General features: G+C 54.1%; 53 protein-coding genes, 1 tRNA gene and 3 pseudogenes. 31 read left to right on the top strand and 26 right to left on the bottom strand.

Features of this window, described 5'->3' with window-relative positions; translation table 11 throughout:
- Window positions 1-15: 15 nt before the first annotated feature.
- The 3 genes from ACLHDD_RS07205 to ACLHDD_RS07195 form a co-directional block, all read right to left on the bottom strand.
- A tRNA-Tyr gene (locus ACLHDD_RS07205) sits at window positions 16-100 on the bottom strand.
- Between the two features lie 144 nt (window positions 101-244).
- Window positions 245-1,093 carry a formyltetrahydrofolate deformylase gene (gene purU / locus ACLHDD_RS07200; RefSeq protein WP_427103551.1) on the bottom strand — a complete coding sequence of 283 codons (849 nt, stop codon included), beginning with the start codon at window positions 1,091-1,093 and terminating at the stop codon, window positions 245-247.
- A gap of 55 nt (window positions 1,094-1,148) precedes the next feature.
- Window positions 1,149-1,604 carry a YchJ family protein gene (locus tag ACLHDD_RS07195; protein WP_427103550.1) on the bottom strand — a complete coding sequence of 152 codons (456 nt, stop codon included), beginning with the start codon at window positions 1,602-1,604 and terminating at the stop codon, window positions 1,149-1,151.
- A 96-nt stretch (window positions 1,605-1,700) separates the two neighbouring features.
- Here ACLHDD_RS07195 and rssA point away from each other — a divergent pair, with 96 nt between their 5' ends.
- The 5 genes from rssA to ACLHDD_RS07170 all read left to right on the top strand — a co-directional run bounded on the left by rssA (window position 1,701) and on the right by ACLHDD_RS07170 (window position 7,209).
- On the top strand, window positions 1,701-2,606 hold the full coding sequence (rssA, locus tag ACLHDD_RS07190) for a patatin-like phospholipase RssA (RefSeq protein WP_427103549.1): 906 nt from the start codon (window positions 1,701-1,703) through the stop codon (window positions 2,604-2,606).
- Window positions 2,607-2,705: 99 nt separating this feature from the next.
- Complete coding sequence (rssB, locus tag ACLHDD_RS07185) at window positions 2,706-3,722, top strand: two-component system response regulator RssB (RefSeq protein WP_427103548.1); 1,017 nt, start codon at window positions 2,706-2,708, stop codon at window positions 3,720-3,722.
- 193 nt (window positions 3,723-3,915) lie between these two features.
- The gene (gene galU, locus ACLHDD_RS07180) at window positions 3,916-4,824 is read left to right on the top strand and encodes a UTP--glucose-1-phosphate uridylyltransferase GalU (RefSeq protein ID WP_427103547.1); all 909 of its coding nucleotides are present in this window, start codon (window positions 3,916-3,918) and stop codon (window positions 4,822-4,824) included.
- A gap of 22 nt (window positions 4,825-4,846) precedes the next feature.
- Complete coding sequence (locus ACLHDD_RS07175) at window positions 4,847-6,187, top strand: UDP-glucose dehydrogenase family protein (protein ID WP_427103546.1); 1,341 nt, start codon at window positions 4,847-4,849, stop codon at window positions 6,185-6,187.
- Window positions 6,188-6,201: 14 nt separating this feature from the next.
- Window positions 6,202-7,209, top strand: a complete 1,008-nt coding sequence (locus tag ACLHDD_RS07170) for an NAD-dependent epimerase (RefSeq protein ID WP_427103545.1) — start codon at window positions 6,202-6,204, stop codon at window positions 7,207-7,209.
- 76 nt (window positions 7,210-7,285) lie between these two features.
- On the opposite strand, the gene hns is transcribed toward ACLHDD_RS07170, so the two are convergent.
- Window positions 7,286-7,696 (bottom strand): histone-like nucleoid-structuring protein H-NS, encoded by a 411-nt coding sequence (hns, locus tag ACLHDD_RS07165; RefSeq protein WP_427103544.1) that lies wholly within the window; start codon window positions 7,694-7,696, stop codon window positions 7,286-7,288.
- Window positions 7,697-8,092: 396 nt separating this feature from the next.
- On the opposite strand from hns, the gene tdk reads away from it, so the two are divergent.
- On the top strand, window positions 8,093-8,725 hold the full coding sequence (gene tdk, locus ACLHDD_RS07160; protein ID WP_427103543.1) for a thymidine kinase: 633 nt from the start codon (window positions 8,093-8,095) through the stop codon (window positions 8,723-8,725).
- A gap of 52 nt (window positions 8,726-8,777) precedes the next feature.
- On the opposite strand, the gene adhE is transcribed toward tdk, so the two are convergent.
- Window positions 8,778-11,465, bottom strand: coding sequence for a bifunctional acetaldehyde-CoA/alcohol dehydrogenase (gene adhE, locus ACLHDD_RS07155; RefSeq protein WP_427103542.1), 2,688 nt, complete (start codon window positions 11,463-11,465; stop codon window positions 8,778-8,780).
- Window positions 11,466-11,926: 461 nt separating this feature from the next.
- On the opposite strand from adhE, the gene ACLHDD_RS07150 reads away from it, so the two are divergent.
- The 7 genes and pseudogenes from ACLHDD_RS07150 (at window position 11,927) to oppF (ending at window position 20,532) form a co-directional block, all read left to right on the top strand.
- Entirely contained in the window at window positions 11,927-12,574 is a 648-nt protein-coding gene (locus ACLHDD_RS07150; protein ID WP_313651334.1) for a YchE family NAAT transporter, read from the top strand.
- 581 nt (window positions 12,575-13,155) lie between these two features.
- Window positions 13,156-14,781: an ABC transporter substrate-binding protein gene (locus tag ACLHDD_RS07145; protein ID WP_427103541.1), complete on the top strand. Its 1,626-nt coding sequence runs from the start codon at window positions 13,156-13,158 to the stop codon at window positions 14,779-14,781.
- A 153-nt stretch (window positions 14,782-14,934) separates the two neighbouring features.
- Window positions 14,935-16,576, top strand: a pseudogene (gene oppA, locus ACLHDD_RS07140) (oligopeptide ABC transporter substrate-binding protein OppA).
- 89 nt (window positions 16,577-16,665) lie between these two features.
- Window positions 16,666-17,586 carry an oligopeptide ABC transporter permease OppB gene (oppB, locus tag ACLHDD_RS07135; protein WP_111140042.1) on the top strand — a complete coding sequence of 307 codons (921 nt, stop codon included), beginning with the start codon at window positions 16,666-16,668 and terminating at the stop codon, window positions 17,584-17,586.
- Between the two features lie 14 nt (window positions 17,587-17,600).
- Entirely contained in the window at window positions 17,601-18,509 is a 909-nt protein-coding gene (oppC, locus tag ACLHDD_RS07130) for an oligopeptide ABC transporter permease OppC (protein WP_427103540.1), read from the top strand.
- Between the two features lie 11 nt (window positions 18,510-18,520).
- A complete protein-coding gene (locus ACLHDD_RS07125) occupies window positions 18,521-19,534 on the top strand; it encodes an ABC transporter ATP-binding protein (protein WP_427103539.1) in 1,014 nt (337 codons plus the stop codon).
- Window positions 19,531-20,532, top strand: coding sequence for a murein tripeptide/oligopeptide ABC transporter ATP binding protein OppF (oppF, locus tag ACLHDD_RS07120; RefSeq protein WP_427103538.1), 1,002 nt, complete (start codon window positions 19,531-19,533; stop codon window positions 20,530-20,532). Before ACLHDD_RS07125 ends, oppF begins: the two co-directional genes overlap by 4 nt.
- 43 nt (window positions 20,533-20,575) lie before the next feature.
- On the opposite strand, the gene ACLHDD_RS07115 is transcribed toward oppF, so the two are convergent.
- Window positions 20,576-20,899: an HI1450 family dsDNA-mimic protein gene (locus ACLHDD_RS07115; RefSeq protein WP_009089915.1), complete on the bottom strand. Its 324-nt coding sequence runs from the start codon at window positions 20,897-20,899 to the stop codon at window positions 20,576-20,578.
- Window positions 20,900-20,944: 45 nt separating this feature from the next.
- Window positions 20,945-22,405 (bottom strand): cardiolipin synthase, encoded by a 1,461-nt coding sequence (cls, locus tag ACLHDD_RS07110; RefSeq protein ID WP_427103537.1) that lies wholly within the window; start codon window positions 22,403-22,405, stop codon window positions 20,945-20,947.
- Window positions 22,406-22,564: 159 nt separating this feature from the next.
- On the opposite strand from cls, the gene ACLHDD_RS07105 reads away from it, so the two are divergent.
- Window positions 22,565-22,738: a YciY family protein gene (locus ACLHDD_RS07105; RefSeq protein WP_427103536.1), complete on the top strand. Its 174-nt coding sequence runs from the start codon at window positions 22,565-22,567 to the stop codon at window positions 22,736-22,738.
- A gap of 39 nt (window positions 22,739-22,777) precedes the next feature.
- Here the strand turns inward: ACLHDD_RS07105 and ACLHDD_RS07100 are convergent, their stop codons facing one another.
- On the bottom strand, window positions 22,778-23,095 hold the full coding sequence (locus tag ACLHDD_RS07100; RefSeq protein ID WP_427103535.1) for a hypothetical protein: 318 nt from the start codon (window positions 23,093-23,095) through the stop codon (window positions 22,778-22,780).
- Window positions 23,096-23,430: 335 nt separating this feature from the next.
- On the opposite strand from ACLHDD_RS07100, the gene ycgZ reads away from it, so the two are divergent.
- On the top strand, window positions 23,431-23,673 hold the full coding sequence (gene ycgZ, locus ACLHDD_RS07095) for a regulatory protein YcgZ (RefSeq protein ID WP_427103534.1): 243 nt from the start codon (window positions 23,431-23,433) through the stop codon (window positions 23,671-23,673).
- A 182-nt stretch (window positions 23,674-23,855) separates the two neighbouring features.
- Here ycgZ and ACLHDD_RS07090 read toward each other — a convergent pair whose 3' ends face one another.
- Together ACLHDD_RS07090 and ACLHDD_RS07085 are read right to left on the bottom strand one after the other, a co-directional pair.
- Window positions 23,856-24,041: a hypothetical protein gene (locus tag ACLHDD_RS07090; RefSeq protein ID WP_427103533.1), complete on the bottom strand. Its 186-nt coding sequence runs from the start codon at window positions 24,039-24,041 to the stop codon at window positions 23,856-23,858.
- A 71-nt stretch (window positions 24,042-24,112) separates the two neighbouring features.
- Complete coding sequence (locus ACLHDD_RS07085) at window positions 24,113-24,409, bottom strand: YciI family protein (protein ID WP_313651358.1); 297 nt, start codon at window positions 24,407-24,409, stop codon at window positions 24,113-24,115.
- 196 nt (window positions 24,410-24,605) lie between these two features.
- On the opposite strand from ACLHDD_RS07085, the gene tonB reads away from it, so the two are divergent.
- Window positions 24,606-25,364, top strand: a complete 759-nt coding sequence (gene tonB, locus ACLHDD_RS07080) for a TonB system transport protein TonB (RefSeq protein ID WP_427103532.1) — start codon at window positions 24,606-24,608, stop codon at window positions 25,362-25,364.
- A 34-nt stretch (window positions 25,365-25,398) separates the two neighbouring features.
- Here the strand turns inward: tonB and yciA are convergent, their stop codons facing one another.
- Genes yciA through ACLHDD_RS07060 form a run of 4 tightly spaced genes read right to left on the bottom strand, consistent with a single transcriptional unit; the run spans window position 25,399 to window position 27,650 of the window.
- Window positions 25,399-25,821, bottom strand: coding sequence for an acyl-CoA thioester hydrolase YciA (gene yciA, locus ACLHDD_RS07075; protein ID WP_427103531.1), 423 nt, complete (start codon window positions 25,819-25,821; stop codon window positions 25,399-25,401).
- Window positions 25,822-25,880: 59 nt separating this feature from the next.
- Window positions 25,881-26,420, bottom strand: coding sequence for a septation protein A (locus tag ACLHDD_RS07070; protein WP_427103530.1), 540 nt, complete (start codon window positions 26,418-26,420; stop codon window positions 25,881-25,883).
- Window positions 26,421-26,471: 51 nt separating this feature from the next.
- Window positions 26,472-27,206, bottom strand: coding sequence for a YciC family protein (locus ACLHDD_RS07065; protein ID WP_427103529.1), 735 nt, complete (start codon window positions 27,204-27,206; stop codon window positions 26,472-26,474).
- Window positions 27,207-27,233: 27 nt separating this feature from the next.
- The gene (locus ACLHDD_RS07060; RefSeq protein ID WP_427103528.1) at window positions 27,234-27,650 is read right to left on the bottom strand and encodes a YkgJ family cysteine cluster protein; all 417 of its coding nucleotides are present in this window, start codon (window positions 27,648-27,650) and stop codon (window positions 27,234-27,236) included.
- A 251-nt stretch (window positions 27,651-27,901) separates the two neighbouring features.
- Here ACLHDD_RS07060 and ompW point away from each other — a divergent pair, with 251 nt between their 5' ends.
- Window positions 27,902-28,534, top strand: coding sequence for an outer membrane protein OmpW (gene ompW, locus ACLHDD_RS07055; protein WP_427103527.1), 633 nt, complete (start codon window positions 27,902-27,904; stop codon window positions 28,532-28,534).
- 46 nt (window positions 28,535-28,580) lie between these two features.
- On the opposite strand, the gene ACLHDD_RS07050 is transcribed toward ompW, so the two are convergent.
- The 6 genes and pseudogenes from ACLHDD_RS07050 to ACLHDD_RS07025 form a co-directional block, all read right to left on the bottom strand.
- Entirely contained in the window at window positions 28,581-28,895 is a 315-nt protein-coding gene (locus ACLHDD_RS07050; RefSeq protein ID WP_427103526.1) for a BON domain-containing protein, read from the bottom strand.
- A gap of 148 nt (window positions 28,896-29,043) precedes the next feature.
- Window positions 29,044-29,847 carry a tryptophan synthase subunit alpha gene (trpA, locus tag ACLHDD_RS07045; RefSeq protein WP_427103525.1) on the bottom strand — a complete coding sequence of 268 codons (804 nt, stop codon included), beginning with the start codon at window positions 29,845-29,847 and terminating at the stop codon, window positions 29,044-29,046.
- Entirely contained in the window at window positions 29,847-31,037 is a 1,191-nt protein-coding gene (gene trpB / locus ACLHDD_RS07040) for a tryptophan synthase subunit beta (protein WP_128084041.1), read from the bottom strand. Before trpB ends, trpA begins: the two co-directional genes overlap by 1 nt.
- A 44-nt stretch (window positions 31,038-31,081) precedes the next feature.
- Window positions 31,082-32,443, bottom strand: coding sequence for a bifunctional indole-3-glycerol-phosphate synthase TrpC/phosphoribosylanthranilate isomerase TrpF (gene trpCF / locus ACLHDD_RS07035; protein WP_427103524.1), 1,362 nt, complete (start codon window positions 32,441-32,443; stop codon window positions 31,082-31,084).
- A gap of 2 nt (window positions 32,444-32,445) precedes the next feature.
- Window positions 32,446-34,040 (bottom strand): annotated as a pseudogene (gene trpD, locus ACLHDD_RS07030) (bifunctional anthranilate synthase glutamate amidotransferase component TrpG/anthranilate phosphoribosyltransferase TrpD).
- Window positions 34,040-35,605 (bottom strand): anthranilate synthase component 1, encoded by a 1,566-nt coding sequence (locus ACLHDD_RS07025; protein ID WP_427103523.1) that lies wholly within the window; start codon window positions 35,603-35,605, stop codon window positions 34,040-34,042. Before ACLHDD_RS07025 ends, trpD begins: the two are co-directional and overlap by 1 nt.
- 276 nt (window positions 35,606-35,881) lie before the next feature.
- On the opposite strand from ACLHDD_RS07025, the gene rnm reads away from it, so the two are divergent.
- Both rnm and ACLHDD_RS07015 read left to right on the top strand, forming a co-directional pair.
- Complete coding sequence (gene rnm, locus ACLHDD_RS07020; RefSeq protein WP_427103522.1) at window positions 35,882-36,766, top strand: RNase RNM; 885 nt, start codon at window positions 35,882-35,884, stop codon at window positions 36,764-36,766.
- A gap of 12 nt (window positions 36,767-36,778) precedes the next feature.
- Complete coding sequence (locus ACLHDD_RS07015; protein WP_313651381.1) at window positions 36,779-37,399, top strand: L-threonylcarbamoyladenylate synthase; 621 nt, start codon at window positions 36,779-36,781, stop codon at window positions 37,397-37,399.
- A gap of 12 nt (window positions 37,400-37,411) precedes the next feature.
- On the opposite strand, the gene ACLHDD_RS07010 is transcribed toward ACLHDD_RS07015, so the two are convergent.
- Window positions 37,412-38,059: a serine protease gene (locus ACLHDD_RS07010; protein ID WP_427103521.1), complete on the bottom strand. Its 648-nt coding sequence runs from the start codon at window positions 38,057-38,059 to the stop codon at window positions 37,412-37,414.
- A 779-nt stretch (window positions 38,060-38,838) separates the two neighbouring features.
- On the opposite strand from ACLHDD_RS07010, the gene rluB reads away from it, so the two are divergent.
- Complete coding sequence (rluB, locus tag ACLHDD_RS07005) at window positions 38,839-39,729, top strand: 23S rRNA pseudouridine(2605) synthase RluB (RefSeq protein ID WP_427103520.1); 891 nt, start codon at window positions 38,839-38,841, stop codon at window positions 39,727-39,729.
- A gap of 54 nt (window positions 39,730-39,783) precedes the next feature.
- Here rluB and cobO read toward each other — a convergent pair whose 3' ends face one another.
- Both cobO and ACLHDD_RS06995 read right to left on the bottom strand, forming a co-directional pair.
- On the bottom strand, window positions 39,784-40,374 hold the full coding sequence (cobO, locus tag ACLHDD_RS07000) for a cob(I)yrinic acid a,c-diamide adenosyltransferase (RefSeq protein WP_427103519.1): 591 nt from the start codon (window positions 40,372-40,374) through the stop codon (window positions 39,784-39,786).
- Entirely contained in the window at window positions 40,374-41,135 is a 762-nt protein-coding gene (locus tag ACLHDD_RS06995) for a YciK family oxidoreductase (RefSeq protein WP_427103518.1), read from the bottom strand. Before ACLHDD_RS06995 ends, cobO begins: the two co-directional genes overlap by 1 nt.
- Before the next feature lie 175 nt (window positions 41,136-41,310).
- Here ACLHDD_RS06995 and sohB point away from each other — a divergent pair, with 175 nt between their 5' ends.
- Window positions 41,311-42,357, top strand: coding sequence for a protease SohB (sohB, locus tag ACLHDD_RS06990; RefSeq protein ID WP_427103517.1), 1,047 nt, complete (start codon window positions 41,311-41,313; stop codon window positions 42,355-42,357).
- Between the two features lie 27 nt (window positions 42,358-42,384).
- Here the strand turns inward: sohB and ACLHDD_RS06985 are convergent, their stop codons facing one another.
- On the bottom strand, window positions 42,385-42,633 hold the full coding sequence (locus tag ACLHDD_RS06985) for a YciN family protein (protein WP_427103516.1): 249 nt from the start codon (window positions 42,631-42,633) through the stop codon (window positions 42,385-42,387).
- 383 nt (window positions 42,634-43,016) lie between these two features.
- Here ACLHDD_RS06985 and topA point away from each other — a divergent pair, with 383 nt between their 5' ends.
- From topA to acnA, 4 genes are all read left to right on the top strand, one after another.
- Complete coding sequence (gene topA, locus ACLHDD_RS06980; RefSeq protein WP_427103515.1) at window positions 43,017-45,641, top strand: type I DNA topoisomerase; 2,625 nt, start codon at window positions 43,017-43,019, stop codon at window positions 45,639-45,641.
- A 183-nt stretch (window positions 45,642-45,824) separates the two neighbouring features.
- The gene (cysB, locus tag ACLHDD_RS06975; protein WP_313651397.1) at window positions 45,825-46,799 is read left to right on the top strand and encodes an HTH-type transcriptional regulator CysB; all 975 of its coding nucleotides are present in this window, start codon (window positions 45,825-45,827) and stop codon (window positions 46,797-46,799) included.
- Window positions 46,800-47,295: 496 nt separating this feature from the next.
- On the top strand, window positions 47,296-47,454 hold the full coding sequence (locus ACLHDD_RS06970; protein WP_111140074.1) for a YmiA family putative membrane protein: 159 nt from the start codon (window positions 47,296-47,298) through the stop codon (window positions 47,452-47,454).
- 594 nt (window positions 47,455-48,048) lie between these two features.
- Entirely contained in the window at window positions 48,049-50,730 is a 2,682-nt protein-coding gene (gene acnA / locus ACLHDD_RS06965) for an aconitate hydratase AcnA (protein ID WP_427103514.1), read from the top strand.
- A 32-nt stretch (window positions 50,731-50,762) separates the two neighbouring features.
- Here the strand turns inward: acnA and ribA are convergent, their stop codons facing one another.
- Entirely contained in the window at window positions 50,763-51,356 is a 594-nt protein-coding gene (gene ribA, locus ACLHDD_RS06960) for a GTP cyclohydrolase II (RefSeq protein ID WP_111140077.1), read from the bottom strand.
- A gap of 227 nt (window positions 51,357-51,583) precedes the next feature.
- Between ribA and pgpB the strand changes: the two genes are divergently transcribed.
- The 5 genes and pseudogenes from pgpB to yciH all read left to right on the top strand — a co-directional run bounded on the left by pgpB (window position 51,584) and on the right by yciH (window position 55,202).
- On the top strand, window positions 51,584-52,342 hold the full coding sequence (pgpB, locus tag ACLHDD_RS06955) for a phosphatidylglycerophosphatase B (protein ID WP_427103513.1): 759 nt from the start codon (window positions 51,584-51,586) through the stop codon (window positions 52,340-52,342).
- A gap of 133 nt (window positions 52,343-52,475) precedes the next feature.
- Entirely contained in the window at window positions 52,476-52,787 is a 312-nt protein-coding gene (locus ACLHDD_RS06950; protein ID WP_427103512.1) for a LapA family protein, read from the top strand.
- Between the two features lie 6 nt (window positions 52,788-52,793).
- On the top strand, window positions 52,794-53,963 hold the full coding sequence (lapB, locus tag ACLHDD_RS06945; RefSeq protein WP_427103511.1) for a lipopolysaccharide assembly protein LapB: 1,170 nt from the start codon (window positions 52,794-52,796) through the stop codon (window positions 53,961-53,963).
- Window positions 53,964-54,158: 195 nt separating this feature from the next.
- Window positions 54,159-54,879: pseudogene (pyrF, locus tag ACLHDD_RS06940) on the top strand (orotidine-5'-phosphate decarboxylase).
- On the top strand, window positions 54,879-55,202 hold the full coding sequence (yciH, locus tag ACLHDD_RS06935; protein WP_427103510.1) for a stress response translation initiation inhibitor YciH: 324 nt from the start codon (window positions 54,879-54,881) through the stop codon (window positions 55,200-55,202). Before pyrF ends, yciH begins: the two are co-directional and overlap by 1 nt.
- A gap of 77 nt (window positions 55,203-55,279) precedes the next feature.
- Here the strand turns inward: yciH and osmB are convergent, their stop codons facing one another.
- Window positions 55,280-55,495 carry an osmotically-inducible lipoprotein OsmB gene (osmB, locus tag ACLHDD_RS06930; RefSeq protein WP_003853848.1) on the bottom strand — a complete coding sequence of 72 codons (216 nt, stop codon included), beginning with the start codon at window positions 55,493-55,495 and terminating at the stop codon, window positions 55,280-55,282.
- Between the two features lie 346 nt (window positions 55,496-55,841).
- On the opposite strand from osmB, the gene araD reads away from it, so the two are divergent.
- Complete coding sequence (gene araD / locus ACLHDD_RS06925; protein ID WP_427103509.1) at window positions 55,842-56,540, top strand: L-ribulose-5-phosphate 4-epimerase; 699 nt, start codon at window positions 55,842-55,844, stop codon at window positions 56,538-56,540.
- Window positions 56,541-57,079 lie beyond the last annotated feature (539 nt).

Raw genomic sequence — 57,079 nt, 5'->3', positions numbered from 1 at the left:
TAATGCAGATTCAGATGGTGGTGGGAGAAGGATTCGAACCTTCGAAGTCTGTGACGGCAGATTTACAGTCTGCTCCCTTTGGCCGCTCGGGAATCCCACCATGGCCTGAATCTTTATTGCTTAAAGCGGGGCGCATCATACCAAATGCGATAAGGGTGTAAAGCGCCCACTGGCAAAACAGTAACTGTTTGCCCACTTTTTACGCGTAGCGCTGAATCTGCATTCAATTCAGTGCACTGGCTGATTAAAGAATGATCGTGCGGTTACCGTAAACAAACACGCGCTGCCCCAGCACTTTGTACAGCGCATTGCTCAGGACATTCTTCTCCACGTCACGACCGGCACGCATCATTTCATCAGCGGTATAGCTGTGATCGACGTTGATCACATCCTGCATGATGATAGGGCCTTCATCGAGATTGTCATTCACATAGTGCGCGGTTGCACCAATGATCTTCACGCCACGCTCATAAGCCTGGTGGTAGGGGCGGGCACCGATAAAGGCGGGCAGGAATGAGTGGTGAATGTTGATGATCTGGTTCGGATAACGCTGCACAAAGGCAGGCGTCAGGACGCGCATATATTTCGCCAGCACGACATAATCGGGCTGATAGCGGTCGATCTCTTCTGCCATGCGGTTGTCATGCTCTTCGCGCGTTAACCCTTCATGGCTCACCAGCACGAATGGAATATCAAAACGCTCAACCAGCGAACGCAGGGTATCGTGGTTACCCACGACCGCAGCAATTTCCATATCCAGACCGCCAAACGCGCTCTTCATAAGCAGGTCGCCCAGGCAGTGCGCCTCTTTCGTGACCAGAATGACAACGCGACGACGGCCGGCACTGTGCAGTTCACGTACGGAACCCTTAGGCAGGGCGCTATCGAGATCGGCGAGCAGTGTGTTGTCATTGAAAATCCCTTCCAGCTCGGTACGCATGAAAAAGCGACCGGTGCGATGATCAACAAACTCATTGTTCTGCACGATATTAAGTTCGTGCTTGTAACAGATATTGGTGATTTTGGCGATCAGACCTTTTGCATCGGGACAAATGGTTCGTAAAACTTTTCTTTGCATGGTTTGCGCTTGCATCTCAATCAGAGTCCTGTCAAAGCATTAGGGGTGAAACCGTTGGGCAGCGGTTCGCTCAGCCACAACATTTTTTGTATTTTTTACCACTGCCACAGGGGCAGGGATCGTTACGGCCTGTGGATGGCGCTGTACCGTCCACATAGTACCAGCGTTGATCCTCGCGAAGAAAGCGTGAACACTCATGAATGGTATGAATGTTCGTTTTCTCGCGATATCGCGCAAAAAAGGTTACAGAGGCTTCATTCTCATGGCGTCCATGATTACAACAGGTTACATTCAGGCTAAGCCATTCGGTGCCCGGAAAACTTTCAGATAAAAGCCCGGACAGGCCCGGATGACGCTCATCAGGATGCCAGGTTGCAACCAGATAGTCCGCATTATGCTCAACATAGGCGCAATAGCGGGATCGCATCAGTTGTTCAGCGGTAACAGGAATCTGTTTACCCTGCAGAAAGGGCTCGCAACATAGGCTATACTGCTCCCCGCTGCAGCATGGGCAGATTTTTGACACATTATCTCCAGAGAATGATGAGTCGATTTCAGAAGCGCGCTATGTTAGCGGACCCCACGTTACGACGCTACGTATTGACGGCAGGACCAGGTACAAATGCGAAAGATAAAAATTGGATTGGCTCTGGGGTCAGGCGCGGCCAAAGGATGGGCACATATTGGCGTGATTAATGCGCTTGAGCGAGCAGGTATTGAGATCGATGTCGTTGCCGGTTGTTCTGTGGGCGCGCTGGTGGGAGCGGCCTATGTGAATAATCGCCTGCCGCTGATGGAAAAATGGGTCAGTGCATTCCGCTACTGGGATGTGATTCGCCTGATGGATGTCTCCTGGCAGCGTGGCGGGCTGTTACGCGGAGAGCGGGTGTTTAATCATGTCCGTCAGCTTATCCCGAATGATGCCATTGAAGCGTGCCACAAACCCTTTGGCGTGGTGGCAACCAATCTCAGTACGGGGCGTGAACTCTGGCTGACGGAGGGCGCCCTGCATCAGGCTGTACGGGCTTCCTGCAGTATGCCAGGTTTATTACCGCCCGTAGGCTACAATGGGTATTGGCTGGTGGATGGTGCTGTCGTCAATCCGGTGCCGATTTCACTGACCCGGGCCCTGGGCGCAGACATCGTGATTGCTGTTGACTTACAGCATGACGCGCATTTAATGCAGCAGGATCTATTCTCCGTTACACCTCAGAATAGTGAAGAAGAAGCGGCCGCCGCAGCATTAAGCTGGGGAGGAAAGCTCCGACAGCGACTGGTGAATTTCACGCATCGTCGGGCTTCACAGTCACCGGGTGCGATGGAGATTATGTCGACCTCGATTCAGGTGCTCGAGAACCGACTGAAAAGAAATCGCATGGCGGGTGATCCACCCGATGTTTTAATACAACCGGTTTGTCCACAGATTTCAACGCTGGACTTTCACCGTGCTGAAGAAGCTATTGAGGCAGGCAGGGCCGCCGTTGAGAAGAAAATGGATGAACTATTACCACTGGTCCGTGGCAGATAATCAGGTTGTTCATTCAAAGCGGTGACGTTGGATAATTCTGAAAGGCGCAACTGCTTTTTATGAACCACTATTGAAATATCTGGTACGCAGGGGGAAGGAATGGAAAAACCACTACTCGGCAAAAAGATACTCATTGTCGAAGATGAGGCTGTTTTCCGTTCGTTGCTGGACCAATTTTTGTCATCAATGGGTGCTGTGACGTTACAAGCGGAAGATGGTCTGGAAGCAATTGCACAGTTACAACAGCATACCGTCGACCTGATTATCTGCGATCTGGAAATGCCCCGCATGAGTGGGATCCAGTTCGTTGAGCACATTCGTACCCGAGGCAATGTGGTGCCGATACTGATCGTCTCGGCTACCGAGAACATGTCTGATATTGCCCATGTGTTGCGTCTGGGGGTACAGGATGTGCTGCTTAAGCCATTGAAGAATTTTGAACGCTTTCGTGAAGCAGTCTATGAGTGCCTTTACCCTTCGATGTTCACGTCCAAAGTCGAAGAGGATGAGCAGTTATTCCAGGACTGGGATGCGCTGGTTCGCGACCCGCTGGCTGCCGCTAAACTGCTCAAGCAACTGCAGCCGCCGGTTCAGCAGACTGTAGCGAACTGCCGGGTTAACTATCGCCAGCTAACGATGGCGGAGCAGCCTGGTCTGGTGCTCGATATTGCGGCACTCTCCGACAAAGATCTGGCCTTTTACTGTCTGGACGTTACGCGTGCCGGAGACAATGGCGTGCTGGCGGCACTACTGCTGCGTGCGCTATTCAATGGCCTGCTTCAGGAGCAGCTCAGCGGACAAAAACAGCAACTGCCGGAACTGAATGGACTGCTGAGACAGGTCAATCTGCTGCTACGCCAGGCGAATCTGAGCGGTCAGTTCCCCTTACTGGTAGGCTATTATCATCGCGGTCTCAAAAACCTAATCCTGGTCTCTGCCGGATTAAACGCCACACTTCATGTTCATGCTCATCAAATTCAGCTCAGTAATGGTGTTCCGCTTGGCACTATGGGGAGCACGCATCTCAATCAGATTAGTCAGCGCGCAGAGAACTGGCAATGCCATGTCTGGGGCGCAGGAGGTCGTATCCGGCTGATGCTTTCCACGGAAGAATAAGTGTTAATAACAGTGAAATTCTGGCGCTGGAGACAGGGCCAGAGTTTAGCTTTACAGTTGGGTAATAGTCTTAATTTCGACGGTTTCATGCCTTCCAGGATAAATCCGTTCGATACTAACTGATATACTCATTTTCGATTTTAAACCGACATATCAAGCATTAACTTGAACGGCCTATGAGAGAGGTATCTTAATGTCTGCCAATAATACCAAAGTAAAAAAAGCGGTAATCCCGGTAGCGGGTTTGGGTACGCGTATGCTTCCTGCGACCAAAGCGATTCCAAAAGAGATGTTACCGCTGGTTGATAAGCCGTTAATTCAGTATGTCGTTAACGAGTGTATTGCTGCTGGCATCAATGAAATTGTGCTGGTAACGCATTCATCAAAAAATGCCATCGAAAACCACTTCGATACCAGCTTCGAACTGGAATCAATGCTGGAAAAACGCGTTAAGCGCCAGCTGCTGGATGAAATCCAGTCAATCTGCCCGCCACACGTTACCATCATGCAGGTTCGTCAGGGCATCGCGAAAGGCCTGGGCCATGCCGTTATGTGTGCGCACCCACTGATTGGTAACGAGCCGTTCGCTGTTATCCTGCCAGACGTCATCATCGACGAATACGAATCCAACCCGACCAAAGATAACCTGGCAGAAATGCTGAGCCGTTATGAAGAGTCTGGCCGCAGCCAGATTATGGTTGAGCCGGTTGAAGATGTAACCGCTTACGGTGTGGTCGACTGCCAGGGTGCAGAACTGAATCCAGGCGACAGTGCACCAATGGTCGGCGTCGTTGAGAAGCCTAAAGCGACTGAAGCGCCATCTAACCTGGCAGTAGTAGGTCGTTACGTACTCTCTTCTGATATCTGGCCACTGCTGGCGAAGACCCCTCCAGGTGCAGGCGGCGAAGTTCAGCTGACTGACTCTATTGCCATGCTGATGGAAAAAGAGACCGTTGAAGCTTATCACCTGAAAGGCGTAAGCCATGACTGTGGTAACAAACTGGGCTACATGCAGGCTTTCGTTGAGTACGGTGTTCGTCATCCGGTATTGGGCAAAGATTTTGCTGAATGGCTCAATGGCGCAGTTGGCAACAAAAAGTAATTCATAAACACAGGATAACTCGATGAAAGTCACTGTATTTGGTATCGGCTATGTCGGTCTGGTTCAGGCTGCGGTGTTAGCCGAAGTCGGACATGACGTTCTCTGCATTGATGTTGACGCTAATAAAGTCGAAAATCTGAAAAAAGGCATCATTCCTATTTTCGAACCAGGTTTAACGCCGCTGGTAATGTCAAATTATGAAGCGGGTCGTCTGAAGTTCAGCACTGATGCTGAGCAGGGCGTAAACCATGGTGTTATGCAGTTTATTGCAGTCGGTACCCCACCCGATGAAGACGGCTCTGCCGATCTGAAATATGTGACCGCCGTAGCACGCACCATTGCGCAGCACATGAACGATCACAAAGTGGTTATCGACAAATCAACCGTTCCGGTTGGCACAGCAGATAAAGTTCGTGCAGTAATGACGGAAGCGCTGAAAGCGCGTGACGCCAACATCACCTTCGATGTGGTCTCTAACCCGGAATTTCTGAAAGAGGGTGCGGCAGTCAACGACTGTATGCGTCCTGAGCGTATCGTTGTCGGCACTGACAACGATGAAGTGGTTGAACTGTTACGCGAGCTCTACGAGCCGTTTAACCGCAACCATGACCGCATGATTATGATGGACATCCGCAGTGCAGAGCTGACCAAGTATGCGGCCAACTGTATGCTGGCCACCAAAATCAGCTTCATGAACGAGATGTCTAACCTGGCCGAACGTTTAGGCGCAGATATTGAGAAAGTCCGCCAGGGTATTGGTTCAGATCCCCGTATCGGCTATCACTTTATCTACCCAGGCTGTGGTTACGGCGGCTCCTGCTTCCCGAAAGATGTGCAGGCGCTGATCCGTACCGCTGAGTCCATCGGCTATCAGCCGCGCCTGCTGCAGGCTGTGGAAGATGTGAATGACAGCCAGAAAACAAAGCTCCCAACCTTTATTAAGCGTCACTTTGGTGATGACCTAAAGGGTAAGACGTTTGCACTCTGGGGCCTCTCATTCAAGCCAAACACGGACGATATGCGCGAAGCCTCCAGCCGCGTGCTGATGGAAACGCTGTGGGAAGCAGGCGCCTCTGTACAGGCGTTTGACCCGGAAGCGATGGATGAAGCGCAGCGCATCTATGGTCACCGCAGCGATCTTAAGCTGATGGGGACTAAAGAAGCGGCACTGCAGGGCGCTGACGCGCTGGTCATCTGTACGGAGTGGCAGAACTTCCGTGCACCTGACTTCGACATCATTAAAAATGCGCTCAAAGAAGCCGTGATTTTTGATGGTCGTAACCTGTATGATCCAGAGCGTATCAGCAAACGCGGTTTCGTTTATTATGCAATCGGCCGCGGAGCGTCTATTCAACCTGCATAATTAACGAGGGATTTATGAACTTTCTGGTCACCGGCGCCGCAGGTTTTATTGGTTTTCATGTCAGTCAACGTCTGCTGGCTGCCGGTCACCAGGTTGTCGGTATCGACAACCTGAATGATTATTACGACGTAAATCTCAAGCACGCCCGTCTTAATTTAATTAAAACCGACCCCGGTTTTACTTTTATTGAGATGGACCTGGCGAACCGTGACGCAATGGCGTCACTGTTCGGCCAGTATCAGTTTCAGCGCGTGATCCATCTGGGTGCACAGGCTGGCGTCCGTTATTCCATTGAGAACCCGCACGCCTACGCCGATGCCAACCTCATCGGGCACCTCAATGTTCTTGAAGGATGCCGCCATCATAAAATTGAACATCTGCTCTATGCCTCCTCCAGTTCCGTCTATGGACTGAACCGTAAAATGCCGTTTTCAACCGAAGACAGCGTGGATCACCCGGTTTCATTATATGCGGCGACCAAAAAAGCCAATGAGCTGATGTCGCATACTTACTCCCATCTTTATCAGTTGCCGACGACCGGGTTGCGTTTCTTTACCGTTTACGGACCGTGGGGTCGTCCGGATATGGCGCTGTTCAAATTTACCCGTGCCATGATCGCAGGTGAAGCGATTGATGTGTATAACCAGGGGCAGATGAAACGCGACTTTACCTATATCGATGACATTGCAGAAGCGATTGTCCGTCTGCAGGATGTTATTCCTCAGAAGGAGGATAACTGGACCGTTGAAACCGGTTCACCTGCAACCAGTTCTGCACCTTATCGCGTTTATAATATTGGTAACAGTCAGCCGGTTACCCTGATGAACTATATTGACGCACTTGAAAAAGCACTGGGTATTACGGCGAAAAAAAATCTGATGCCAATGCAACCCGGCGATGTGCTGGAAACCAGTGCGGATACCGATGCACTCTTTAAGGCTATTGGTTTTAAACCGCAAACCGGTGTAGAAGAAGGCGTGAAAAAATTTGTTACGTGGTACCGGGATTTTTACCGCGTCTGAAAAAAAAGGAAGCTTCGGCTTCCTTTTTTTATTACTTTCGGCTCAGGAGGGTTTCGGACTGTCTGAGCTGGTGCGATTACAGTAAAAAATCGTCCAGCTGTTTGCCCTGTTCTTCCATCGCCTGTTTAATCGCGGCTGGCGTACGTCCCTGACCGGTCCAGGTTCTGGATTCGCCTTTTTCATCGGTGTAGCCATATTTAGCCGGACGCACTGAGCGTTTGGCTTTTGTCGCTGTCCGTGCAGATGGGCTTTGCGTGGCAATCAGTTCATTCGGGTCAATACCATCGGCCAGCAGCATTTCACGATACTGATTAAGTTTACGCGTACGTTCTTCATTTTCAGCCTGAAAATTTGACTCTTCTTCACGGCGTTCTTTTACCACCACATCCAGTTTTTCCAGCATTTCTTCCAGTGTTTCCACGGAATACTCTCTGGCCTGGGCGCGCAGCGTACGGATATTATTAAGAATCTTTAGTGCTTCGCTCATTGTCCTGGTCTCTGAAAAAGGAAAAAGTTGTGTTGCCCGCTAATAGTAGTGGCGACTTTAAATAAACTCAATAATTAAAAAATTAAGCGCCAGTCTGGTGGAGATTAAAAAATCCTGCAAAAAAGAAATGCAGGCAAATTTGAAAATAGTTTCACGCGGGTGATTATAAAAAAAACTAATGCGTTTTCGGCCCTCGAAAAATATCACCTCTGTTATTGCGGGTAATCTCAGGAAAGTTCAGTTGCACAGAAGACACCGGATATCAGCTGGAAAACGCGTGACAGCGTTCAGCAAGATTCACCGCTAAGCTTTATACCTCATCAACGACAATGTAATGCCGGCACTTTATGCTAATATGCGCGTCATTCTATTCAGTCCTGATGAAGACAGGTTTCTATGGCTCAGCTCTATTTTTATTACTCTGCCATGAATGCAGGGAAATCGACCGCATTGCTGCAATCCTCTTACAACTATCAGGAGCGCGGTATGCGTTCACTGGTTTACACCGCTGAGATTGATAACCGCTTTGGTGCGGGGCAGGTGAGTTCCCGCATCGGCCTCTCGTCGCCAGCCTGTCTTTATAATGCAGACACGTCGCTCTTTAGCGAGATCGCCGCCGAGCATGCCATCAGGCCAGTTCATTGCGTGCTGGTCGATGAAAGTCAGTTCCTGACTCGCGAGCAGGTTAAAGCCCTTTCTGATGTGGTCGATGATCTGGATATTCCCGTGCTCTGTTATGGCCTGAGAACCGATTTTCGTGGCGAACTTTTTGTTGGCAGTCAGTATCTGCTGGCATGGGCGGACAAGCTCGTTGAGCTGAAAACGATCTGTCACTGTGGCCGCAAAGCCAGCATGGTGCTGCGACTCGACAGCGAAGGAAAACCCTTCAGTGAAGGTGAGCAGGTAGTGATTGGCGGCAATGAGCGTTATATTTCTGTCTGTCGAAAGCATTATAAGCAGGCGATAGAGCAGGGCTCCTTGCAGGCCATTCATGGCGCACAGACCCCACTGCACAACTCGCCTTGCTGAAAAGCAAAAACCCGCCGCGGCGGGTTTTTATTCGTGCGCTCACGCAACACAATCAGACTTTCTTCGCTTTTTTCTCGCTTCGCGTCTCTTTTACTGGCTGTTCAGTTATCGCTACCGGGACATCTGAAAACGGCTCGACAAATTCGCGGCCGTAGAAGGTATCGAGCATAATCTGTTTCAGCTCAGCAATCAGCGGATAACGTGGGTTTGCGCCTGTACACTGGTCATCAAACGCATCGTCGGCCAGTTTATCAACTTTCGCCAGGAAGTCTGCTTCCTGTACGCCCGCCTCCCGGATAGAAGCCGGGATACCCAGTTCAGTTTTGATCTCATCCAGCCAGGCCAGCAGCTTCTCAATTTTTTGTGCAGTACGGTCGCCAGGGGCGCTTAAACCTAAATGGTCGGCCACTTCAGCGTAACGGCGGCGAGCCTGAGGACGATCATACTGGCTAAAGGCTGTCTGCTTGGTCGGGTTGTCATTCGCGTTGTAGCGGATAACGTTTGAGATTAACAGCGCGTTGGCCAGACCGTGTGGGATATGGAATTCTGAACCCAGTTTATGGGCCATAGAGTGACAGACCCCGAGGAAAGCGTTGGCAAAGGCGATACCGGCGATGGTCGCGGCGTTGTGCACGCGCTCGCGCGCAATCGGGTTTTTCGCGCCTTCGGCATAGCTGGCAGGCAGGTACGCTTTCAGCAGCTTCAGCGCCTGCAACGCCTGGCCATCGGAATATTCATTCGCCAGTACGGAAACGTAGGCTTCCAGCGCATGTGTTACGGCATCCAGACCGCCGAATGCACAGAGTGAACGCGGCATATCCATGACCAGATTGGCATCCACAATCGCCACGTTCGGTGTCAGCGCATAGTCTGCCAGAGGATATTTCTGCCCGGTGGCATCATCGGTCACCACGGCAAACGGCGTCACTTCTGACCCTGTACCAGAGGTCGTCGTGATGGCGACCAGGCGCGCTTTCACGCCCATTTTCGGGAACTTATAGATACGTTTACGGATATCCATGAAACGTAACGCCAGCTCCTCGAAGTGAGTTTCCGGGTGCTCGTACATTACCCACATGATTTTGGCGGCATCCATCGGAGAACCGCCGCCCAGCGCGATGATGACGTCCGGTTTGAAGCTGTTCATCTGCTCTGCACCTTTGCGGACGATGCTCAGCGTCGGATCTGCTTCAACTTCAAAGAAGACTTCTGTTTCAATACCATGATTTTTTAGTACGCGGGTCACCTGGTCGGCATAGCCGTTATTGAACAGAAAGCGGTCAGTGACGATAAAGGCACGTTTCGCGCCGTCAGTTGCCACCTCTTCCAGCGCAATCGGCAGGGAACCACGGCGGAAATAGATGGATTGAGGAAGTTTATGCCACAACATATTTTCGGCTCGCTTGGCGACAGTTTTCGTATTGATCAGATGTTTTGGCCCGACGTTCTCAGAAATCGAGTTACCGCCCCATGAACCACATCCCAGCGTCAGAGACGGTGCCAGTTTGAAGTTGTAGAGGTCGCCAATACCGCCCTGCGAGGCGGGTGTGTTGATCAGGATACGCGCCGTTTTCATCCTGTCGCCAAAGTAGTGCACGCGTTCGGTCTGGTTATCCTGATCGGTGTAGAGACAGGAGGTGTGGCCAATACCGCCCATGGCGACCAGCTTTTCGGCTTTCTCTACGGCATCCTGGAAATCGTTCGCCCGATACATCGCCAGCGTCGGCGAGAGTTTTTCGTGGGCGAATGGCTCAGACTCATCTACCCGTTGCACTTCACCAATCAGAATTTTGGTGCTGGCCGGCACACGCAGACCAGCCATTTCGGCAATTTTTGCCGCTGGCTGACCGACGATGGCCGCGTTAAGGCCGCCGTTTTGCAGGATGATATTCTGCACTGCCTGCAGTTCGGCATCCTGCAGCAGGTACCCGCCGTGGCTGGCAAAGCGTTCACGTACTGCATCATAAACGGAATCCACAACAATCACTGACTGTTCCGAGGCACAGATCACGCCGTTGTCGAAGGTTTTCGACATCAGTATGGACGCCACGGCACGCTTCAGATCAGCGGTTTCATCAATCACGACCGGCGTATTACCGGCTCCGACACCAATCGCAGGTTTACCGGAGCTGTAAGCCGCTTTTACCATACCCGGTCCGCCGGTGGCGAGAATCAGGTTGATATCAGGGTGATGCATCAGCTGGTTGGAGAGTTCTACGGAAGGGGCGTCAATCCAGCCGATAATATCTTTCGGCGCACCCGCCGCGATCGCCGCCTGCAGAACGATATCAGCGGCTTTGTTAGTGGCATCTTTCGCGCGTGGATGTGGAGAGAAGATGATCCCGTTGCGGGTTTTGAGGCTAATCAGGGCCTTAAAGATGGCGGTGGAGGTCGGGTTAGTCGTCGGGACGATGCCGCAAATCAGGCCAATCGGTTCGGCGATGGTAATGGTACCGAAGGTATCATCGGTGGCTAAAACCCCGCAGGTTTTCTCATCTTTATAGGCGTTATAGATATACTCAGAGGCAAAATGGTTTTTAATGACTTTGTCTTCGACGATACCCATACCCGATTCGGCAACGGCCATTTTAGCGAGTGGGATGCGGGCATCGGCCGCGGCGAGGGCGGCGGCACGGAAGATGGCGTCGACCTGCTGTTGAGAAAAGCTGGCATAGTCACGCTGGGCTTTTTTTACACGTTCAACCAGTGCATTAAGTTCCGCGATATTGGTTACGGCCATGGTGTTCTCCTGAAGGAAGTTAAACTTTTTTAGTAAACTCTCCTCTATACCCGGGTAGCGCAACACGGCTTTAATACCACTGCTCAGGCATGTAAAATCAGGATTTTCAACTGCTTACTGAATAAGTCTTCTGTTGCGACAGAGATGATTTACTGCACTGCCGCTACTGCTTCCGTTGCAAAAAGATTACCTGGTTTGGGGTAGGGCAATTTTGATGCAGATCAATTCAATCGTAAGCTGACACCATTCAGCTACGGATTACCTTGTCTGGTTTGTTAAAATTTTTGTACCTGAAGCAGCAGGGTGCGGCAGCGGCTATCGCCATCCCTTGTATGACCGCTGGCGTAAAGTGCTAAATGTGCCAAAGTTCAATAGCATAAATTGCCGAGCCCGCATCTGGTGTCTGTGTCCGTTTTCACATACATTAGGCGCGTTTTTCCCCTGTGGTACGGAGTAAAGTCGTGAATCCTGCGCTGTTAGATCTTTCAGGTTATATAAAATTTTTTGTCGGGCTCTTTGCGCTGGTCAATCCGGTGGGCATTATTCCGGTGTTTATCAGCATGACCCGTTATCAGGGCGTGGCTGAGCGTAATAAAACCAATCTCACCGCCAATCTTGCGGTGGCGATTATCCTCTGGACGTCACTCTTTTTAGGCGATGCCATATTGCGGGTGTTCGGCATCTCAATTGATTCTTTCCGTATTGCAGGCGGGATTCTGGTTGTCACCATTGCGATGTCCATGATCAGCGGCAAATTGGGTGAAGATAAGCAGAATAAACAGGAGAAGTCAGAGACGGCCATCCGCGAAAGTGTGGGTGTTGTACCGCTGGCGCTACCGCTGATGGCGGGGCCGGGGGCGATTAGCTCGACTATTGTCTGGAGTACTCGCTACCACAGCTGGATTAACCTGCTGGGCTTTACGCTGGCCATTGCCATCTTTGCCTTCTGCTGCTGGCTGCTGTTCCGGGCCGCGCCACTCATGGTCCGCATCCTGGGTCAGACCGGGATTAACGTCATCACCCGTATTATGGGCCTGTTGCTAATGGCGCTGGGCATCGAGTTTGTTGTTACAGGCATGAAGGCTATTTTCCCCGGTCTGCTCAACTGACAGGGCACTTATTTCAGGCAATGAAATGAATAGCTGAACCTTTATGGTGCAATGGCAGGTTTTATTGCACCATAATAATGCATTCATTCATGAAGCTTAACGCAATCAGGGAATTATAAATTTCATTACTGCGCATCAGATCACAGACTTTTTTCTGCAAAAGAATGTCAATATTTTCACATCATTTTCTGCTACAGAAGCTTACCGCTACCTCATAAACCGCCAGGATTTACTCAGTGCGCTCGATTTCATCGTAACAAAGCGACTGATTTCCCGATAAGTGCCACACCAGAAGCATTTTTTTTATTCCCCCCTTGCTTTAAACTTTTTTTGATTAAAATATATATAAATCATAAAGATAGTGTATTTTCAGGGCAAAAATTAACACTTCCGCTGCTGCGTTTCTCATGATAAAAGAGAATTAGTTAACATTTTAGCTATTTTGCTTTGGCACCCTGTAACAGCTTCTGATAATTTTTGGCCCAGTGTAAATTTTTTTCACCGAAAGCCCAAAGTGAGAACGCTTTTTGCTTAAGCCTGTCGGGATACTTCATTAAGGGTTGGCGTTTCGCATGAGTGGGATGAAGAGATTGCAGCAACAGCGTTCAGTCGCCGCAGGTATTTTATTGATGGCCATTTCGCCGGCTTATGCTGCGACGGTTCCGCCGGGGACCGCTCTGGCAGCCCGCCAGGAAATTGTTATCAATAACGGCAGTGAAGTTTCCTCCCTCGACCCGCACAAAACCGAAGGCGTGCCGGAGTCCAATATCATTCACAATCTGCTGGATGGGCTGGTAAATACCGATAACCGCGGTGAGGTCGTGCCTGGCGTGGCCAAAAGCTGGGAGAACCCGCAGCCTGACGTCTGGATTTTCCATCTGCGCGATGATGCGAAATGGAGCAATGGTCAGCCTGTCACCGCCGACGATTTCGTCTACAGCTGGCGGCGCCTGGTCGATCCGAAAACGGCGTCACCTTACGCCAGCTACCTGCAGGCCGCTCACTTCGCTAATATCGATGCCATTCTGACAGGCAAAGCGTCATCCGAAAAGCTGGGCGTTAAGGCGCTGGATGCCCATCGGCTGCAGATTACCCTGAGCGAGCCGGTGCCTTATCTGGTGGCAATGTTAGCGCACACGGCGATGAAGCCGGTCTATGCACCCGCCATTAAGCAGTGGGGGGAGGCCTGGACGCGCCCGGATCACTATATCGGTAACGGCGCCTACGTGCTGGGCGACTGGGTAGTGAACGAAAAAATCGTTGTAAAGCGTAATCCATACTACTGGGATAATGCGCATACGGTGATTGAGCAGGGGACATTCCTGCCGATCGCCTCGGAAAACAGCGATATTAACCGCTACCGCAGCGGCGGAACGGATATCACCAACAGTGCAGTGCCGCCTGAAATGTTTGGCAAACTGCGCAAAGAGCTGGGTGATGAAGTGAAAGTCAGCCCGTTGCTCTGCACCTTCTACTACGAAATCAATAACAAAAAGCCACCATTTACTGATGCGCGGGTGCGCAGCGCGCTGAAGATGACGCTGGATCGCGACGTCATCGCCAATAAGATCATGGCCCAGGGACAGATTCCCGCCTATAGCCTTACGCCACCGTTTACCGCCGGTATCCGGCTGACGCCGCCCGCCTGGTTCGGCTGGACGCAGGCGCAGCGTAACGAGGCGGCGAAAAAGTTGCTGGCCGAGGCGGGATTCAATGCCGCCCACCCACTGAGCTTTACGCTGCTCTATAACACCTCCGATCAGAATAAACGCCAGGCGATTGCGGCCGCATCGATGTGGCAGAAAAATCTGGGCGCTAAAGTGACGCTACAGAACCAGGAGTGGAAGACGATGCTGGAAACCCGGCATCAGGCGCAGTTTGACGTAGTGCGTGCCACCTGGTGTGCCGACTATAACGAGCCTTCGACCTTCCTGAATATGCTGATCAGCAACGCCTCGATTAATACAGCGTTTTACAGTAGCGCGAGCTTCGATCGCCTGATGTCGGAGACGCTGACGGCGGGCAGTGAAGCCGCACGTGCTGAGCTGTATCAGCAGGCTGAAACACAACTCGACAAAGACTCACCCATTGTGCCAGTTTACTACCGCGTAAGTGTGCGCCTGGTAAAGCCCTGGGTGGGTGGTTTTACGGGCAAAGACCCGCAGGACATGACAGACCTGAAGTACTACTTCATTAAACAACACTGATCTGATCACCATCCGGCGAGACAGTCAGAAACGCATCCGCATAAAGACCATTTTTTGGGGTCAATCTCCCTGGTGCAGGCCAGGGAGCCCGGAGACGGGGGACGCCGTGGCAGAGCATCGCTGCGGTGACGATAATAAAACTGGAGTGTAACAATGAACAACATCACGAAAAAAAGCCTGATTGCAGCGGGCGTTTTCGCCGCAGTAAGTGCCCTGGCAGGGAATGCGGCTTTCGCAGCAACCGTGCCTGCGGGCGTTGAGCTGGCCGCAAAACAGGAGCTGGTTCGCGGTAATGGCGATGAAGTCCAGTCGCTTGATCCACACAAAATTGAAGGCGTGCCGGAAGACAACGTGGCGCGCGACCTTTACGAAGGTCTGCTGGTCAATGACAGCAACGGTAAACCGATCCCGGGCGTAGCGGAAAGTTACGAAAACAAAGATTTCAAAGTGTGGACATTCCACTTACGTAAAAATGCCAAATGGTCTAATGGCGAGCCGGTTACCGCGCAGGACTTCGTCTATAGCTGGGAGCGTCTTGTCGATCCTGAAAACGGCTTCACCGTACGCCAGCTATCCGCAATATGGTCATATTCTGAACGTTGACGACATCATCGCCGGGAAAAAACCGATTACCGATCTGGGCGTAAAAGCCCTTGATGACCACACGCTGGAAGTCACCCTGAGCGAGCCGGTGCCATACTTTGACAAGCTGCTGATCAACTCCGTGATGTCTCCGGTTTATAAACCGGCGATCGAGAAGTTTGGCGATCAGTGGACACAGCCGCAGAACTGGGTCGGCAACGGCGCCTTTAAGCTGGATGCGCACGTGATTAACGAGCGCATTACCCTGGTGCGTAACCCGAACTACTGGGACAACGAACACACCGTGCTGAACAAAGTTACCTACCTGCCAATCAGCTCTGAAGTCAGTGACGTTAACCGTTACTTCTCTGAGAACGGCAGCGACATGACCTATAACAATCTGCCAATTGAGCTGTTTAAAAAACTGCAGCGTGACAATGGTAAAGAGCTGCACGTCGATCCATACCTCTGCACCTACTACTACGAAATTAACAACCAGAAAGCGCCATTCACCGATCCTCGTGTGCGCGCGGCCCTGAAGCTGGGTCTGGATCGTGACATTATGGTGAATAAGGTCCTGGCGCAGGGCCAGAAACCGGCTTACAGCTACACGCCGCCAGCGACTGACGGCATGGATATTCTGCCGCCGGACTGGTTCAAATGGTCACAGGACAAACGTAACGCCGAGGCCAAAAAGCTGCTGGCTGAAGCGGGTTACACCGCCGACAAACCGCTGACCTTTAACCTGCTGTATAACACCTCCGATCTGCACAAGAAGCTGGCGATTGCCGCCTCGTCGATCTGGAAGAAAAACATCGGCGTGAACATCAAACTGGAAAACCAGGAGTGGAAAACCTTCCTGGATACCCGTCATCAGGGTAATTTCGATGTGTCACGTGCGGCCTGGTGCGCGGACTACAACGAACCGACTTCATTCCTGAACACCATGCTGTCCAACAGCAGCAGTAACACCGCGCATTATAAGAGCGATGAGTTCGATAAAGTGGTGCGTGACGCGATCAAGGCCTCGGACGAGAAAGGCCGCGCAGTGGATTATCAGAAAGCGGAGCAGATCCTGGATAAAGACAGCACCATCGTCCCGGTTTACTACTACGTGAACACGCGTCTGGTGAAACCGTACGTGGGGGGTTATACCGGTAAAGATCCACTGGACAAAACCTTGTCTAAAGACTTTTACATCATTAAACACTAATAGCATTCAGGCTATCAGCAGTGGCGGCGCGTCTGGCGCCGCCTTTTACTATTTTTATGTTGTGAAGCAACAGCCTGGTAGGTACGGCAATGTTAAAATTCATCCTGCGTCGCTTGCTTGAAGCGCTACCGACGCTGTTCGTTCTGATTACCATCTCCTTCTTTATGATGCGCCTGGCGCCTGGCAGCCCTTTTACCGGCGAGCGTACGCTGGCCCCGGAAGTGATGGCAAATATCGAGGCGAAATATCACCTCAACGATCCGATCGGTAAGCAGTATGTCGATTACCTGGTGCAGCTGGCACACGGTGATTTCGGCCCGTCGTTTAAATACAAAGACTATTCGGTCAACTATCTGGTGGCGCATGCCTTCCCGGTCTCGGCCAAACTCGGGCTGGCCGCGTTCCTGCTCGCGGTGGTACTGGGGGTGACGGCTGGCGTGATCGCCGCGCTTAAACAGAACACACTGTGGGACTTCGCGGTGATGGGGGTGGCCATGACCGGCGTGGTGATACCCAGTTTTGTGGTCGCGCCGTTGCTGGTCCTGCTGTTCGCTATCAGCCTGAAGTGGCTGCCGGGCGGTGGCTGGAATGGCGGGCAGTGGAACTACATGCTGCTGCCGATGGTGGCCCTGTCACTGGCCTATATCGCCAGTATCGCCCGTATTACCCGTGGATCGATGATTGAAGTGATGCACTCAAACTTTATCCGCACCGCACGGGCAAAAGGCTTACCGCTGCGTCGCATCGTGCTGCGCCATGCGCTGAAACCGGCCCTGCTGCCCGTGATCTCCTATATGGGCCCGGCGTTTGTCGGCATCATCACCGGCTCAATGGTGATTGAATCGATCTATGGTCTGCCGGGTATCGGCCAGCTGTTTGTGAACGGCGCGCTGAACCGTGACTACTCACTGGTGATGAGCCTGACCATTCTGGTCGGTCTGCTGACCATTGTTTTTAATGCGATTGTTGACGTGCTTTATGCCGTTATCGATCCGAAAATTCGTTACTGACTGCGGAGTTCGCCATGATGTTAAGTAAGAAAAACAGCGAAGCTCTTGATGCGTTCAGTGAGAAGCTGGAAGTCGAAGGGCGGAGCCTCTGGCAGGATGCGCGTCGTCGCTTTATTCATAACCGCGCAGCCCTGGTCAGCCTGCTGGTACTGCTGTTAATTACGCTGTTTGTCATTTTCGCGCCGATGCTGGCACAGTTCACCTATGACGACACCGACTGGGCGATGATGTCCTCACCGCCGGATACTACCTCGGGCCACTGGTTCGGCACCGATTCGTCGGGACGTGACCTGCTGGTGCGTGTGGCGATTGGCGGCCGCATTTCCCTGATGGTGGGCGTCGCCTCTGCGCTGATCGCAGTGATTGTCGGCACGCTCTACGGCTCGATTGCTGGCTATCTGGGCGGCAAAATCGACTCAGTGATGATGCGAATTCTGGAAATTCTGAACTCCTTCCCGTTTATGTTCTTCGTGATCCTGCTGGTGACCTTCTTTGGCCGCAACATTCTGCTGATTTTTGCCGCGATCGGCATGGTCTCCTGGCTGGATATGGCGCGTATCGTGCGCGGCCAGACACTCAGCCTGAAGCGCAAAGAGTTTATCGAAGCGGCCCACGTAGGCGGCGTATCAACCTGGAAGATTGTCGTGCGCCATATCGTACCGAACGTACTGGGCGTGGTGGTGGTTTACGCCTCGCTGCTGGTGCCGAGCATGATCCTGTTCGAATCTTTCCTGAGCTTCCTGGGCCTGGGAACGCAGGAGCCGCTGAGTAGCTGGGGCGCACTGCTCAGCGACGGTGCCAACTCCATGGAAGTTTCGCCGTGGCTGCTGCTCTATCCGGCGGCGTTCCTGGTGGTCACGCTGTTCTGTTTCAACTTTATCGGCGATGGCCTGCGTGATGCCCTCGACCCGAAAGATCGTTAAGGAGTTTCCCGATGACCATTCATGAATTTCAGCCAGCGATGGCGGCCCGCGCGGGAAGCGAACAGCTACTGACCGTCAAAGATCTGCGCGTGACCTTTGGCACACACGACGGGGATGTCACCGCCGTTAACGATCTGAACTTCTCATTGCGTGCCGGTGAGACGCTGGGAATTGTCGGTGAATCCGGATCCGGCAAGTCGCAGACCGCGTTTGCCCTGATGGGACTGCTGGCCAAAAATGGCCGCATCGGCGGATCAGCGATTTTTAATGGCAAAGAGATTCTGAATCTGCCGGAAAACCAGCTGAATAAGCTGCGCGCCGAACAGATTGCGATGATTTTTCAGGACCCCATGACGTCACTGAACCCCTATATGCGGGTAGGTGAGCAACTGATGGAGGTGCTGAAGTTGCATAAAGGCATGAACAACGCGCAGGCGTTTGAAGAGTCGGTGCGGATGCTGGATGCGGTAAAAATGCCGGAAGCGCGCAAGCGGATGAAGATGTATCCGCATGAGTTTTCCGGCGGAATGCGCCAGCGCGTCATGATCGCCATGGCGCTGCTCTGTCGTCCTAAACTGCTGATCGCGGATGAGCCGACGACGGCCCTGGATGTCACGGTGCAGGCGCAGATAATGACGCTGCTTAATGAGCTGAAGCGGGAGTTCAACACGGCCATCATTATGATCACCCACGATCTTGGCGTGGTGGCAGGGATCTGCGATAAAGTGCTGGTGATGTATGCAGGCCGGACCATGGAATATGGCCGGGCCCGTGACGTCTTCTATCAGCCTGCCCATCCTTACTCAATCGGCCTGCTTAACGCCGTGCCGCGTCTGGATGCGGAAGGCGAGAGCCTGACCACCATCCCGGGTAATCCGCCCAATCTGCTGCGTCTGCCGCAGGGTTGCCCGTTCCAGCCGCGTTGTCCACACGCGATGGATATCTGCACCCAGGCACCGCCGCTTGAACCTTTTGGCGATGGCCGCCTGCGCGCCTGCTTTAAGCCGGTGGAGGAGTTAGTATGAGCACCGTAGCGGAAAAAAGAGTATTACTCGAAATCGCCGATCTCAAAGTGCATTTCGACATTAAAGATGGCAAGCAATGGTTCTGGCAGCCGTCAAAAACCCTGAAAGCGGTTGATGGCGTCAGCCTGCGGCTTTATGAAGGTGAAACCCTGGGCGTGGTGGGTGAGTCAGGCTGCGGAAAATCGACTCTGGCACGCGCCATTATCGGTCTGGTCAAAGCAACGGACGGACGCGTCGCCTGGCTGGGCCGCGATCTGCTGGGCCAGAGCGAAGAGGAGTGGCGCAAAGCGCGCGGCGACATCCAGATGATCTTCCAGGACCCGCTGGCGTCGCTGAACCCGCGTATGACCATCGGCGATATCATCGCGGAGCCGCTCAGAACCTATCATCCAAAAATGGCGCGTGAGGAAGTCAAAGAGCGCGTCAAAAATATGATGATGAAGGTAGGGCTGCTGCCTAACCTGATTAACCGCTATCCACACGAATTCTCGGGCGGACAGTGCCAGCGTATCGGTATCGCCCGCGCCCTGATTCTGGAACCGAAGCTGATTATCTGTGATGAGCCGGTCTCCGCGCTGGACGTCTCGATTCAGGCTCAGGTGGTTAACCTGCTGCAACAGTTACAACGGGAGATGGGGCTGTCGCTCATCTTCATTGCCCATGACCTTGCGGTCGTGAAGCATATTTCTGACCGCGTGCTGGTGATGTATCTGGGTCATGCGGTGGAGCTGGGCACCTACAACGAGGTCTACAGCAATCCGCAGCACCCTTACACCCGGGCGCTGATGTCTGCCGTGCCGATTCCCGATCCGGATCTGGAAAAGAATAAACAGATTCAGCTGCTGGAAGGGGAGTTGCCATCGCCGATTAACCCGCCGTCAGGCTGCGTGTTCCGTACCCGCTGCCCGATTGCCGGGCCGGAGTGCGCCAGAACCCGGCCACTGCTGGAAGGCAGTTTCCACCATGCGGTCTCCTGTCTCAAGGTCGACCCGCTGTAAAGCAAAACGCCGGGCAGAGGCCCGGCGTTTTCTTATCTGATGATCACTCCCGCCACAGGATGTGACAGAGTTTATGATCTTTTTCGCGGCAGAGCAGCACGCGGGCAAAGACGTCGGTAATCGGCTCGCCATCCGCTTCACCCAGCCCAATCACGACTTCGGCGAAAAAGTCCGGGTTCAGATCGAAATCGACATGATCTTTCCAGTCTTCGGAAGGATCGAACAGCTCTGCGCCGCCGCGCTCTTCGAACTGCAGATTAAAGAGAATGATATCGGCCGGATCCAGGTTGTCGCCTGCCAGTTCGAGAAAAATATCGTAGGCTTGTTCCAGCGTTTCATCTTCGGTAAGGCGATTATTTAAATCCATAGTCTGTCCTGTCGGCCTGTGGCCATTTACATAATCTGGCTCGTTTTACAGTAAAGGGCTGAAGAAGTAAAACAGTCGTTCGACGATGCGCTGCCACCAGGCACGTTTTGCCCAGCGTTTGCCATCCAGCAGGCGGGAACGGGCGATATAATCATCCTGTACGCAGGCCAGGTCGCTGCCAAATCCCGCATCGTCCACCACCAGCGTGACTTCAAAGTTCAGCCATAAACTGCGCATATCGAGGTTTACGGTGCCGACAAGGCTCAGCTGTCCGTCGACCAGCACGCTCTTGGTGTGCAGCAGGCCATCTTCAAACTGATAAATTTTTACACCGGCTTCCAGCAGTTCGCTGAAGAAAGCGCGGCTGGCCCAGCCCACCAGCAGTGAGTCATTATTGCGCGGAATGATAATGCTGACGCTGACGCCACGCTGCGCCGCCGTACAGATGGCATGCAGCAGATCGTCGCTGGGCACAAAATAGGGCGTGGTCATAATCAGCTGCTCACGCGCTGAATAGACCGCTGTCAGCAGCGCCTGATGGATCATATCCTCCGGGAAACCGGGACCGGAGGCGATGACCTGCACGGTGTGGCCACTTTCCTGTTCGAACGGCATGATATTACGGTCGGGCGGCGGCGGCAGAATCCGTTTGCCGGTTTCGATTTCCCAGTCGCAGCTGAAGACAATCCCCATCGCGGTGGCAACCGGGCCTTCCATACGTGCCATCAAATCGATCCACTGGCCTACGCCTGCACTTTGCTTGAAGAAGCGAGGATCAACCAGGTTCATGCTGCCGGTATAGGCAATATAGTTGTCGATCAGAACAATTTTTCGGTGCTGACGCAGATCCATCCGTCGCAGAAAAACACGCAGCAGGCTCACCTGCAGCGCTTCCACCACGTCGATGCCGGCATTGCGCATCATGCCTGCCCAGGGGCTGCGGAAAAAGGTGACACTGCCGGCGGAGTCGAGCAGCAGACGACAATGCACGCCCCGGCGTGAGGCCGCCATCAGAGATTCCGCCACTTCATCTGCCAGACCACCAGGGTGCCAGATATAGAACACCATCTCGATATTATGGCGGGCCAGCTGAATATCGCGGATTAGCGCCTGCATGACATCGTCTGAGCTGGTCAGTAGCTGAAGCTGATTGCCCTTTACCCCGGCGATTCCCTGGCGATGATAGCAAAGCTCAAACAGGGAACGTGCCACGTCGCTGTGCCCGGTAGCAAAAATTTCACGGCACTGTTTGAGATCGTTGAGCCAGCGCGCGGTTGACGGCCACATGGTGCGTGCGCGCTCTGCGCGGCGTTTTCCCAGATGCAGTTCGCCAAAGGAGAGATAAGCGATGATGCCTACCAGCGGCAGGATATAGATTACCAGCAGCCAGGCCATTGCAGAGGTGACAGCCCGCCGCTTCATCAGGATGCGCAGGGTGACACCAGCAATCAGCAGCCAGTATCCAAACAGCAGCAACCAGCTGATAAGCGTGTAAAAAGTGGTCATAAAGTGGACATCCCGTTCGCGCTTCCGTCTGGCAAGTTTACGTGCAGATGCACGCTAACGAAACCTTTAATCCTGACGTGTCTGAGCAGGCGATCAGATTTGGCATTTGCGCAGAGATCTCTATAATGCCCACGCGGATTTGATGTCAGAGAGGAAGTAATGAAAAGAAGCAGAAATGAGGTGGCGCGCTGGAGAATGCTGAGGCAGGTTCATCGCCGCCGTTCACGCTGGCTGGAAGGGCATTCACGGCGTTATAAGCGTATTCACTGCATCCGCCACCAGCTGGCACAACAGCAGCGTCGTTCGATTCTGTTCATTACGCAGATGGTCTAGCGTTAACCGACGCGGAGCGCCTGGCGGATAACCGCTTCGTCAGGCTTCCATAAATCCCGTCTCCGCCAGCAGGCGTCGCGCCATCAGGTGCTCCTGCTGCGAAGCTCCCCGATCGCTGACCTCATGCATCAGACATCCCATCGTATCGCCCAGCAGGGCTGGCCGTCGGCAACCCTTCCGATCGTACCATTCATAGGACCAGCGTCCTGATTTTCGCTGATAGTAGATCGTCAGCCATGCCGAGCAATGAGCGGGATAACCGCTCATCACTTCAATTTTAGGGTCGGCGATCGCTGCAAGACGTAATAGTAGCGGCGCTAACAGAGTTAAGGGCTGACCGGGATAAGTTTTATGCATAATAAGGTCGCGACTGCGCTGTGCATCCATTCAGAGGGTTAACCTGTAAGATCCAAATGTAGACAGCTCTGCCAGAAATTGCATCGTCGTGACTGAAAAAATGATGAACAGTTTGTTTTTTGACGGGAAGGTAAGGTTGCAGGTGGGTTGTACAAGATGCCGGGAAAAATTTGTACAACTTTACGTTTTTTTAAAGTGTTGATTTTATTGTTTTATTTATTAAATTGATGAGTTGATGGAAAATCAGATAACTAAATATCTGTACATAAAGAGCGTTATTGTATAACTTTGCTTCATCGGTTAAGACATTTACCAAAAACGCAATGAGGTCAATCATGCAGACTAATACTCGTATTCCCGCTTCAGTATCTGACATCTCCGCGTACTTATACAGCGCTGCGCAACCTTCGCAGCAGGCAATCCTGGGATCGGTTGTTACTGAAATCATCAGTTCGGGCCGTACCCTTAATCGTAAGGCTATCTGCTCAAAACTGATCAAGCGTTTGCAGCATGTAACCAGCCCGGAAGAAGAGCAGCACTATCACGCACTGATTGGCCTGATTCTGGATCGTGGTTAATTGCATAGCGGGGGAGCCAGCGCAGACTTCATTGCAGTCTGGCTCGCTAAGCGCATAAACAACCTCTCTGCCTTTCCACGCAATTCTTTTCGACGTATTCGCCTCTGAGCCCCGGTACAAAGAAAGTATCAGCAGCAGACTACACGGCGAAAATTTTTTTGCAGAGATTATTTCAGTGAACATTATCCCGAAAGACGTTGTGCGTTCATCATCAGCACAACGTTAACCATTTGCAGTGCTGCCGCCAGCACAATCAGCATCACAATCCACTGCCTTGCTTTCCGCCAGCCCCGTCTCCGCCAGAGATAAACGGCACTCCCCGTCATGACAATGATGATGACCAGTAATCCAGTAATCACAATCTGCATTTTTTCTTACCCTGCAAAGAAAAATGGCTCCTGTGTCAGACACAGAAGCCATCTTTATCGCCCGCCAGCTATCAGAAGACGCGCTTGAACGGCTTAACCGTAACCTGGGCGTAAACACCCGCCGCGAAGTAAGGGTCGTCCTGCGCCCAGGATTGTGCCGCTTCCAGTGACGGGAACTCAGCAACGACGGTTGACCCGGTAAAGCCCGCGACACCGGGATCGTTACTGTCTACTGCAGGCATCGGGCCAGCGATAATCAGGCGCCCCTCTTCCTGCAGCAGTTTGAGCCGGGCCAGATGGGCAGGGCGCACGGCATTACGCTTTTCCAGTGAATCTGCAGTATCTTCTGCATATATGACGTAAAGCACTCAGTAACTCCCAGTATTCAGAATTTCGCAACACGTTAAGGGATCGCCATGCAATGTGCAAACGAAACCTGCAGGCAGTGCAGGGCTCCGCATAAAGGGCTAAAAGCACTTTTATGCAGGACGGCGCAGGGGAGTTATTGAAACTGATTGCTATTTGCATTTAAAATTGCAGCCTCACTCAATCACTGCGATCGTTATGACCACGCTGACTATGCCACTACCTAAACGCACGTCTGTCTCCATGCTGCTGTCCATCATCCTGCATGGGGGCGTGATTGCCGGAATTCTCTACGCGTCATTTGGGCAGGAGATTAAGGTACCGGAGGCATCTCAGCCTATCAGCGTCACCATGGTGGCGCCGGAGGTTCAGCCCGCGCCTGCACCTGCGGCAGTGGTGCCACCTGCACCACAATCCGAGCCTGAACAGGAGCCTACTCCGGAGCCTGAGCCGACACCCGAACCCCCTAAGGCTGAGCCGGTGCCAATACCTAAACCCGAACCTAAGCCAAAACCTGTACCTAAACCCAAACCCAAACCAGAACACCGGCAGCAGCCAGCACGTGAGGTGAAGCCGCGTCAGGAGAGCAAGCCGCAGGCTAACCCTTTCCAGCAAAAGACGCCCACGTCAGAGAAAAAACCGGCCGCAGCACCAAAAGCCGCACCGTCACCCACTGTTTCTGCGTCAGCGGGGCCAAAAGCGTTAAGCATCAGCAAACCGGGCTATCCACCCCGTGCGTTTGCCCTGCGGATTGAGGGGCGGGTCCGCGTGAAATTTGACGTCGACAGTGACGGACGGGTCGATAATATCGAAATCCTCTCCGCCCAGCCGGCGAATATGTTTGAGCGCACGGTGAAGCAGGCGATGAAAAACTGGCGCTATCAGAGCGGACGGCCAGCCAAGGGAATGACGATGAATATCGTGTTTAAAATTAACGGTGGCGCCAGTCTCGAATAAATACCGGGTCAGACTGCCAGGCCTGACCCGTCACTTATTCGCCGGAAGACTGATTAGCGCGACCGGCGGGCAGAGGACGCGATTTGCCTTCGTTATCCACGGCCACGTAGATGAATACGGCTTCCGTGGCACAGTAAGTCTGGCCGATCGGCTCAGATGACACCTTTTTGATCCACACTTCGACGTTAATTGTCATAGAGCTGTTGCCGGTCCGGATGCAACTCGCATGGCAACTCACCACATCGCCTACGGCGACCGGTTTCATAAATGACATGCCATCGACACGTACAGTTACCACACGGCCTTCCGCGATCTCTTTAGCCAGAATCGCGCCGCCCATATCCATCTGCGACATCAGCCAGCCACCAAAGATATCGCCGTTGGCGTTGGTGTCTGCCGGCATGGCGAGCGTGCGCAGTACCATTTCGCCTTGCGGCAGTTTGTGTTTTTCGTCCATTGCGTCCACTTATTTGCAGGTCAGTGCCAAAAAAATGCCCGGCGAACCGGGCTGTGTCATTATTTTTGTTCCTGCTGCGGCATCTGTCGCCAGATATAAAGCCCGCTGAGCAGGGTAAACAGGAGTGTCAGACCGGAAAGGCCGAATACCTTAAAGTTAACCCAGAACGCCTGAGGTAACCAAAAGGCGACATAGATATTCACCAGGCCACAAATCAGGAAGAACAGCGCCCAGGCCACATTGAGCCGACGCCAGACAGTTTCAGGCAATTGCAGCTCTTTGCCCAGCATGCGCTGAATCAGCGTCTGCTGCATGAACCACTGGCTGTAAAGCAGAGCAGCGGCAAACAGGCTGTAAATCACGGTAACTTTCCATTTGATGAACTCATCGTTATGGAACACCAGCGTCAGAGTGCCAAATACGGCCACCAGCACAAAGGTGAAAATCGTCATCTTTTCCAGCTTGCGATAGAGCACCCAGCTGACAACCAGTGCCAGGCCGGTCGCAACGATCAGTGCGCCGGAGGCCACAAAGATGTCATACAGCTTATAAAAGATGAAAAAAACGACCAGGGGAAGAAAGTCGAGTAGCTGCTTCATAGTTTTTCCATTCAGAGTTGGCTGCGTATCAGCCCGAAGGCCGATGGCAAATCAACGTAAAAGCATATAGAGCCGATAAAGATAAATAATCAACATCGCCGACACCAGGTTACCCGCTGCGGTGAAAATCACTGATGAGACATTGAGCGGTAGCACGGTCAGCGACGAGAAGAACAACATCACCACCACCTTGGCCAGCAGCCAGAGCAGGATTGCGGGCGCAATCAGCTTCACGTTCTTCCACGCCATGCGCATACTGGCGCGCATAGCGGCAAAGACACCCATTTTTTCACTGGCGACCATAACCGGGGCCAGTGACAGAAGAATCGTCAGCAGTACGCCCGGCACCACCAGCACCATAAAGCCCAGTTGCGCCACCAGCGTCATCAGAAAGGTAAGCAGCAGCAGTTTAGGCAGCATTGGCACGGATGCGCCAATTGCCCGCAGCGCGCTGACTCGCTGACCGGCTGAGACCAGTGGGATCAGGCAGAGCATGCCGCCCAGTAGCAGCGTATTACCCATCAGCGCCGCAAAGGTGCTGGCGGCCGAGGCGTGCAGCAGGACCTGCTGCTGCTCCGGGGACATATTCTGTACCATCTCAAACAGCGAACCGGCGCTGTCGTCATTCTGCTGGAGCAGGGCCATCTGATCGGCACCAGGCGTCAGCACATGCACCAGCATAACGGTAATAAAAGCGGTCAGCAGCGACAGCAACAGTAACGTAGCCAGTTGATGACGCGCAAAATTTCCTGTGTCACGGTATAACGAGCTGGCCGTGATAGACATGTACACTCCTTGGAGGAACCGGGTTAATTAACCCGGCGATTGTACATGTTCTGGCAGCTCGCGGGCACCCGCCGCGGCATAACTTTCTGTCATATCAGGTAAAGAAGGAGAAAAAAGCGCAGGAAGGCCATAACGGGCGCGGGCGCGATCGCAGGCTTCGTTATGAATGCCTGCTTCACCGGACATGGCAAACTCGCGACAGGGCGTCGGACGTTGCTCATAAATCCCGCAGGAAACGCAGCCGCCAATTTCTCCCTCCAGAGCGACGCAGCGGGGGGGGCGATCGTTCGTTCCCCGCATATTGCGCATCAGCAGGCTGAGCGGTTCGGTTAAGTGGGTCGGCACCAGCCCGCCAGCATCATCGGCTTCGGCCCAGTAAAAAGAGACGCGGAAATGGGCGCAGCAGGCGCCACAGCTGACACAGGGATTCGTTATTTCATGCATTTGATCACCCGCCCCTCCCAGGGCATCGAACCAAAATCAACAGGGAAGAGAAGCAAAATAGGCTGGCTTAAATTATTCAGCAAGCGCTATTTTTCGTTACCAGTGGGTTCTGAAATTGATCTAAATCAATTCATTGTTTTTTAAGCAATTTATCCGAAACGTTCAGAGTGCAATTTTCTGTAAATCACGTTAAATATTTGCCAGCAAAAAACGAAGGTGTTCGCGATTTCAGATTAAGCAAAGGAGTGATAATGAAACTGGCAAAATGCGTGATGGTGCTGGCACTGGCAGTGCCCCAGCTGGCAATGGCTCACGAGGCGGGCGACTTCTTCATGCGGGCCGGCAGTGCCACCGTCCGGCCTGTCGAGGGTTCTGATAACGTGTTAGGCATGGGTGAATTCAGTGCCTCGAATGACACGCAGTTGGGCCTGACATTTACCTGGATGGCAACAGATAACATCGGTGTTGAGCTGCTGGCCGCCACGCCATTCCGCCACAAAGTAGGGCTCGGCCCCACTGGCACGCTGGCGACGGTACGGCAGTTACCGCCTACGCTGATGGCACAGTATTACTTCTTCGACAGCAAAAGTCCGGTGCGTCCTTACGTGGGCGTGGGCGTGAACTACACCACCTTCTATGATGCTAAGTTCAACCAGACTGGCCGCGATGCGGGCCTGACCGACCTCAGCGTTAAAGACTCCTGGGGTGTAGCAGGTCAGGTCGGTCTTGACTATCAGATCAACCGTGACTGGATGCTGAATGCGTCGCTGTGGTACATGGATATCGATACGGAAGTGAAGTTTAAAGCGGGCGGCGAACAGCAGAACATCAATATGCGCGTTGACCCCTGGGTGTTCTTCTTCGGGGCGGGTTACCGTTTCTGATGATAAAAAGGCCGCTGAATCAGCGGCCTTTTTTGCAGCACAGACGTTACTTGATCTGCATGTTGTTAACAACCGATCTTACGCCTGCCACGCTGCGTGTCACCTGAACGGCGCGGTTGGCCATCTGTGGCGATGAAACAAAGCCGCTCAGCTGAACTTTGCCTTTGAAGGTTTCTACGTTGATTTCCGTCGACTTCAGCGACTCATCTTTCAGCAGCGCACCTTTGACTTTGGTGGTGACCACGGTGTCATCGATATAGCCACCGGTTCCCTCTTTAGTTGCGGTTGGCGCACAGGCGCTCAGTGTCAGCGCAACCACGCCCGCCAGTGCAGCACCTGCCAGCATTTTAACGAATTTCATTGCTTTCTCTCCCTGTCACAAATTGGATACGCCGTTACCGTAACGGCGCATTGTCATTGTGGTGCAGATTTAAGGAAAAGGGCAAATCACGGGAGGTAAAAAAGGAAACAAATCATGCCTTATCAGGCGATAAGGCATGATGACAGGATTAGCGGCTGGCCGCTTTAAGGCGACTGACAAAATGCTTGAGTTCGCTCAGCATGATTTCCGGTTCGGCATGATGCTTTTCGATGATCCTGACAATCGCTGAGCCGGAGATAGCGCCTGCGGCACCGGCCGCGATCGCCTCTTTCACCTGCTCTGGTTCCGAAATACCAAAGCCCTGCAACGGCGGCGCGGCATGATATTCGCGCAGCTTGTCGATCAGATGCTGCAGCGGCAGGCTGGCGCGGTTTTCAGCACCGGTCACGCCTGCACGCGACAACAGATAGGTGTAACCGCGGCCGTGCGAGGCGATCTCACGCAGCAGCTCATCGCTGGCATTAGGTGGACAGATGAAGATCGGTGCTACGCCATGACGCAGCGCTGCCTGCCGGAAGGGCGCTGACTCTTCAACCGGCACGTCAGCCACCAGCACTGAATCCACACCGGCTTCGGCACAACGGGCATAGAACGCATCCACACCGTTGGTGAAGACCAGGTTGGCGTACATCAGCAGGCCAATCGGCAGGTCCGGATATTTACGGCGAATGGTCGCCAGCATCTCAAAGCACTGGCTGGTGTTGGTGCCTGCCGCAAAGGCGCGGAGCGTCGCATTCTGGATAGTCGGGCCGTCCGCCAGGGGGTCGGAGAAGGGGATCCCTAACTCCAGGGCATCCGCGCCCCCTTCAACCAGCGCGTCGATAACGCGCAGTGACAGCGCGGGTGACGGATCGCCCAGCGTCACAAAAGGAACGAAGGCACCTTCGTTGTTCGCTGACAGGCGGGTAAACAGTTGGTTATAACGTTCCATCAGATTTCTCCCTGCGCAGTCAGAATGTCATGAACGGTGAAAATATCTTTGTCGCCACGGCCAGAAAGGTTAACCACAATCAGCTGCTCTTTCTCCGGTTCCGCATGGATCATCTTCAGCGCATGAGCCAGCGCATGGGAAGACTCCAGTGCCGGAATAATGCCTTCCGCGCGGCAGAGCTGTTTGAAAGCGTCCATCGCCTCATTATCGGTAATCGAGACATAGTCTGCGCGACCGATACTGTTGAGATGCGCATGCTGCGGGCCTACCGATGGGAAGTCGAGGCCGGCAGAGATAGAGTAGGACTCTTCGATCTGACCGTCGTGCGTCTGCATCATCGGCGCTTTCATGCCGAAGTAGATCCCTACGCGACCATGCTTCAGCGGCGCGCCATGCTCGCCCGTCTCGATGCCATGTCCCGCAGGTTCAACGCCGATCAGCTTCACGCTGGTCTCATCGATGAAGTCAGCAAACATCCCGATGGCATTAGACCCACCGCCTACACAGGCGAGGATCGCATCCGGCAGGCGTCCCTCTTTTTCCAGAATCTGCTTTTTGGTCTCCTCGCCAATCATGCGCTGGAACTCGCGCACAATCGTCGGGAAGGGATGGGGGCCCGCCGCCGTGCCGAGCATATAGTGCGCGGTTTCATAACTGCCGGACCAGTCACGCAGCGCCTCATTACAGGCATCTTTCAGCGTGGCGGAGCCGCTGTGAACCGGAATCACTTCCGCGCCCATCAGACGCATACGGAACACGTTTGGCGACTGACGCTCAACATCTTTTGCACCCATGTAAATGCGGCACTTCATGCCCAGCAGCGCACAGGCAAGGGCGGAGGCCACACCGTGCTGACCCGCACCGGTTTCAGCGATGATTTCGTTTTTGCCCATGCGTTTAGCTAACAGCGCCTGACCCAGCACCTGGTTTGTCTTGTGCGCCCCCCCGTGCAGCAGATCTTCACGCTTGAGATAGAGGCGGGTCTTTGTGCCTTTGGTCAGGTTTTTGCACAGCGTCAGGGCAGTCGGACGACCTGCATAGTTCTTCAGCAGGTCGGTAAATTCGGCCTGAAACGCCGGATCTTTTTGCGCGTCAACAAACGCCTGTTCGAGCTGGCGCAGCGCGGGCATCAGGATCTGCGGAACATACATTCCGCCAAATTCGCCAAAATAGGGATTGAGTAACGTCATTTTTATCTTCCTTTTTGGGCCCGCATTGAAGCGGGCCAGGCAAATCAGTAGGCACGCAGTGTCTGAAACACAGCAGCAATTTTGCGGGCATCTTTGATGCCGGGCGCACTTTCTACGCCAGAGTTGAAGTCAAGCCCGGCACAGCCCAGCTGCGCGGCTTCAACACAGTTATCCGCGCGGAGGCCACCGGCCAGCAGCACATTGTCCAGAGTCTGCCCTTGCAGCAGTGACCAGTCGAAACGCTCTCCGGTGCCGCCATTGCCGTTGTCGAACACGTAGCGGTCCACGTGCGGCCAGTCGCGGACCGGCACGCTGCTCTCAATGCGCAGCGCCTTCCAGATCTGAACCGCCGCAGGCAGCGCGGCACGCAGGTCAGCCACAAAGGCCGGGGTCTCATCGCCATGCAGTTGCACAGCGGACAAAGAAAGGGCGGCAGTATGCGTGACAATGTCACTTATTGGATTATTGCGGAACACACCGACATAGCGCAGCGGCGCGGCGGCGATCACCGACTGTGCCGTGGCCGTGTCGATCAGGCGCGGCGAGCCTTCGGCAAAGATCAGGCCGCCATAGATGGCACCGGCTTCATAGGCGGCACGCGCATCTTCAGGGCGGGTCAGGCCGCACACTTTGTTACTGCCCAGGGTAACCCGACGCACGGCACCGGTCAGATCCGGCTCTTCCATCAGTGCGGAGCCAATCAGGAAGCCGTTGGCAAAATGACTCAGCTCGCGAATATCGGCATAGCTGTTGATTCCCGACTCGCTGATCACCGTAACGCCGTGCGACAGGCGTGGGGCCAGCTGGCGTGTGCGGTTGAGATCGATAGAGAGATCACGCAGATCGCGATTGTTGATGCCGACGACTTTTGCCTGCAGGGCGATGGCGCGCTCCAGTTCCTCTTCGTTACTGACTTCGGTCAGGATACCCATCTTCAGGCTGTGCGCCACGGCCGCCAGCTGACGATACTGCTCATCATCCAGCACAGAGAGCATCAGCAGGATGGCATCCGCCTGGTAGTAACGCGCCAGGTAGATCTGATAAGGGTCGATAATAAAATCTTTGCACAGCACCGGCTGGGTGATCGCCGCGCTGACAATCGGCAGAAAAGCGAAGTCACCCTGAAAATATTTCTCATCGGTCAGCACGGAAACCGCGGACGCATAGTGGCGATAGACCCCGGCAATCGCAGCCGGGTCGAAATCCTTACGGATCACCCCTTTAGAGGGCGATGCTTTTTTACACTCAAGGATAAACGCGGTGCGTGCACCCTGCAGCGCGTCATAAAAATGACGGCTGGCAGGTTCGATGCTGTTCTGAAAAGTAGAGAGCGGCTGCTGCTGCTGACGGGCTTCCACCCAAATCGCTTTATCCTGAACAATTTTTTCTAACACGGTGCCTTTCATGATTATCCTCTTGCTGCCAGTGCGACAACGCGCTCATAAGCCTGTCCGCTGCGGATGGCGTTAAGCGCCTGCTGGGCGTTTTCACGCAGATCTTCCTGACCGAATACCTTAAGCAACATCGCCACGTTGACGGCGACCGCTTCTTCATGCGCCTGCTGGCCATTACCCTGGAGTAAAGCCGTAAGAATGTCACGATTTTCTTCCGGCGTGCCGCCCGCCAGCGCCTCTTTGGGATGGAAGCCAAAACCAAAGTCCTCCGGCGAGAGCTGATAGCCGGTAATCTCGCCGTCGCGCAGTTCGGCAACGTGCGTCACGTCGTGCAGCGCCACCTCATCCATGCCGCCGCCGTGCACCACCGCCGCGCGCTGATAGCCCAGCATCTTCAGGGTCCGGGCAATCGGCATCACCAGATCCGGACTATAAACGCCAATCACGGCCAGCGGCGGACGCGCCGGATTGATCAGCGGGCCGAGCACGTTAAACAGCGTGCGGGTTTTCAGCCGCTGGCGGACCGGCATCGCGTGGCGGAAACCGCTGTGGTACTGCGGCGCAAACAGGAAGCAGACGTTCAGGTCATCCAGCGCCTGGCGCGCCCGCTCTGCGGGCATGTCGAGATTGATACCAAAGGCCGCCAGCAGATCGGAAGAGCCCGACTTGCTGGAAACGCTGCGGTTGCCATGCTTCGCCACTTTCAGGCCACAGGTGGCGGCCACAAACGCGCTGGCGGTAGAAATATTGATACTGTTGCTGCCGTCGCCGCCAGTGCCTACGATGTCCGCAAAAGCATAGCCCGGGCGCGGGAAGGGTCTGGCGTCTTCCAGCAGCGCCGTGGCGGCCCCGGCGATCTCTTCCGGCGTTTCGCCGCGCACTTTCATGGCGATCAGCGCCGCGGCGAGCTGCTCAGGCTCCAGCTGCCCGGTAATAATGGCGCTGAAGAGGGTGTGACTTTCCGCCTGACTCAGCGTCTGCGCCTGGTAAAGTTTTTCCAGTGTCTGTTGCATCATTATTCTCCCTGTTACTTCGCCAGTGCCCAGTCCAGCGTCTGCTCAAGCAGGCGCGCGCCCTGAGACGTCAGAATCGATTCCGGATGGAACTGAAAGCCGCAAACCCGATCGGCTTCATGACGCACCGCCATCACCATTCCGTTATAACTGGCGTTGACCGTCAGCGCTTCCGGCGTATTACTGCCCACCAGTGAGTGATAGCGCGCCACGGGCAGCGGATTGCTCAGACCGGCAAACATCGCCTCACCGTCATGTTCGATCGCGGATGCCTTACCATGCAGGATCTCGCCCGCCTGACCAACATGGCCGCCGTAGGCTTCCACAATCGCCTGGTGTCCCAGACAGATGCCGATAATCGGCAGACGACCGCGCAGCACCCGCAGCAGCTCAGGCATACAGCCCGCATCTTTTGGCGCGCCAGGGCCGGGAGAGAGCATCAGCACCGGGTTTTCCATCCGCTGAAGCTGTTCAATCAACAGCTCAGCAGGCAGGTTATTGCGGTAAATCACTACGTTGTGACCAAAGGTCCGCAGCTGATCAACCAGGTTGTAGGTAAATGAGTCGATGTTATCGAGCAGCAGAATATCGGCCATCAGAAGATCTCCTTGCAGTGATGGGCAGTCGCGATGGCGCGCAGGACAGCGCGGGCTTTGTTACGGCTTTCGTCCGCTTCAGCCTGCGGATCAGAATCCAGTACCACACCCGCTCCCGCCTGCACGGTGGCAACGCCATCTTCGACATAGGCCGAGCGAATGACGATACAGGTATCCAGATCGCCCTGCGCCGTAAAGTAGCCCACGGCGCCACCGTAGCTGCCACGACGCGTGCCTTCGGCGCCGGCAATCAGCTGCATGGCGCGCACTTTTGGCGCACCGCTGAGGGTGCCCATGTTCATACAGGCGCGGTAGGCGTGCAGCACGTCCAGGTCGGCTCGCAGCGTTCCCACCACGCGGGAAACCAGGTGCATCACAAACGAGTAGCGGTCTACTTTGGTGAGGTCAGCGACGTAACGGCTGCCCGGCACACAGATACGCGCCAGGTCATTTCGTGCCAGATCCACCAGCATCAGATGTTCGGCCAGTTCTTTATGGTCGGTGCGCATCTCCAGCTCAATCCGGCTGTCGAGATCGCGGTCCAGCGAGCCGTCGGCGTGGCGGCCACGCGGGCGTGTGCCAGCTATCGGGTAGATTTCGATCTGACGCGAGGTGGCGTCATACTTCAGTGAACTCTCTGGTGAGGCGCCGAACAGTGAGAAATCCTGGTCCTGCATAAAGAACATGTAGGGGCTTGGGTTGCTGTTTTTCAGCGTGTCATAGGCGGCCAGCGGCGACGGGCAGGGCAGTGAGAAACGGCGCGAAGGCACCACCTGGAAAATCTCGCCAATGCGAATCGCCTGCTGCATCTCACGCACCACCTCACAATAGGCTTCGTCACTCTGGCTGGTGGTCAGCGTCATCTGCTCAACCGGCTGCACGGGCAGCGCCGGAGCGGGTTGCAGTATCTGGCCATGCAGCTGCTCAATGCGGCGCTGCAGACGCTGAAACTCGCTGGTGGAAGGGCAGAACAGGCTGGCCTGCAGACGCGCACTGCGGGTCTGATGGTCGATCACCAGTAAGGTTTCTGCCAGATAGAAGCAGTAGTCGGGGCAGCGCTGCTGATTATCCAGCACGGGCAGCGTTTCAAAACCGGCCACCAGGTCATAGGCGAACAGGCCACCCAGCAGCACAGCTTCACGCTCGTCGGCTGAGGAGTTGACCAGTTGCGGAATCAGACGCAGCGCATCAAAGACCGACAGCGCCTTCAGCCGGGAATCTTCATCCTGCTGATGGTCGTGGCTCGGCGGGAAGGTCAGCTCGCGTCCATCGGGGCGCACGTGATTGCTGACGGCGGCGGGCAGCGCCTCATCCAGCAGCGGCAGCAGGGCGCGACCGTTCTCCGACAACGCCTGCACGGTAACCGTATTGCCCAGGGCGCTGACGCGCAGCGCGCTGTCAACAATCAGCAGGCTTTTTAAATTGCGCTTGCTGTCGATGTCAGCAGACTCAAGCAGCAGGGTTGCCGGACGTGCGCCGCAAAGCTGGTGAAACACTGCGGCCGGATCTTCGCGGTAGGGTGCGGTGCCGGTAATCAACTTCACTGTAGGTTTCGCATTTGGCATGATGATGTCTCTGAATTTCGCTCAAAAAAAAGCCCGCGGGTTGGCGGGCTCAGGTTTTCACACGGCGTTTATAGAGTGTGCATGGTCCTGTCGCCCTTATCCGGGAACAGTGCGCCAACCCTCTGAATGCATCATTAAATTCGCCATGACTGATTACCCGTTGTGTGTGAACTTGTGTACTAGTTAACGGGTTCATGGCGGAAATGTCAATACACTTTTTCACTGACCGCGAAAATCGTTATCATGCTGGCCGGTTTAGTTTCAGCAGGAGTTCTCTTGAGCGATATCGCCCGTTTTCCGGTTTATGATTTACACAGCCACACGCGCGCCTCTGATGGTCTGCTGTCACCCACCGCCCTGGTGCAGCGAGCCGTTGAGATGCGTGTCGGCGTACTGGCGATCACCGATCACGACAGCATTGCAGGCGTCGCAGAGGCGCAGCAGACGGTCATCGACCAGAATCTGCCGATCAGCGTGCTGGCCGGAGCCGAGCTCTCAACGCTGTGGGAGAACCATGAGATTCACATCGTGGGGTTGAACATCGACATCGATCATCCGGCGATGGTGGCCTTTCTGGCCGGACAGCTGGCCTGTCGCCAGACGCGGGCAGCTGAAATTGGCGAGCGTCTGGCGAAGGCGCGCATTCCCGATGCACTGGCGGGTGCCACCCGACTGGCCGATGGGGGCATCATCACCCGCGGCCATTTCGCCCGCTTCCTGATTGAGCAGGGCAAAGCCGACAATATGGCTCAGGTCTTTAAACATTATCTGGCGCGTGGCAAAACCGGCTACGTTCCGCCACAATGGTGTACAATTAAACAAGCTATTGATGCGATTCATCATTCTGGTGGCTGTGCCGTGCTGGCCCATCCGGGTCGCTACGGTTTATCGGCCAAATGGCTCAAACGGCTGATCGCCCATTTCCGCGAAGCGGGTGGCGATGCCATTGAAGTCGCCCAGTGCCAGCAGCCGCCTAACGAGCGGACACAGCTGGCGCAATACGCCAGAGATAACGATCTGGCCGCATCACAAGGTTCTGATTTTCATCAACCCTGCCCGTGGATTGAGCTGGGCCGCAAACTCTGGCTACCCGCAGGGGTGGAGCCGGTCTGGGAACGCTTCCCGGCCCTGGCGCCATGCCCGGTAATCACGGAAAGGTGACACGAGGTTTCTATGAGTCAACTGTTTCATATCCATCCGGATAACCCGCAGCCGCGCCTGATCAAACAGGCAGTCGACTACCTGAATAAAGGCGGTGTCATCGTTTATCCTACCGATTCCGGCTACGCGCTGGGCTGTCGGCTGGAGGAGAAAGGCGCGATGGAGCGGATTTGCCGAATCCGTCAGCTCGATGGACACCATAATTTCACGCTGATGTGCCGTGATCTCTCTGAGCTTTCCGTCTATTCGCAGGTGGGGAACTCCGCGTTTCGCCTGCTGAAAAACAATACGCCAGGCAACTACACCTTCATTCTCAAGGCAACCAAAGAGGTACCGCGTCGTCTGATGAATGAAAAACGTAAGACTATTGGTCTGCGCGTGCCGTCTAATCCGGTGGCGCTGGCGCTGCTGGATGCACTGAATGAGCCGATGATGTCGACCTCTCTGATCCTGCCAGGCAACGATTTCACCGAGTCCGATCCGGAGGAGATCCAGCACAGCATCGGTAAACTGGTCGATCTGATTATTGACGGCGGCACGCTGGGTCAGCAGCCGACGACGGTGGTCGATCTGACCACCGATGCACCGGAAATTGTGCGTGAAGGGGTGGGCGATACCCGCCCGTTCCAGTAATTAAGCCAGGTTTCAGGCACCCCGCACAGGTGCCTGCGCCAGGTTTGACTGTAACCAGTTTTTAAACTGGCCGTAAGGAATATAAAGTGAAACGTCTTTCAGGATCACTTTACCGGTACGGCCATTTTTAATGGAATCGGTATAACCCACAATGACGCCGCTCAGCGTGTCATCACTGTTATAGACCCCGCCGCCCGACATTCCCTGAACAACCCCGGCATTTGATGCCATTGCCAGGCAGGGACTTTTATTCCAGTTATTGCGGATAGCGGTACGGGCTAAATTAACGCCCTTTGACTCCACCGGCATCGCAGAAATAAAACTGTAGCCATACATTTTAATGGAGTCGCCAATATCACCACTGCGGAATTTAGCCAGCGTTCTGGCATCATTCTTGTGATAAATAATCGCAACATCGCAATAGGGGTGATAGGATTTTACGCGCTGTACAGCCGTTTTAGCGACGTGCGCCGCTGTAAGACTATATTCAGGCGTCAGAGGAATGCTGGTGCCCAGTGTGCCAAGCCCGAGGATCGTCGGAATGCCCGTCACGCTCATATCGACGTGCTGCATTGCCGTGCGGCTGTACTCAGTATGGCCCACGGAGCACCCGCTCAGCGCCAGTGCTGCAAGCACCGGAAACAAAGTCAGGTTTCTCATGATGGGTTTCTTTATTCAGGCATGTCAGGAAATCCCTGGTGAAGACTTTTGACATGCAAACAAGGTTCATCACTGAACCGTATTAACGCAATAAGTCCGTATGCGCCGGTTTATTGGATTAATCAAAACACGATTTTTATTAACGAATCACTAACATAAAATTTTCTTTTCGCGAACCTTTTTAACGGCAGGCTCTGCTTTTTTATTGTGCTGCTGAGATAAAGTGTACCAGCTTAATAGTGTCATACAATTTATTAAAGCTAATCAGAAACAAATATCTCTGAATATAGGGTTTTAACAGAATCTTCATTAATAATAAGCTGGTCTTCTGGTTTAAACAGAGAGTTCGGGTTGTCCAAACGCAATCGGGTGGTTTTTTCTGCTGCCTTTAATCTTTTTTTCAGACAATTTAAAGCAGGATGCAAACAGGCGAAGTGTAAGATAGTGTTAACAGTCTGACTATAAGAACAGCAGGCCGTTAACGTCCGCGTGGTGAGAAAATTTAACTGCTATCAGCTATAAAGTTTCTGAAAAGGCCGTTTTATTAAACATATTCCCTAATCAAATCCTTCGCTATTATATTAATCAGTCGTTGAATTATCTGGAATAAAATCTTCAGGGCCCGCCTCTTCCTGATGTGTAAAACGTCTGTGCATAAAGGGCGTTACTTCAGGGGTAAATGTCTGTATAATGGGCCCAAATTGATGATTTAAACCATTGATTCATAAAGAATTACAACCCTACCGTGACGCCTGGGAAGGCGACAATGAGGAAGCGCCATGAGCGAAAAGTTACAGAAAGTCTTAGCACGTGCCGGTCATGGCTCACGTCGTGAAATCGAAGCCATGATTGCGGCTGGCCGCGTCAGTGTTGATGGTAAAATCGCCACCCTGGGCGACCGTGTTGAAAGCAGTAAATCCCTGAAAATCCGTATTGATGGTCATCTGGTGTCGATTGCTGAATCAGCAACCGAGGTCTGCCGCGTCCTGGCGTACTACAAACCGGAAGGCGAACTCTGCACCCGTAGCGACCCTGAAGGTCGGCCGACGGTCTTTGACCGCCTGCCGCGTCTGCGCGGCTCACGCTGGATTGCCGTTGGCCGTCTGGATGTGAACACCTGCGGCCTGATGCTGTTCACCACTGATGGTGAACTGGCCAACCGACTGATGCATCCGAGCCGTGAAGTGGAACGTGAATATGCGGTGCGTGTCTTTGGTCAGGTTGATGACGACAAAATCCGTCAGCTGAGCAAGGGGGTGCAACTGGAAGATGGTCCGGCTGCCTTTAAAACCCTGAAGTTTGGTGGCGGGGAGGGGATTAACCAGTGGTACAACGTAACCCTGACCGAAGGACGTAATCGTGAAGTCCGTCGTTTATGGGAAGCGGTGGGGGTTCAGGTCAGTCGTCTGATGCGCGTTCGCTATGGCGATATCACGTTACCGAAAGGTCTTCCGCGTGGTGGCTGGACTGAACTGGATCTGCCGGCAGTGAACTACCTGCGCAATCTGGTAGAGATGGATGATGAAACCGTCACGAAACTGGTGGTGGAGAAAGATCGTCGTCGCACCAAGGCAAATCAGATCCGCCGGGCCGTAAAACGCCATAACAAGGTAAGTAGCACGCCGCGTACGCCACGCCGTAATCCAGGCAGTAAACGCAACGCCGGATAATGCGGTGACCCCGCAATAAAAAAACGCAGCTCTGGGCTGCGTTTTCTTTTTCTGCTACCAGTCAATACCCTGCTGGGCCTGAATACCGGCATCAAATGCGTGCTTAACGGGTCGCATCTCCGTCACCGTATCCGCCATGGCCAGCAGACTGCGATGGCAGCCACGACCGGTAAGAATGACGCTCTGCTGCGGCGGTCGCTGTTGCAGGGCAGCAACGACCTCATCCAGCGACAGATAACCCATGCTGACCATGTAGGTGATCTCGTCAAGGATCACCAAATCGAGCTGTTCATCGGCCAGCATCCGTTTTGCATGTTGCCAGACGGCCAGACACGCGGCGGTATCCGTCTCGCGGTTCTGGGTATCCCAGGTGAAACCGGTCGCCATCACCTGAAATTCAACGCCGTGCTGCGCCAGCAGGTTTCGCTCGCCATTCGGCCACTCACCTTTAATAAACTGGACAGCAGCCACGCGTTTACCGTGACCGGTAGCGCGCAGGGCAGTGCCAAAGGCGGCGGTGGTTTTGCCTTTACCATTACCGGTAAAGACCATCAGAATGCCGCGCACCTCGGTAGCGGCGGCAATCCGCGCATCAACCTGCTCTTTGAGCCGCTGCTGACGCTGCTGATGACGATCGTCCGCCATTATTCCGCGGCCCCCGGTTTCCTGCCGGGCTGCGCATCAAAGCTGATGCCGGTTTTGCGGCGGCTGTCATCGCCCATCAGATAAAGGTAGAGCGGCATCAGGTCAGCAGGGGTTTTCAGCTTATTCGCATCTTCCTGCGGGAACGCGCTGGCGCGCATTTTGGTCCGGGTGCCCCCCGGATTAATGCAGTTAACCCGCAGCGACTGATTTTTATATTCGTCCGCCAGCACCTGCATCATCCCTTCGGTCGCAAATTTTGACACGGCATAGGCGCCCCAGCCTGCGCGTCCGGTGCGGCCGACGCTGGAGGTGGTAAAGACCAGTGAACCCGCGTCTGATTTCAGCAGCAGCGGCAGTAGTGCCTGAGTCAGGAAGAAGGTGGCGTCCAGGTTGATGTTCATCACCTCCTGCCAGATCTGCGGCTCCAGTTCGGCCAGCGGCACGATTTCGCCAAGGATCCCGGCGTTGTGCAGCACGCCATCCAGACGCGGGAACTGTTGCTGCAGCTGTCCGGCGACCTGGCGGCAGCGTTCCGGGGTCGCCTCGGCCAGATCGAACACCAGGGTATGAGCGGGGCGTTTATTCAGTTGATTGATGGCCTGTTCGACCTGCTGAAGTTTCTCAGGATTGCGACCCATCAGAATCACATCAGCGCCATAGCGCGCATAGGTCAGCGCCGCTTCCCGGCCAATGCCATCTGAAGCGCCAGTGACCAGGATGATGCGGTGATTAAGCAGGTCGCTTTTAGGTTGATAATGCACTGTGGGGTTCCTCCGGCGAAAACGGCATGATTCCGCTTTATGCCTGAAATAACGAATCGGCGCAATCGCCAGGGTACGCATTCTGTGCCAGCTGCTGGCATTTCAGGCGACGACGCGGGGTAAAGCGGCTAAACTGGCAGACTGTTTTCGATTTTCTGTTTACTAAGGCGACCTCATGGATTTTATTTCGACGTATGGACTGTTTTTAGCGAAAGCGGTGACGCTGGTGGTTGCCGTTGCCGCGATTGTCATGATTATCATGAATGCCGCGCTGCGCAAACGGGCACAGAGTGGTCAGCTCCGTCTGACGCATCTGGGGGATGACTATCAGCAGATGAAAGAGGATCTGCAGCTGGCCAAAATGAAACCACAGGCGCAAAAAGTCTGGCTGAAAAACCATAAAAAGAGCGAAAAGCAGAAAGCCAAAGCAGAGAAGCAGGCGGCGAAGCAGGGACAGACCGACAGTGCAAAGCCCACGCTCTACGTGCTGGATTTTAAGGGCAGCATGGACGCCAGTGAAGTCAGTTCACTGCGCGAAGAGATCTCTGCCGTGCTGGCGGTGAAGCAGCCAGGCGACGAGGTACTGCTGCGGCTGGAGAGTCCGGGCGGCGTGGTGCATGGTTATGGTCTGGCAGCCTCACAGTTGCAGCGTCTGCGCGATGAGGGTGTACGCATCACCGCCGCCGTAGACAAAGTCGCGGCCAGCGGCGGTTATATGATGGCCTGCGTGGCCGACCGCATAGTGGCCGCGCCGTTTTCGATTATCGGTTCTATCGGCGTCGTCGCACAGATTCCGAACTTCAATCGTCTGCTGAAGCGCAATGATATCGATGTTGAGCTGCACACCGCCGGCCAGTATAAGCGCACGCTGACGCTGTTCGGCGAGAATACGCCAGAAGGACGCGAGAAATTCCAGGAAGATCTGGATGAAACCCATCTGCTATTTAAACAGTTTGTTCATCAGATGCGGCCGTCACTGGATATCGAACGGGTAGCAACCGGTGAACACTGGTATGGCCGTCAGGCTCTTGAGCTTGGCCTGATTGACGACATCGGCACCAGCGATGATCTGATCATCCGTCAGATGGACCAGTTCACTGTTCTTGGCGTGCATTACGCCCGCCGGCGTAAAATGATGGACCGTTTTACGCAGAGTGCCGGTTCAGTAGCCGAACGACTCCTGCTGAAATTCTGGCAGCGTGGTGAAAAACCTCTGCTCTGATGCGAAACCCGGCCTGTGCCGGGTTTTTTATTGCAGATGGTAGAGCGGTGACAGTGCGACGGCCAGATGTTTAAAGACGTTAAACACCGCAGTGGTTTTAGGGGTTGGCAATCCCTGTGCGTCAAGGAAAAGCGGGCCACGAAAAACCAGCACGTCGCCCTGCTGAATCACCTCATCCGCCTGCATTCCCGCTAAATAGTCATCATGTTGCGTCATCAGCGCGTTGGCTTTTTCCAGCAATGCCTGGCGGGAAATAGCCTGAGTCGTTTTCTGCATTTATTCACTCCTTTTTGACAGTCCCCGAATCCTTTCTATATTACTGGCGAGCTTCACGGCATGACAACCCGGGACAGCGCGTCGGATTCCGGGCGTAAACCTGGCGTAAGTCCGGACTGAGTGCTAATTAAGTTGCGTAACAGATTTTATCAGGTAGAGTGTGGGCGATTCCGACTTCAGGGATTTTGCACCGGGATGTGCGATACGTTCAGATGGAAAAAGCACTCTTTATCATGTAGTTGCATAAAGTCATATCATCTGATCTGAGATTGACCCCTCCGCCTTGAAATGTTAAACAGGCGCAGCAATATTGAACCCGATGGGTTTTTGGGCATCCAATCCTCTCCCGCTAAGCAGGATGTTTTCATTAGGTAAAGGTAAATATGGGTAAAGCACTCGTTATTGTTGAGTCCCCGGCAAAGGCTAAAACAATCAATAAATATCTGGGCAATGACTACGTGGTGAAATCCAGCGTGGGTCATATCCGGGATCTGCCGACCAGTGGATCAACCGCAAAGAAGAGTGCTGACGCCTCGACAGATAAGAAAGCCAAAGACGCTTCGACCGACAAGAAAGTCAAAAAAGTTAAGAAAGATGAGAAAGCTGCGCTCGTCAGCCGTATGGGCGTTGATCCTTATCACGGCTGGGAAGCGGATTATCAGATCCTGCCCGGCAAAGAGAAAGTTGTTGCCGAGCTTAAAGCGTTAGCCGCCAGTGCTGACCACATCTATCTCGCAACCGACCTTGACCGCGAAGGGGAAGCTATTGCCTGGCACCTGCGGGAAGTGATCGGTGGCGATGACTCACGCTTCAGCCGCGTCGTGTTCAATGAAATCACCAAAAATGCGATTCGCCAGGCGTTTGAAAAGCCGGGCGAACTGAACATCGATCGTGTCAATGCTCAGCAGGCGCGCCGGTTTATGGATCGCGTAGTGGGCTATATGGTTTCGCCGCTGTTGTGGAAGAAGATCGCCCGTGGCCTCTCGGCCGGACGGGTACAATCCGTTGCGGTTCGCCTGGTGGTGGAACGTGAGCGCGAGATCAAAGCCTTTGTGCCGGAAGAGTACTGGGAAATTAATGCCGCGCTGACCACGCCGAAAGGCGATGAGCTGACGATGGACGTGACCCACAACGGTGACAAAGCTTTCCGTCCGGTCAACCGCGATGAAACGTATGCCGCCGTGGCGCTGCTGGAAAAAGCGCGCTTTGAAATTGTGGATCGTGAAGATAAGCCAACCAGCAGTAAGCCGGGTGCGCCTTATATCACTTCGACTCTGCAACAGGCGGCCAGCACCCGCCTGGGCTTTGGCGTTAAGAAAACCATGATGATGGCTCAGCGGCTCTACGAAGCGGGTCACATTACCTATATGCGTACCGACTCTACTAACCTGAGTCAGGATGCGGTTGCTATGGCGCGCGGCTACATTGAAAGCCATTTTGGCAGTAAGTATCTGCCTGACAACGCCGTTACTTACGCCAGCAAAGAGAACTCCCAGGAAGCGCACGAAGCGATTCGTCCTTCAGATGTGGAAGTGGTGGCGGAAAAGCTGAAGGATATGGAAGCGGATGCGCAGAAACTCTATCAGCTGATCTGGCGTCAGTTTGTTGCCTGTCAGATGACGCCGGCGAAATATGACTCCAGCACTATCACTGCCGCTGCCGGAGACTTCCGTCTTAAAGCGAAAGGCCGGATCCTGCGGTTCGACGGCTGGACCAAAGTGATGCCCGCACTGCGTAAGAATGATGAAGATCGGACACTGCCTGCTGTCAGCGTGGGGGATGTGCTGGATCTCAATGCACTGGTGCCGGGTCAGCACTTCACCAAACCACCGGCACGTTTCAGCGAGGCCTCGCTGGTGCGTGAGCTGGAGAAGCGTGGTATCGGTCGTCCTTCTACCTACGCGGCCATTACGTCGACCATTCAGGATCGTGGCTACGTCAGGGTGGAAAATCGCCGTTTTTATGCGGAAAAAATGGGCGAAATCGTTACCGATCGTCTGGAAGAAAATTTCCGCGAACTGATGAACTATGACTTCACCGCCCACATGGAAAGCAGCCTCGACCAGGTCGCCAACAACCAGGCGGAATGGAAGGCGGTGCTCGACCACTTCTTCAGTGACTTTACGCAGCAGCTTGAGCTGGCTGAGAAAGATCCGGAAGAGGGCGGGATGCAGCCGAACCAGATGGTGCTGACCTCAATTGACTGTCCGACCTGTAGTCGTCCAATGGGTATCCGGACCGCCAGTACGGGCGTCTTCCTGGGCTGCTCCGGCTATGCACTGCCGCCGAAAGAGCGCTGCAAGCAGACCATCAACCTGATTCCGGAAAACGAAGTTCTGAATATTCTGGAAGGCGATGATGCGGAAACCAACGCGCTGCGCGCCCGTCGTCGTTGCCAGAAATGCGGCACGGCGATGGATAGCTACCTGATCGACACCGAACGTAAACTGCATGTCTGCGGTAATAACCCGGAGTGCGATGGCTACGAGATCGAGAAGGGCGAATTCCGCATCAAAGGCTATGACGGCCCGGTGGTGGAGTGCGACAAGTGTGGTTCGGAAATGCACCTGAAACTGGGACGCTTTGGCAAATACATGGCGTGTACCAACGAAGAGTGCAAAAACACCCGCAAGATTCTGCGAAGCGGCGAAGTTGCGCCCCCGAAAGAGGATCCGGTTCCACTGCCCGAGCTGGCGTGTGAGAAATCAGATGCTTACTTCGTGTTGCGTGACGGCGCGGCAGGTGTTTTCCTGGCGGCGAATACCTTCCCGAAATCGCGTGAAACCCGTGCACCGCTGGTCGAAGAGCTTCAGCGCTTCAGCGACCGTCTGCCAGAAAAGCTGAAATATCTGGCCGAAGCGCCTGCCGCCGACCCGGAAGGCAACAAGACGCTGGTACGGTTCAGCCGTAAGACGAAGCAGCAATATGTTTCCTCTGAGAAAGAGGGCAAAGCAACCGGCTGGTCAGCTTTCTATATAGATGGCAAATGGCAGGAAGCGAAAAAGTAATCTATTCAGGCCAGCGTTCGCTGGCCTTTTTCTGAGCCTTATATCAATCCGTTCTACTCTCCCACTTAAACTGATATAGTCGTTATAGCATTTCCGCCTTTTCTGATGCATAGCCTCTCTTCAGCCTCGCGACTATCCGTCAACCGGGGATGCGACTCTGTAACTTACCGGGACAAAACAGATATGAAATTACAGCAGTTGCGCTATATCGTCGAAGTGGTAAACCATAACCTCAACGTTTCTTCGACGGCGGAAGGTCTCTACACCTCTCAACCCGGCATCAGTAAACAGGTACGCATGCTGGAAGATGAACTGGGCGTGCAAATTTTTGCCCGCAGCGGTAAACATCTCACGCAGGTTACACCCGCCGGAGAAGAGATCATCCGCATTGCGCGCGAAGTGCTCTCCAAAGTCGATGCCATCAAGTCGGTGGCTGGTGAGCACACCTGGCCGGATAAAGGCTCACTCTATGTGGCCACAACGCACACCCAGGCGCGGTATGCGCTACCGGGCGTCATTAAAGGTTTTATTGAACGCTATCCGCGCGTCTCGCTGCACATGCACCAGGGTTCACCGACCCAGATTGCGGAAGCCGTTTCCAAGGGCAATGCAGACTTTGCCATTGCTACGGAAGCCTTACATCTCTATGACGATTTAATCATGCTGCCGTGCTATCACTGGAACCGGGCGATTGTGGTGACGGCCGATCACCCTCTGGCCGGAAAAGGACAGGTTTCAATTGAAGAGCTCGCCGAGTATCCGCTGGTGACCTATACCTTCGGCTTTACCGGCCGCTCGGAGCTGGATACGGCCTTCAATCGTGCGGGATTAACTCCACGCATCGTCTTCACTGCCACAGACGCGGACGTCATTAAAACGTATGTACGTTTAGGCCTGGGGGTAGGGGTTATCGCCAGTATGGCGGTGGATCCGATTGCTGACCCTGACCTGATACGTATTGAAGCGGCCGACATTTTTACTAACAGCACCACCAAGATTGGCTTCCGCCGCAGCACCTTCCTGCGCAGCTATATGTATGATTTTATCCAGCGTTTTGCCCCGCATCTGACGCGTGACGTGGTGGACACGGCAGTCGCGCTGCGCTCGAACGAGGACATTGAGGCGATGTTTAAGGATATCCGGCTGCCGTTTAAATAGCGTTGACCGCTTGCGTTGAATCATTAGGCTGCCGGGGGCAGCCTTTTTTGTTACTCTGCTTTAGCGCCAAATGAGAATCAAAAGTTTTTATGATTTTTTTGTAAATGAAACATCGATCACAGGTTTCCCGGTTCAGCTTTCTTAAATGCGAATTACAACACACTTTTAACTATGTCACTTTGCGACACGCCAGGATTATTCCCATACTCCAGTTAACAGCCGATTCGTTTAGCCAGCAAATACGCGGTTCTCAGGTTATGGCTGTAGTTATAATTGGATCTGATTTTAATTTAACTCAAATTTTTTAGTGACTGGTTTTATTAAAAGTTCGTTCCGGAGTTAATGATTTCTTACGTTACTGGCGCATATTGATTAATACCGTTAATCGTTTTGCTCAATAAAAATAACTGGATTTTTGGCCTTAACGCGTTTAGGATTCCTCCTAAATCTTAATCGTTGTTATCAATCATTTTGTTGAGAGTGATTATCAAAAACTATGAATACACGACTGACAGTAGAACCGGGCTTTCCGGTAAAAAGCACTAAGGTTGAGCGTACCGGTAACACCCGTCGCAATGCCTGGTTAACCGTATTCGCTGCTTCTGCGCTGTTCTGGGTAGTTGTTGCGTTAATGATCTGGCGTATCTGGGGCTAAAGCCATGTGGGCACATACACTCAGCCATAAACCTTCACTGACCTCGCGCCAGCACAAGCCGGTTGCCTGCAAAGGCAAAGAGCCGCTTGCAAAGGACGAAAAAGTGTCTATCCCCGAATCGTGGGATTTGAGTGATAACCAGAGACTTTTTATTGAGTCTTTTCTGGACCCGAAAAACAAATAAGGTTTTAAGACCGTTTATTTGTCACTGTTTTTTATTACCGACGTTCCCGGCATGCTTTCAGGCAGCCAATCTCCACACCTGTACGACCAAAGGGTGTCGCCTCATAGAGGGTGACCGCTAAACTTTTACGCCCGATTCCGGCGAAGGAGTAGATAAAATGAATATTATTAAAATGTCCTGGCTTAGCGCGTATGCATTCTCTTTTGCGTTCTGGTCTGCGGCGGTGTGGATAACGCTCTAATCTCAATACCCCCCCTTTTTTATGATGCCTCGTGATTTCACGAGGCATTTTCGTTTACGGCGATTGTAGCAATTTGTGTTGTAATCAAAACGTTAACGAATTTGTGGTCTATCTTTAACATAAACCTTTGTCTCTCTGAGGTTAAGACCATGAACGAAAAGGAGGAGCTATGTCGTCTACCCTACGCGAGCAGAGTCAGGAAATACTGCAGGTCGACACCAAAAAATATCACATCTTCAGTCTTCCCCGTGCGGCTCAGCATCTCGGCAATATCGATAAACTGCCCAAATCTCTCAAGGTCCTGCTGGAAAATCTGCTGCGCTGGCAGGATGGTGACTCTGTAACCGCTGAGGACATCCAGGCGCTGGTTGACTGGCAAACCGATGCCCATGCCGATCGCGAAATCGCCTACCGGCCAGCCCGTGTCCTGATGCAGGACTTTACCGGCGTCCCGGCCGTGGTTGACCTGGCCGCCATGCGTGAGGCGGTCAATCGCCTGGGTGGCGATGTGGCAAAAGTGAATCCGCTTTCCCCTGTGGATCTGGTGATCGACCATTCGGTCACCGTCGATCATTTTGGCGATGATGACGCCTTTGAAGAGAACGTCCGGCTGGAGATGGAGCGCAACCATGAGCGCTACGTTTTTCTTCGCTGGGGTCAGAAAGCCTTTGATAAATTCCGCGTGGTTCCACCGGGCACCGGTATCTGTCACCAGGTGAACCTGGAGTATCTCGGTAAGGCGATCTGGCACGAAACCCGCGACGGGGAAGCGTACGCCTGGCCGGATACGCTGGTCGGCACGGATTCACATACCACCATGATCAATGCGCTTGGCGTGCTGGGCTGGGGTGTCGGGGGCATTGAGGCGGAAGCCGCGATGCTGGGGCAGCCTGTCTCGATGCTGATCCCGGATGTGGTCGGTTTTAAACTCACCGGCAAACTGCGGCCGGGCATTACCGCGACTGACCTTGTGCTAACCGTGACTCAGATGCTGCGTAAGCATGGCGTGGTGGGGAAATTCGTAGAATTTTATGGCGATGGTCTGGCCGATTTACCCCTGGCTGATCGCGCGACTATTGCCAATATGGCACCGGAATATGGCGCCACCTGCGGATTTTTCCCGGTGGATGACGTAACGCTGAGCTATATGACGCTGACCGGGCGCGATGCTGAACAGGTGGCGCTGGTTGAAGCCTATGCCAAAGCACAGGGCATGTGGCGTCATGCTGGTGATGAGCCGCGCTTTACCAGTACGCTGGCGCTGGATATGAATGATGTTGAGTCGAGCCTGGCCGGACCAAAACGTCCTCAGGACCGGGTTTCCCTCGGCGATGTACCTGCCGCCTTCGACGCCAGTAACGAGCTGGAAGTCAACCAGGCGGTCAGAGCGCATAAAAACGTCAGTTACACCGACAGCGATACCGGTCTGACCCACACGCTGACCGACGGTGCCGTGGTCATCAGCGCAATCACCTCCTGTACGAATACCTCTAATCCCAGCGTGCTGATGGCCGCCGGGCTTTTGGCAAAAAAGGCGGTCGAACGCGGGCTGAAACGCAAGCCGTGGGTGAAGGCGTCGCTGGCTCCTGGCTCCAAAGTGGTTTCAGACTATCTGGCCGTGGCGCAGCTGACCGCTTATCTGGATCAGCTGGGCTTTAATCTGGTCGGCTATGGCTGCACCACCTGTATCGGTAACTCCGGTCCACTGAAGGATGAGATCGAATCCGCTATTAAAGCCGGTGACCTGACGGTGGGGGCGGTGCTCTCCGGTAACCGCAACTTCGAAGGTCGTATTCATCCGTTGATCAAAACTAACTGGCTGGCTTCGCCGCCGCTGGTGGTTGCCTACGCCCTGGCGGGTAACATGAAAATTAACCTGCAGACTGAACCGCTGGGTCACGATCTGCAGGGCCAGCCGGTCTATCTCAAAGATATCTGGCCGTCACCGGAAGAGATCGCCACCGCGGTACAGCAGGTGACCAGCGATATGTTCCACAAAGAGTACGCGGAAGTCTTTGACGGCACGCCAGACTGGCAGGCGATAAACGTTAGTGAAGCGGCGACCTACGACTGGGATGAGGGATCGACCTATATCCGACTCTCGCCGTTTTTCGACACGATGCAGAAAGAGCCGGAACCGGTGCAGGATATTCGCGGCGCCCGGGTGCTCGCCCTGCTGGGTGATTCAGTGACGACCGACCATATTTCGCCAGCGGGCAGTATCAAGGCAGAAAGTCCGGCAGGACGCTATCTGCTGGCCCATGGGGTAGAACGCAAGGACTTCAACTCCTATGGTTCACGTCGCGGCAACCATGAGGTCATGATGCGCGGCACCTTCGCCAACATCCGTATTCGTAATGAAATGGTACCCGGCGTCGAGGGCGGTTACACCCGTCACTACCCGAGCGGCGAGCAGCTGGCCATCTATGATGCGGCAATGAAGTATCAGGCAGAAGGGGTCCCGCTGGCCGTCATTGCCGGGCTGGAGTATGGTTCCGGCTCCAGCCGTGACTGGGCGGCTAAAGGTCCCCGCCTGCAGGGCGTCAGGGTCGTGATTGCCGAGTCATTTGAGCGTATCCACCGCTCTAACCTGATTGGCATGGGGATTCTGCCACTGGAGTTTCCGCAGGGCGTCACCCGGAAAACGCTGGGGTTGACGGGAGAAGAGCGCATCGACGTTGAAAATCTTCAGGCGCTGACGCCGGGCTGCACGGTAAAAGTTACGCTGACCCGCGCGGATGGCAGCAAAGAGGAACTGGACACGCGCTGTCGCATCGACACCGGAAATGAGCTGACCTACTACCGTAACGACGGCATTCTGCACTACGTTATCCGCAATATGCTGAACTGATAAAAAAGCCGGGGCAACCCGGCTTTTCTTCGTTATGACTTTGGCAGCAAATGCCCCATCTTGCTCGCCTTGGTATCCAGATAGTGCGCGTTCTTGGGATTACGTCCCACCACCAGCGGCACCCGCTCAACGATATTAATCCCGGCTTCGCTCAGGATCTCTACCTTGCGCGGGTTGTTCGTCAGCAGGCGCACTTCATTAACGCCCAGCAGCTTGAACATATCCGCGCACAGGGTGAAGTCGCGTTCATCAGCGGCAAAGCCAAGCTGGTGGTTCGCTTCGACGGTGTCATACCCTTTATCCTGCAGTGCATAGGCGCGGATCTTATTCAGCAGGCCAATATTGCGGCCTTCCTGACGATGATAGAGCAGCACGCCGCGACCTTCTTCAGCGATGGCATTGAGGGCGGCTTCGAGCTGAAAACCACAGTCGCAACGCAGGCTGAAGAGCGCATCGCCGGTCAGGCATTCGGAGTGAACGCGCGCCAGGACCGGTTCGTTGTCATTAATATCGCCAAAGACCAGTGCAACGTGGTCATGTCCGGTTGCCAATTCTTCAAAACCTACCATCAGGAAATCTCCCCATGGCGTGGGCAGTTTGGCTTCTGCCACCCGTTTAAGCTGCATGTGACTCTCCAGAACCTTCAGAGGATGCACTATCATCATGATAGTGCACAGGCCAGTGTGGCCCGACAAACGTGCAATATTGTGCCATAACCCGTAAGCGGGCTGGTACTCTCTGACATCAATTGCAGTGATAAAGCACGATTATCCAATCGGTAACGGGTATGTTATTCTTTTTTAAGCTAAAGTCATGCAGTTATTCTCCTCTTACACCGGTATAAGGGAAAAGGATGTTTAAGATTTCGCGTCGTACGACCCTGGGTATGCTGCTGTTGCTCATCATGCCGCTTTCTGTCTGGCTGACCGGCTGGCGGTGGCAGCCGGGCGAAAGCAATCTGCTGCTCAGAGGCCTGTTCTGGATGACGGAAACCGTTACCAGTCCCTGGGGGATTGTGACCAGTGTGCTGCTCAGCGCCTGGATGCTCTGGTGCCTGCGCTTTCGACTGAAGCCCGCTATTCTGCTGCTGATTATCATGAACGCGACCATTCTGGCCGGGCAGTACACCAAATCCTTTATCAAAGAGCAGATTCAGGAACCCCGTCCCTATGTTATCTGGCTTGAACAGCATCACGGTCTGGATGAAAAGACATTTTATGAGCTGAAACGCAAACAGCGTGGTGAAATGGTTACCTCGCTGATCGCCGATGAGACGCAGATTCCTGGCTGGCTGAAACAGCACTGGGCGTTCGAAACCGGCTTTGCCTTCCCGTCGGGCCATACCATGTTTGCCGCCAGCTGGGCGCTGCTGGCGCTGGGTCTGCTCTGGCCACGCCGTCACTACAAGAGTGTGATCGTCATCTTTATCTGGGCCACTGGCGTGATGGCCAGCCGGCTACTGCTCGGTATGCACTGGCCCCGGGATCTGGCAATGGCAACCCTGCTTTCATGGCTTCTGGTGACGCTGGCAACCTGGCTGGCGCAGCGTTTCTGCGGCCCGCTGACGCTGCCGCCCGAAGAACAAAAAGAAGTTGCTCAGCGGGAGAGCTGATTGTATTTCCCGCTGAAGACCCCATATTATTAACCGGGTCTGCGTAAAAGCGACGCACCCGATGCTGCTGGGAGCAGCATTTTTGCCGGCGTTTTGGCATAATTTATTCGACAACCTCACAACAGGATGCACTGTGAAATATTTGCTGATTTTTTTAGTGGTACTGGTCATCTTTATCATTTCCGTCACCTTAGGCGCGCATAACGATCAGGTCATTACTTTTAACTATCTGCTGGCGCAGGGTGAGTTCAGCGTATCGACCTTACTGGCATCGTTGTTTGGCGCAGGTTTTGTGCTGGGCTGGGTTATCTGCGGGCTGTTCTGGTTACGCACCCGCGTTTCGCTGGCGAATGCCAATCGCAAAATTAAGCGTATGCAGACGCAAATCGAGCAGAGCAACACTGCCCTGGCCGCGCCGCCAGCGGTTCCGGCTGGCCGGGAATAATCTCTGATGCACGAGTTGCTGTTTCTTCTGCTGCCGGTTGCGGCTGCGTATGGCTGGTATATGGGCCGCCGCAGCGCCCATCAGGATAAGCAGCAGGAAGCCAACCGGCTGTCACGGGAATATGTCGCGGGTGTCAACTTTCTGCTTTCGAATCAGCAGGACAAAGCGGTCGATCTCTTCCTCGATATGCTAAAAGAGGACAGCGGCACGGTAGAAGCGCACCTGACGCTGGGAAATCTGTTCCGCTCGCGCGGGGAAGTGGACCGTGCCATTCGCATTCATCAGGCGTTAATGGAAAGTGCATCGCTGAGCTATGAACAGCGTCTGCTCGCGGTACAGCAGCTGGGGCGCGACTACATGGCCGCCGGACTTTACGACCGTGCGGAGGACATGTTCAAGCAGCTCACAGATGAAACAGACTTTCGGGTGAGCGCGCTGCAGCAGCTGCTGTTAATCCATCAGGCAACCAGTGACTGGCAGCAGGCGATCGAGGTTGCCGAGCGGCTGGTTAAGCTGGGCAAAGAGAAACAGAAGGGCGAAATCGCCCATTTCTACTGCGAACTGGCGTTACAGGCGATGAGCAGTGACGATCTTGATCGGGCAATGAGCCTGCTGAAGAAAGGGGAGTCGGCCGATCGCAACAGTGCCCGTATCTCAATTATGATGGGCCGTATTCTGATGGAAAAAGAGGATTACGCCAGAGCAGTAGGGCATCTGCAGCGTGTACTGGATCAGGATAAAGAGCTGGTCAGTGAGACGCTGGCGATGCTCGAAACCTGCTTTCAGCGGCTGAATCAGCCTGATGCCTGGGCCGATTTTCTTCAGCGCTGCGTGGAAGAGAATACGGGAGCGGCTGCCGAGCTTTATCTCTCTGACATCGTGGAGCAGCAGCAGGGCTCTGAAGCTGCACAGAATTACATCAGCCGTCAGCTTGAGCGGCATCCGACAATGCGGGTCTTCCATCGTCTGATGGATCTTAACCTGCATGACGCGGAAGATGGCCGGGCAAAAGAGAGTCTGATGGTGTTACGCGACATGGTGGGCGAACAGATTCGCACCAAACCCCGCTATCGCTGCCAGAAATGTGGCTTTACCGCCCATGCGCTTTACTGGCATTGTCCCTCCTGCCGTACCTGGTCTTCGGTCAAACCTATCCGTGGTCTCGACGGTCAGTAAGCTGACAGCTGAGACTGTTTTTCATCGCAATATAGTTACAACATACTAATGAAGAGAAATAGTTTACACACCCCGGCCGCAGTGCATGTTTTGCCGGGCAGCGGGCCAATGGCGATTGTGATGGTCAGACACCGCAGGTAGAATGCTTGCCGTTTGTCTATTGCGCCTGCGGGTGCCTGCTGAAGAGGAAATGCCATGCCTTCACCCCATCACGTGACCGCTTCGCCGATTCTGGTCGCGCTGGATTATCATGATCTCGACAGCGCGTTGCGTTTTGTCGATCAGATCGATCCCCGCAGTTGCCGCCTTAAAGTGGGCAAAGAGATGTTTACGCTGTTTGGTCCGTCGCTGGTCAGGACTCTGCAGCAGCGCGGTTTTGAACTGTTCCTCGATCTCAAATTCCATGATATTCCCAACACCACTGCCAGAGCTGTTGCAGCCGCGGCCGATCTTGGCGTCTGGATGGTCAACGTCCACGCCAGCGGTGGCGCGCGCATGATGAGTGCGGCGCGTGAGGCGCTTGAGCCCTTTGGCAAAGATGCACCGCTGCTGATTGCCGTCACCGTACTGACCAGTATGGATGCAGAGGATCTCAAAGGACTGGGCATCACGCTCTCACCGGCCGAGCAGGCAGAGCGACTGGCGAAGCTGACGCAGTCGTGCGGGCTCGATGGCGTGGTCTGTTCAGCGCATGAGGCGGTCCGCTTCAGGCAGGTGATGGGCCAGGACTTTGCTCTGGTCACCCCGGGTATCCGGCCGATAGGCAGCGATGCCGGCGATCAGCGTCGCATCATGACACCGCAGCAGGCGAAGCAGGCGGGCGTAGATTATATGGTGATCGGGCCGTCCGATCACCCAGTCTGCCGATCCTGCCGCCGCCCTGCAGGCAATTCTTCACAGTCTGGAGACCGCGTAATGGCGAACGACAATCCACTGGTTTACTCCACCGACAGCGGCCGTATCACCCAGCCTGAGACTAAAACAGCGCGGCCAAAGGGGGATGGTATTGTCCGTATCCAGCGTCAGACCAGCGGACGCAAGGGCAAAGGCGTTTGCCTGATCACGGGTGTCGACCTGGACGATGCTGCACTGACGTTGCTGGCCGCTGAACTCAAGAAAAAGTGTGGCTGCGGCGGATCGGTGAAAGAGGGCGTCATTGAGATTCAGGGCGACAAACGCGACCTGCTCAAAAGCCTGCTGGAAGCCAAAGGCATGAAGGTGAAACTGGCGGGCGGCTGAAAAAGAAATCGGGCTACCGAAGTAGCCCGATTGTGATGCAGATGCTAGCGTAGCCGATTATTGTTTTAATAAGGTCCTTAGTGGACCTGATGACCGATAATGCCACCTACAGCGGCGCCACCGACGGTGCCCAGTGCGCTACCATTGGTCAGGACTGAACCCCCAATCGCGCCCGCGCCCGCGCCAATCGCGGTATTACGGTCACGCTTGGACCAGTTAGAACAGCCGCTCAGGGCAACAGCTAACGTGGTCGCCAGTACAACGGCAGTGATTCGCTTCATTGTTGTTGTCATACACTTCTCCTTTGATGTGCTCACAGAGGCAACACTCATAGTATAGCTCCGATATTTACTCAGCCCGCTTGTAACCCATCATTGCCGCATCCGTGATGGCATCGAAATGGCATAACCATGGACAAACCGTTTGTAGCGGGTGAGTCACAACCGTGGCCCGACAGGTCCACGCATTGTCTGAGAGGATTCTAAGCATTCTACGGAAATTCCGAAGATAGAAAAGTCTGAAAGCACGGCGCATTTTGCATTCACAGCCATTCTCTCTGCTTTTATAGCCATTTGCTCCATAACCTTTTCAGCGCTGACTCCGCAAAATTCAGTAACGATTGTCAGCAGGAGAAAAGGCATGCTGGAGCACCTCAAACAACAGGTTCTGGAAGCGAATCTGGACCTACCCAAATATAACCTGGTGACGTTCACCTGGGGCAACGTCAGCGCCATTGATCGCGAACAGGGGCTGCTGGTGATTAAACCTTCCGGCGTGCGCTATGAAGTGATGAAGCGTGATGACATGGTGGTGGTCGATTTGGCGACGGGTGATGTTGTGGAGGGGGAGAAACGCCCTTCATCGGACACCGCGACGCACCGCGCCCTCTATCTGGCCTGGCCGGAAGTAGGCGGCATTGTGCATACTCATTCGCGACACGCCACCATCTGGGCGCAGGCGGGACGACCGATTCCGGCCTGGGGCACCACGCATGCCGATGACTTCTATGGTGAGATCCCCTGCACCCGATCAATGCGCAGTGAGGAAATAGAGCAGGAGTACGAATGGAACACTGGTGAAGTGATTATCGAAACGTTCGCGCAGCGTGGACTATCCCCCTCGGCGATTCCGGCGGTGCTGGTCAATTCACATGGTCCCTTTGCCTGGGGAAAAGACGCTCACGCTGCGGTACATAGTGCTGTGGTGCTGGAGGAGGTCGCCTATATGGGGCTGTTCAGTCAGCAGCTGACCGCGAATCTGCCGCCGATTCAGCAAACCCTGCTTGATCTGCACTACCTGCGAAAACATGGTGAGAACGCCTGGTATGGACAGAAGTAGTCAGCGGGACGCCACGGCGTCCCGTTTTTAATAACGCCCCGTAGTCCGATTCAGGGTTATCGCCGTTGAATCTCATCCCGTTCCCCTGTCCATTTCACCGGGCAGCAGCATCAGGAACCTGTCCCTTACGCCCACTGAGTGCTGATAAAAGGACAGCCTGCGTTCACTAAGCAGACGGATATTGCTGATTTTCGTGCCATTTACAACCACGGTCATCCTGGAAGGGCATCTGTGTGGCTTATTCGGGCCACTCCTGTTTCGCCAGCCATTTCTTCTCACTACGACCGGCGTTGTATTAGAGAAACTTGAGCCGCTGACTGCACCTGTATCTCATCTGTCCTGGAACGCGGGACAGGAACCGCGATGGGAACCCGATTTTGCCGATCAGAACGCTGTCGGGGAAAAATTAAAACGTGTTATGCGTCTGCATGTTGTCCTCCGGACGTAAATTTCCACCCAGTAATCTGTCTAATCAATCCGGAAAATGAGAGTCAGGGATCACTCTGGATTTTGTGTTGTAAATCAATCTCTCATTTGGT

This window comes from Pantoea sp. NSTU24 (assembly GCF_050157905.1).
GTDB lineage: Bacteria > Pseudomonadota > Gammaproteobacteria > Enterobacterales > Enterobacteriaceae > Pantoea.
Note: the sequence above shows the minus strand (reverse complement) of the source record. Positions and strands in the feature narration are given on the sequence as shown.

Bases quoted from the DNA above. Each gene is read 5' to 3' on its own strand.
- osmB (WP_003853848.1), bottom strand. From the start codon at position 55,495: ATGACAACAACAATGAAGCGAATCACTGCCGTTGTACTGGCGACCACG.
- lapB (WP_427103511.1), top strand. From the start codon at position 52,794: ATGCACGAGTTGCTGTTTCTTCTGCTGCCGGTTGCGGCTGCGTATGGC.
- oppF (WP_427103538.1), top strand. From the start codon at position 19,531: ATGAGCACCGTAGCGGAAAAAAGAGTATTACTCGAAATCGCCGATCTC.
- oppB (WP_111140042.1), top strand. From the start codon at position 16,666: ATGTTAAAATTCATCCTGCGTCGCTTGCTTGAAGCGCTACCGACGCTG.
- ACLHDD_RS07060 (WP_427103528.1), bottom strand. From the start codon at position 27,650: ATGCATGAAATAACGAATCCCTGTGTCAGCTGTGGCGCCTGCTGCGCC.
- yciA (WP_427103531.1), bottom strand. From the start codon at position 25,821: ATGGACGAAAAACACAAACTGCCGCAAGGCGAAATGGTACTGCGCACG.
- cls (WP_427103537.1), bottom strand. From the start codon at position 22,405: ATGACCACTTTTTACACGCTTATCAGCTGGTTGCTGCTGTTTGGATAC.
- ACLHDD_RS07170 (WP_427103545.1), top strand. From the start codon at position 6,202: ATGAACTTTCTGGTCACCGGCGCCGCAGGTTTTATTGGTTTTCATGTC.
- ACLHDD_RS07175 (WP_427103546.1), top strand. From the start codon at position 4,847: ATGAAAGTCACTGTATTTGGTATCGGCTATGTCGGTCTGGTTCAGGCT.
- cobO (WP_427103519.1), bottom strand. From the start codon at position 40,374: ATGGCGGACGATCGTCATCAGCAGCGTCAGCAGCGGCTCAAAGAGCAG.
- ACLHDD_RS07125 (WP_427103539.1), top strand. From the start codon at position 18,521: ATGACCATTCATGAATTTCAGCCAGCGATGGCGGCCCGCGCGGGAAGC.
- ycgZ (WP_427103534.1), top strand. From the start codon at position 23,431: ATGCAGACTAATACTCGTATTCCCGCTTCAGTATCTGACATCTCCGCG.
- rssB (WP_427103548.1), top strand. From the start codon at position 2,706: ATGGAAAAACCACTACTCGGCAAAAAGATACTCATTGTCGAAGATGAG.
- yciH (WP_427103510.1), top strand. From the start codon at position 54,879: ATGGCGAACGACAATCCACTGGTTTACTCCACCGACAGCGGCCGTATC.
- ACLHDD_RS07115 (WP_009089915.1), bottom strand. From the start codon at position 20,899: ATGGATTTAAATAATCGCCTTACCGAAGATGAAACGCTGGAACAAGCC.
- purU (WP_427103551.1), bottom strand. From the start codon at position 1,093: ATGCAAGCGCAAACCATGCAAAGAAAAGTTTTACGAACCATTTGTCCC.
- sohB (WP_427103517.1), top strand. From the start codon at position 41,311: ATGGATTTTATTTCGACGTATGGACTGTTTTTAGCGAAAGCGGTGACG.
- ACLHDD_RS07010 (WP_427103521.1), bottom strand. From the start codon at position 38,059: ATGAGAAACCTGACTTTGTTTCCGGTGCTTGCAGCACTGGCGCTGAGC.
- oppC (WP_427103540.1), top strand. From the start codon at position 17,601: ATGATGTTAAGTAAGAAAAACAGCGAAGCTCTTGATGCGTTCAGTGAG.
- trpA (WP_427103525.1), bottom strand. From the start codon at position 29,847: ATGGAACGTTATAACCAACTGTTTACCCGCCTGTCAGCGAACAACGAA.
- adhE (WP_427103542.1), bottom strand. From the start codon at position 11,465: ATGGCCGTAACCAATATCGCGGAACTTAATGCACTGGTTGAACGTGTA.
- tonB (WP_427103532.1), top strand. From the start codon at position 24,606: ATGACCACGCTGACTATGCCACTACCTAAACGCACGTCTGTCTCCATG.
- ACLHDD_RS07100 (WP_427103535.1), bottom strand. From the start codon at position 23,095: ATGCATAAAACTTATCCCGGTCAGCCCTTAACTCTGTTAGCGCCGCTA.
- ACLHDD_RS07015 (WP_313651381.1), top strand. From the start codon at position 36,779: ATGAGTCAACTGTTTCATATCCATCCGGATAACCCGCAGCCGCGCCTG.
- hns (WP_427103544.1), bottom strand. From the start codon at position 7,696: ATGAGCGAAGCACTAAAGATTCTTAATAATATCCGTACGCTGCGCGCC.
- tdk (WP_427103543.1), top strand. From the start codon at position 8,093: ATGGCTCAGCTCTATTTTTATTACTCTGCCATGAATGCAGGGAAATCG.
- ACLHDD_RS07070 (WP_427103530.1), bottom strand. From the start codon at position 26,420: ATGAAGCAGCTACTCGACTTTCTTCCCCTGGTCGTTTTTTTCATCTTT.
- rluB (WP_427103520.1), top strand. From the start codon at position 38,839: ATGAGCGAAAAGTTACAGAAAGTCTTAGCACGTGCCGGTCATGGCTCA.
- topA (WP_427103515.1), top strand. From the start codon at position 43,017: ATGGGTAAAGCACTCGTTATTGTTGAGTCCCCGGCAAAGGCTAAAACA.
- ACLHDD_RS07025 (WP_427103523.1), bottom strand. From the start codon at position 35,605: ATGCCAAATGCGAAACCTACAGTGAAGTTGATTACCGGCACCGCACCC.
- cysB (WP_313651397.1), top strand. From the start codon at position 45,825: ATGAAATTACAGCAGTTGCGCTATATCGTCGAAGTGGTAAACCATAAC.
- ACLHDD_RS07105 (WP_427103536.1), top strand. From the start codon at position 22,565: ATGAAAAGAAGCAGAAATGAGGTGGCGCGCTGGAGAATGCTGAGGCAG.
- ompW (WP_427103527.1), top strand. From the start codon at position 27,902: ATGAAACTGGCAAAATGCGTGATGGTGCTGGCACTGGCAGTGCCCCAG.
- rssA (WP_427103549.1), top strand. From the start codon at position 1,701: ATGCGAAAGATAAAAATTGGATTGGCTCTGGGGTCAGGCGCGGCCAAA.
- ACLHDD_RS07145 (WP_427103541.1), top strand. From the start codon at position 13,156: ATGAAGAGATTGCAGCAACAGCGTTCAGTCGCCGCAGGTATTTTATTG.
- ACLHDD_RS07050 (WP_427103526.1), bottom strand. From the start codon at position 28,895: ATGAAATTCGTTAAAATGCTGGCAGGTGCTGCACTGGCGGGCGTGGTT.
- ribA (WP_111140077.1), bottom strand. From the start codon at position 51,356: ATGCAGCTTAAACGGGTGGCAGAAGCCAAACTGCCCACGCCATGGGGA.
- ACLHDD_RS07090 (WP_427103533.1), bottom strand. From the start codon at position 24,041: ATGCAGATTGTGATTACTGGATTACTGGTCATCATCATTGTCATGACG.
- pgpB (WP_427103513.1), top strand. From the start codon at position 51,584: ATGTTTAAGATTTCGCGTCGTACGACCCTGGGTATGCTGCTGTTGCTC.
- ACLHDD_RS06970 (WP_111140074.1), top strand. From the start codon at position 47,296: ATGAATACACGACTGACAGTAGAACCGGGCTTTCCGGTAAAAAGCACT.
- trpCF (WP_427103524.1), bottom strand. From the start codon at position 32,443: ATGAAAGGCACCGTGTTAGAAAAAATTGTTCAGGATAAAGCGATTTGG.
- ACLHDD_RS07065 (WP_427103529.1), bottom strand. From the start codon at position 27,206: ATGTCTATCACGGCCAGCTCGTTATACCGTGACACAGGAAATTTTGCG.
- trpB (WP_128084041.1), bottom strand. From the start codon at position 31,037: ATGACGTTACTCAATCCCTATTTTGGCGAATTTGGCGGAATGTATGTT.
- acnA (WP_427103514.1), top strand. From the start codon at position 48,049: ATGTCGTCTACCCTACGCGAGCAGAGTCAGGAAATACTGCAGGTCGAC.
- araD (WP_427103509.1), top strand. From the start codon at position 55,842: ATGCTGGAGCACCTCAAACAACAGGTTCTGGAAGCGAATCTGGACCTA.
- ACLHDD_RS06985 (WP_427103516.1), bottom strand. From the start codon at position 42,633: ATGCAGAAAACGACTCAGGCTATTTCCCGCCAGGCATTGCTGGAAAAA.
- galU (WP_427103547.1), top strand. From the start codon at position 3,916: ATGTCTGCCAATAATACCAAAGTAAAAAAAGCGGTAATCCCGGTAGCG.